This window comes from Actinoplanes sp. SE50/110 (assembly GCF_900119315.1).
GTDB lineage: Bacteria > Actinomycetota > Actinomycetes > Mycobacteriales > Micromonosporaceae > Actinoplanes.
This window is the reverse complement of sequence record NZ_LT827010.1, coordinates 57,672-114,809: the sequence shown is the minus strand read 5'-3', so window position 1 is coordinate 114,809 and position 57,138 is coordinate 57,672. Positions and strand designations below refer to the sequence as shown.

Here is a 57,138-nt window from a genome sequence, read left to right as displayed (position 1 = left end):
CATCCCGACCGGGTCCATGAGTTCGACATGCCCACCGGTACGGCGTACGTCATGTATCCCGAGGCCACCGACGCCCGGTGCACCGCCGCGCTGCTGCTGGACGTCGATCCACAGCGGCTGCGCGCCCGGGCCGACGCCTTCGAGCTGAGTCAGTATGTGAACGATCGCCCCTACGCCGCCTCCAGCCTGCTGGCCAGCGCCCTGTCCAAGGTGTTCCGCACCGCCCTGCGCGGCGTCTCCAAGGACCGTCCGGAACTGGCCGCCGAGGCGATCCCGCTGGAGATCCACGTGCCGGTGCTGCGGGGCAGCGCCGACCTGGTCACCCGCCTGTTCGCCCCGCTCGGCTGGGCGGTGACCGCCTCCGCGATCCCGCTGGAGCCGGAGCTCGGCGGCGACAGCCGCTATGTCGACCTGCGCCTGGCCGGCACCCTGCGGCTCGCGGACGCGCTCAACCACCTCTACGTGCTGCTCCCGGTTCTGGACGACGGCAAGCACTACTGGGTCGCCCCGGACGAGATCGAGAAACTGGTGCGCTCCGGGGCCGGTTGGCTCGCCACCCACCCGGAGCGGGTGCTGATCGCCCGGCGCTACCTGGCGCACCGCAAGTCGCTGGCGACCACCGCGCTGGACCTGCTCGACGCCGACCAGCCGGCCACCGAGGAGGAGGCCGAGCTGCCGGTGGCCCGCAAGGCGCCGCTGGCCGAGCAGCGCCGGGACGCGGTGCTCGCGGCGCTGGCCGAGGCCGGGGCCAGCCGGGTGCTCGACCTGGGCTGCGGTCCCGGCGCGCTGCTCAGCGCCCTGCTCAGGGACTCCCGGTTCACCGAGATCGTCGGCGCCGACGTCTCCTCCCGGGCGCTCGATCAGGCGGCCCGCCGGCTGCGGCTGGAGCGGATGCCGCAGCGGCAGCGCGACCGGATCAAGCTCATCCAGACCGCGCTGACGTATCACGACGATCGCCTCACCGGTTACGACGCGGCCGTGCTGATGGAGGTCATCGAGCACGTCGACCCGCCCCGGCTGCCCGCTCTGGAGGCCAGCGTGTTCGGCCGGGCCCGCCCCGGCGCGGTCGTCGTGACCACGCCGAACGTGGAGTACAACGTGCACTACGCGGGTCTTTCCGGCATGCGCCATTCGGACCACCGGTTCGAGTGGACCCGCGCGGAGTTCGCGGCCTGGGCCGCGGACGTCGCGGAGCGCCACGGCTACACGGTGACCATCCGCGGCGTCGGCGACCCGGACGAGACCACCGGGGCGCCCACCCAGCTCGCTCTCTTCACCCGGACGGAGGTGACCGCATGATCGACATTCCCGAGCTCAGCCTGGTCGCGCTCGTCGGCATCTCCGGATCCGGCAAGTCGACGTTCGCCCGCTCCCACTTCGCGTCGACCCAGGTGCTCTCCTCGGACTTCTTCCGCGGGCTGATCGCCGACGACGAGAACGACCAGGCCGCCTCCGCCGAGGCGTTCGACGCGCTGCACTACATCGCCGGCAAGCGGCTGGCGGCCGGCCGGCTCACCGTGGTCGACGCGACCAACCTGCAGTCGCACGGCCGGGCCGCCCTGATCAAGCTGGCCCGCGAGCACGACGTGCTGCCGGTCGCGATCGTGCTGGACGTGCCCGAGGCGCTCGCCTGGGAGCGCACGCAGGCCCGGCCGGACCGGACGTTCGGCCGCCAGGTCGTTTCCCGGATGCACCGTGACCTGCGACGCTCGCTCGGGCAGCTGGCCCGCGAGGGGTTCCGCAAGGTGCACGTGCTGCGCGGCCCGGAGGAGATCGCGGCCGCCGAGATCCGCTACGAGAAGCTGTTCAACGACCGGCGCGACGAGCACGGCCCGTTCGACATCGTCGGTGACGTGCACGGCTGCCGCGCCGAGCTGGAGACGCTGCTCGGCAAGCTCGGCTGGGAGCTGATCCGGGACGCGGCCGGCCGCCCGATCGACGCGACACATCCGGCCGGCCGCACCGCCGTCTTCGTCGGTGACCTGGTCGACCGTGGGCCCGACTCGCCCGGCGTGCTGCGTCTGGTGATGGGCATGGTGGCGGCCGGCCACGCGATCTGTGTGCCGGGAAACCACGAGCAGAAGCTGGCCCGCAAGCTGAACGGGCGCAACGTCCAGCTCACCCACGGCCTGCCCGAGACACTGGAGCAGCTGGCCGCCGAGCCGGCCGAGTTCGTCACCGAGGTGCGGACCTTCATCGAGAGCCTGGTCAGCCACTACGTGCTGGATGACGGCAAGCTGGTGGTCGCGCACGCCGGGCTGAAGGAGGCATACCAGGGGCGGGCCTCGGGCCGGGTGCGCAGTTTCGCGCTCTACGGCGAGACGACCGGCGAGACCGACGAGTACGGCCTGCCGGTGCGCTACCCGTGGGCGCAGGAGTACCGCGGGTCCGCCGCCGTCGTCTACGGCCACGTGCCCACCCCGCGCTCGGAGTGGCTCAACAACACCATCTGCCTGGACACCGGCTGTGTCTTCGGCGGTGCCCTGACGGCGCTGCGCTGGCCGGAGCGCGAGCTGGTCGACACCCCGGCGGCCAAGGAGTATTACGCGCCGGTCCGGCCGCTGTTCACGGCCGTCGCCGAACCGGACCGCGGGCTCGACATCGCCGACGTCACCGGCCGCAAGCACCTCGATTACGGGTACGGGCGGACCACCGTCCCGGCCGAGAACGCCGCCGCCGCCCTGGAGGTGATGGGTCGCTTCTCGGTCGATCCGGAAACGCTGATCTGGCTGCCGCCGACGATGGCGCCGTGCTCCAGCTCGACCGTCGAGGGTTACCTGGAGCACCCGTCGTCCGCCTTCGCCGACCTGCGCGGGGCCGGCGTCGACCGGGTGGTCTGCGAGGAGAAGCACATGGGCTCGCGGGCCGTGGTCCGGGTCTCCGCATCCGGCACCGGTGACGCGATCTGGACCCGGACCGGTCGCCCGTTCTTCGGGCCGGAGCTCGACCAGCCGCTGCTGGCCCGGGTGCGCGCCGCGATCGAGCCGGTCCTGGCCGAGCTGGAGACCGAGTGGCTGCTGCTCGACACCGAGCTGCTGCCCTGGTCGGCCAAGGCCGGCAGCCTGATCCGGGAGCAGTACGCCGGGGTCGGCGCGGCCGGCCGGGCCGCGCTGCCGGTCGCCCTGGCGGTGGTCGACCAGGTGGCCGGGCGCGGCCTGGACGTGGCCGCCCTGCGCGACCGGCTCGCCCTGCGCTCCTCGGAGATCGACGGCTACTCGGCGGCCTACCGGTCGTACGTGAAGCCGACCGACGGGCTGACCGGCGTCACCCTCGCCCCGTTCGCGGTGCTGGCCGGCGCCGGGACGACCTACGCGACCAGGGACCACGGTTGGCACCTGGCGATCGCCGACCGTCTGGTGGCCGCCGATCCGGAGCTGTTCACCCCGACCCGGCGGATGGTGGTCGACCTGGCCGACCCGGCGGCTGAGGCGGCCGCCACCGACTGGTGGCTGACCCTGACCGGGGCCGGCGGCGAGGGCATGGTGGTGAAGCCGTTCGCCGGTCTCGCCGCGGTCGACGGCAAGGGCCGGCTGGTGCAGCCCGGCGTGAAATGCCGCGGCCGGGAGTACCTACGGATCATCTATGGCCCGGAGTACACCCGGCCCGAGCAGCTCACCCGGCTGCGGCAGCGCAACCTGGGCCGGAAACGGAACCTGGCGCTGCGCGAGCACGGGCTGGGCCTGGCGGCACTCGACCGGCTGGCCGAGGGCGCGCCGTCGTGGCGGGTGCACGAGCTGGTCTTCGCCATCCTGGCGGCCGAGTCGGAGCCGGTCGACCCGCGTCTATGAGCCGGATCCCGGGGGTGTCCGCCGATGCCCCCGGGCCGGTGACCAGCACAAGGTATCCACAGCGGTCGTACAGGTGAGGGCGACCGGAGGGCCGGTACCCTGCTTCTCGTGGACATCCGTGCGCTCACCGAGCAGCTCGCCCTCAACCCGTTGGACGCGAGTCAACTGCTGCACACCTTCGGCCTCTACGGGGTGTGGGCCATCCTCTTCGCGGAGACCGGCCTGCTGATCGGCTTCTTCTTCCCCGGCGACTCGCTGCTGTTCCTGGCGGGCATCGCGGCTTCGCCGGTGGCTGACGCGCTGTTCGGCGACGGCACCCGGATCTCGCTGGCCGGCCTGCTGATCGGCGCCCCGATCTGCGCGATCGCCGGTGCGCAGTTCGGGCACTACCTCGGCGCGCGGTACGGCCGCCGGATGTTCGAGCGTCCCGACTCGAAGCTGTTCAAGCGCGAGTACGTGGACAAGGCGGAGCACTACTTCCAGAAGTTCGGGCCGGCCAAGGCGGTGGTGCTGGCCCGGTTCATCCCCGTGGTGCGGACATTCCTCAACCCGGTGGCCGGCACCCTTGGCATGCCGGCCCGGCAGTTCCTGCTGTGGAACGTGGTCGGCGGCGTGATCTGGACCGACGGTGTGCTGCTGATCGGCTACGCGCTGGCCAAGCAGATCTACCACGCGGTCGGCGACAAGATCGACCACTACATCCTGCCGGTCGTCGTGATCATCGTGCTGATCTCGGCGCTACCGATCTTCATCGAGATCCTCCGCGAGCGGAAGGCGAAGAAGAACGGCACGCACACCGGCCCGCAGCCGGCCGCCGCGGTCGGCGTCGTCGCCGCGGCCAGCATCGCCGGCCTCGCCGAGGCGGCCCACCTGCGCGACGAGGACGACGACGAGGATCGCCCGCGCCGGCCGCGTTCGCACCGCGCCTGACCAGACGTCCACCACGACGGCCGGTCCCCCTCCCGGGGGGCACCGCGCCTGACCTGACGTCCACCACGACGGCCGGTCCCCCTCCCGGGGGCCGGCCGCTCGCGCATCCGGCCCGGCGTTCCGGCGCGGCACGACCGCTCGGCGGCGCGGTGCGATTTCACTCCATGGCGATGAGGCGTACGTACGCCATCGAGACCTCGAAGCCCAGCGAGCCGCTAGTGAGCGGCGGCGAGGGAGTGGTGACGGTTCCGTGAATCGGCCGGCCCCTGGAGCGGTGTGCGAATCGTCCGCACCCTGAGCGGCGATGGATCGGCCGGGCGGACAGCAGCCGGCCGGGATGAGGCCGAGGGAAGGGACGCGATCCAGCCGGCCTTAGGGACGGCCGGCTGGCAGCGTCGGTGTGGTGCGTCAGACAGTGACCGCGGCGGAGCCGGCGAGCCGGTCCAGGAATGCCTCCGGGCAGTCCCGGAGATTCTCCAGGCGGCCGGCGGCGAGAGCGCGGTATGTCAGCGTGGCCGCCTCCTCCAGGTTGCGGGCACGTTTGTGCGCCAACTCCACCGAGTCGCCCATCACGACGCAACCGTGCTGGCTGAGCACCAGGCAGTCGGTCCCGTCAGCGGCCATGGCCGCGGTCAGCGCGGCCAGCTCGGTGGTGCCGGGGAGCCGGAACGGCACGGTGGACACTCGGCGCAGATAGAACGCGTGGTCCGTGGTGACGATCCGGATGTGCTCGCCGAGCGCGTCGAGCAGCAACGCCGTCTGCGGATGCAGGTGCACCACGGCGTTGACGTCCGGGCGGGCCCGGTACAGAGCGAGATGCAGCGCAAGCTCGCTGGTCGGCTCGATCCGCGGCGGCGGCATGTTGCCGATCGCCACGACCTCACCGTCGGTGATGTCGACCGGCACGAAGCTGGGCCGGCTGAGCCGGTCGAGCCAGGTACCGCTCGCGGTGATCCAGATGGCGTCCTCGTCCGGAATCCGTGCGGACAGATTGCCGCCGGATCCACAGACCAGACCCGCCTGGACCACGTCGTAACCCACGTGCGCGAGCTGATCACGCAGGTCACCGGGCACGTAGTTCACGCGTCCCTCCTCGAATCGCCAGGGGTGGCCGGGGAAGAGGTCCTCGGCCTGGCGTCACGCCCCACGTTCCAGTGACGCCAGGCAGTGCCCATCGATCAGCGAGCCTTCTTCGTCGCCCGCTTGCGGGGCGGCGTCAGAAGGTCGGCGATGGTCGCGATGGCGGTCGGCACGAGGCGGTAGTACGCCCACACCCCCCGCTTCTCGCGCTCCAGCAGACCCGCCTCGGTCAGGATCCGCAGGTGGTGACTCACAGTCGGCTGCGAAAGGCCCAGCGGAGCCGTCAGGTCACAGACACACGCCTCACCGTCCGTCGCTGACTGGATAAGGCTCAGCAGCCGCAGCCGTGCCGGGTCGGCGAGCGCCTTGAGCACTCCCGCCAGGCGCTCGGCGTCGGCGCGTTCAATAGGCTCGCCGGCAAGCGGCGAGATCTGAGGCATCGTCATTTCCGCCAACGCAGTTCCCACGATCTCCATCCTTCCACCAACTGCATCGATTCTCCTGCATGGGTGCAGGAACGAACCGGCTAACTTTCAGGCCGTAAGGCCGACTTCGATCGCCGTGTCGGTCAACCGGCGACGCGACCCGGGGACCCGGCCCACACCACTCATCCGATCAACCTTTCCGCCGACACCGACTTCGGTCTCTGCCTCCTGCAACGCCTCAGCCGCCACTTGGTCGCTACCCATCCGTGTCGAGCTCTCGATCCCCATCTCGGGAGTGAGCCAACCCACATTGTCAATTCATCGATTGTTTCGGTTCACCGATCCGAACGATGACTCGGCACGGAACGCGTCGACACCATCACGCCACGCTGCGCGATCAACGGGTCGCTACGCGCCTCACGACCCGATGAAAGCACGACGCCACGCTGTGCGACGGGCAATTCAGTGATGAATTTACCCAGGTCGTGCCGTGCCTTCATGACATCGAGCGTACTGGCTTGAAGGAAACCGGAATCTTTCGCCCCGCCGGGACGGAACGGAACTATTGACCCAGGGCTCTGCACGCCTCTGTAAAGAAGGTTTACCAAAGGTGCAACGGATCTCGACCTTTCCGGCGACCATAGATGCAGCTCAAAGCACCTAACACCGCCACGGTACCCATCCACCCCTCAAGATGACCTGGTAGCCGCGCTGTGAGAGTGCTGTGAACCCCCGGAATCACGTTTGTCCGTCCAGGCGAAAACACCCACCGGACGGCCGATCTACTGCTATCCGGACAGCCGATCGGGTGACAGTGAAGGAAACCGTCTGTACCCGTTCGAGTGACCCACAGTCGTCGATACGAGTCCGGATCTAGGCGTGGTTCCGCATGGTCACTCTTCCGGTCGGCGCCAGTATTCGTCATCAGATCCAGGCGCGGGGCGGTTCGCCCCAGGATCACCCGGGCGAGCGGAGTCTCCGATGTGTCCTTGCCCACGCTGCGTAACCGGACTCACGTTTGAGGAAGCGTTCGAACGGTGCGTGACGCTGTCCGACGATCGCTCGCCCTCCCCGGAAGCCCCTTTTGCGACCCCGCCGGAAGTACCCGAGTCACCCGCCGCGCCACCATCGACACCCGCCACCGTCGGGAACCCGACCGATGCGAACGGCCCGTCACCCGGCCCGGCGGGGGCCCGAGAGCCATCGAAGGTTCCCGCCGCCGAGCCGGCCGGGGCCTGAGATCCGTCCGCTGCCCCCGACGGTCGAGCCGAGCCCGGAAGAGCATCGGGCGTCTCCGGGGCCGGCTCGGCCGGATGCGCGGTGGGATCGGCGGTCGCAGACGACGGAGCCGGGGCTGCCGGGGCTGCCGGGGCTGCCGGGGCTGCCGGAGCCGAAGCTGCCGGAGCCGGCGCTGCCTGAGCCGGCGCTGCCGGGGCTTCCGGGGCCGGGGACGCTGACGACACTGCAGCGGCCGACTGGGTCGGGACGCCACCGATGGGCGGATATCCGGACGGAGACGCGGCCGGGGGCATGTAGGCGGAGTGATCCACCGAAGGCGGCACGGGCGGCGTGAAGCCGGGAGGACCGGCCGGACCGTACGGAGAAAGGTGCGGAGCGTAAGGCGAAGGGGTCATCGGCGCACCGCCCGGCTGCTGCGGGAGCGCACCAGCCTGAGCCTCGGAATCCCCCGGCTGTGCGACGTACGCACCGAGCCCGGGATAGGCGCTGGAGCCCGGGTAAGCACCCGGCCCCGGGTAGGCGCCGGACCCCGGATAAGCACCCGGCCCCGGGTAGGCGCCGGACCCCGGGTAAGCACCCGGCCCCGGGTAGGCGTCGCCGGACCCTGGATATCCGCCTGATCCCGGATAGACGCCGGACACGGGAAAAGCACTGGATCCGGGATGGTCGCCAGGCAGCGGGTAGGCGGTGGGCGCGGAATAAGCGCCGGAACCCGGCTGGACGCCGGGCACGGACTGGGGGAATGCGCCCGGGTAGGCGCCGGGCGCGGGCTGGGGCAACACGCCGGGGTGCGTGCCGGGTCCGGGCTGCGGGAACGCGCTCGGGTGCGTGCCGGGCGGGCTGGCCGGGCGGCTGGGGGCCAGGCCGAAGAAGGCGCGCGGGGAGGCGAGGAGCATCGCCCCGACGGCGAGGTAGCCGAGGGCCTGCAGGGCGCAGACGACGATGTTGAGGCCGAGCCAGCCCTCCGGGTAGGCCGAGCCCAGGGCGTCGCTGAGCGAACCCGGCGCCGGGTCGCCGGAGCGCTGGACGACGGCGGTGATGAGGCCGGCGACGCCGCCGAGCGTGCCCAGGGTGCAGACGACCAGCGCGACGATCCGGGCGGCCCGGCTGCCCCGGCGCAGGGCCAGGCCGAGGACCACGAACAGGGCGAAGAACAGGATCGACAGCACCGCGGACAGGGCGGCGCCCAGCCAGACGACGGTGACGAAGTTGTCCGCGGCGTCGCCGGAGGCGGCGTCCCGGAACCGGCTGACCGTGCCGGTGGCGACGACGATCGTGGCGATGGCATAGAGCAGTCCGGCCGCGCCCATCAGCCACAAGAGGGTGGAGGCGGTCGTCACGGCGGGCGGCCGCGCGCCGGTGGACGGCGGCGGCGGCGCTGCGGTGACGGGCGGCTGGGCGGAATAGGACATCGATCGCTCCCGCGGTGTTCGGCTGGCAGGAAACCTACCGCGTCGCCGGGGTGTGCCGTGGGCGGACCGGAATGCCTGTGGATAACTGAACCGGTCCGCCTGTGGACAGACGGACCGGTTCGGGAAATGCGCGGCAGGATGGACGGGCGCCGGCCGATCGGGCCGGGCCGGTCGATCAGGCCGGGTCGTGCGGCGGCCGCTGGCCGTCGGCCGAGGAAGCCGGCGGCAACTGGTCGCCGGCGGCTGAGGAAGCCGGCGGCAACTGGTCGCCGGCGGCTGAGGAGGCCGGCGGCAACCGGTCGCCGGCGGCTGAGGAGGCCGGCGGCAACCGGTCGCCGGCGGCTGAAGGAGAGGAGTGGGATCCACCGGAGGGCGACGAGCCCGAGGACGACCCGGAGTCGGAGGAGGACGCGGCCGAAGAGGCCGAAGAGGCCGAAGAGGCCGAAGAGGCCGAAGAGGCCGAAGAGGGAGCGGACGAGGGAGACGAATCGTGAGCCGAATCTGAGGACACCGCTGAAGGCGCATCACCGGTGTCGGACGGCGCCCAACCGGCCGACGAGTCAGCATCCGGCGACGAGCCGGACGGCAACGGGCTGTGCGTCGACGAATCGGACGGCGGTGGCGGGACGGACGGCGACGGCGACGGCGACGGCGGGACAGGCGGTGACGGCGGCAACTGCCAGGGATCGCTGGGCGGCCCGAACTCCGCCAACGGATCCGACGGCGGCGGCGAGCCCGCTGCGGCACTCGGCGACGCATACGGCGTCGCCGAGCCGCCAGGGCCCGCGGGCGAGTATCCGGGCGGCGGGTAGGCACCCGGTCCGCTCGTCGGCACCCGGTAGGCGCCGGGACCGCTCGTCGGCGCCGGATAGGCGCCGGGACCGCTGACCGGCGGCGGGTACGCGGCAGGCTGCCCCGGATAGGGCGGCAGTCCGGGAGCGGGCTGCCCAGGCTGCCCGAACCCCGGCTGCGCGGATGCGCCATGTCCCGGCTGACCAAAGGCGCCGGGCTGCCCGGGCGATCCGGGCTGCCCATAGCCACCAGCCGAACCCGCGCCAGGCTGCCCATAGCCACCAGCCCAACCCGCCCCGGGCTGCCCGTAACCCCCCGGATACGGCTGCCCGTAAGCCGGCTGCTGCGGATACCCCGCCCCCGCCTGCGGATACCCCGCCGGATATCCCGGCTGGTACGGACTCCACCCGCCGGTCATCCCCCGGAAGAACCGGTTGGACGGCGGCACCGAGAGCAGGATCACCACCGCGATCAGGGCGGCCAGCGCGAACAGCGTGAAGAACAGCCCGAAGGTGTCGAACCAGTCCGGCACCACCCCGGCCAGCCGGGTGTCGAGTTCGTGCTGGCTGGGCAGCCCGCTGGTCCCGTTCGAGTCGTGCACCACCGAGGCGAAGTCGGTGACCAGGGCGGTCATGGTCGACGGTACGACGACTGAGCAGCACATCAGCACACCGGCGGTGACCCAGGTGATCACCCGGGCCGGCTGTTTGCCGCGCAGGTTGAAGAAGCCGAGCAGGCCCAGCCCGATCGCCAGGATCAGATAGACGATGATCAGCAAGACGCCGATCGTGGTGATGCCGGTGCCGATGTCCTGGAAGTCGGTACTGCCGTATTCCTCGTCGTAGACGTCGCCGGCCTTGTTGAGCGCGGAGAAGGCGAGGATCGCGTACCCCACCTGGAGGACCGCGACGATGAACAGCAGCACCGACGCGACGGTCACGGTGGCCGGGCGACCCCCTGGCGGTGGCGGCGCCGCTGGATAGGACGGGGGGTATGTGGGAACGGTCACAGAGTCCTCCTCTAGATCCATTCACGGTATCGGCCGGGGGCGAGGACCGCGACCGGCCCACACGCTGCGCAAGCCTGTGGCAACATCGGGCGACGATGCCTCAAATCGCCGCAAAGGGTCGCTCGTTCGAGGGGCTACATCGCTGGCCGCCAACCCCTAGACTCCATCCCGTGGCGCCTGGCAGGTATCAGAGTCCTCCAGTGCCGCCCTCTGCCTTCATGAGTCGCCCGCCCCGCTCACCTATCGCCGGGGCCGAGGCTGACCGTCCACGGGCACCTTCCCCATTACGCCGGCCGCGTGAGCACACCGCGGCCACCCCAGACCTGACAAGGACCGGTGAGTCCCATGCCGCACGCAGACACCCTGACCGTCGTTCACCATGACGACACCCGGACCCGTTTCGAGGATGTCCGGTATCAACTCCATCGTGACGGGATCAGGATCTGGTCCGCTGACGGCGAACACGCCTTCTCGGACATTCTGATGACCCACGCCTACCGACACCAGAAAACCGCTTCATAGCGACAAAATGCCACAAGCGAGGCCCCGGGGGTATGTACCCCCGGGGCCTCGTCGTCACCCGCGGCCGAACTCCGCAGAACCCGGAGTCTCAGCCGCGCTGGACCGCCAGCCCGTCCTTCGCCGAGTTCAACGCCACCTGCACGGTGTCCCCGTCCCGGATCTCACCGGCGAGCAGGGCCTTGGCCAGCAGGTCCCCGATCGTCGCCTGGACCAGCCGCCGCAGCGGCCGGGCTCCGTAGATCGGGTCGTACCCGTGCTCGCCCAGCCAGTCCACCGCATCCTCGGCCACCGACAGGGTGAGCCGCCGCTCAGCGAGCCGGGCCCGCAGCCGGGCCAGCTGGATGTCGACGATCCTGATCAGGTCGTCCCTGGTCAGGGCGTGGAACACCACGATGTCGTCGAGCCGGTTCAGGAATTCCGGCTTGAAGTGCGCCCGCACCGCGGCGAGCACCTCGTCGTGCCGCTCCTCGTCGCTCATCGTGAAGTCCGAGTTGGCCGAGCCCAGGTTCGAGGTCAGCACCAGGATCGCGTTGCGGAAGTCGACCGTGCGTCCCTGCCCGTCGGTGAGCCGCCCGTCGTCGAGCACCTGCAGCAGCACGTCGAACACGTCCGGGTGGGCCTTCTCCACCTCGTCGAGCAGGACGACGCTGTACGGCCGGCGGCGCACCGCCTCGGTCAGCTGGCCACCCTCCTCGTATCCGACGTAGCCGGGCGGGGCGCCGACGAGACGAGCCACGGAGTGCTTCTCCGCGTACTCACTCATGTCGATCCGGACCATCGCCCGCTCGTCGTCGAACAGGAAGCCGGCCAGCGCCTTGGCCAGCTCGGTCTTGCCGACACCGGTCGGGCCGAGGAACAGGAAGCTGCCGGTGGGGCGGTCCGGGTCGGCGATGCCGGCCCGCGCCCGGCGGACCGCGCCGGCCACCGCGGCCACGGCCTCGCGCTGGCCGATGACCTTGGCCTGCAGCGACTCCTCCATGCGGAGCAGCTTGGCGGTCTCGCCCTCCATCATCCGGCCGGCCGGGATGCCGGTCCACGAGGAGATCACCTCGGCGATGTCGTCGGCGCCGACCTCCTCCTTGACCATCGGCGGCTCGGTCGTCTCCTCCTCCGACTCGGCCGCGGTCGCCAGCTCCCGCTCCAGGCCCGGGATGACCTCGTAGAGCAGCCGGGACGCCTGCAGCAGGTCGCCGTCGCGCTGGGCCCGCTCCTGCGCCGCCCGCGCCTCGTCGAGCTGCTTCTTCAGCTCGCCGACCCGGTTCAGGCCGCCGCGCTCGCGTTCCCAGCGGGCGTTCAGCGCGGTCAGCTCCTCCTCGCGGTCGGCGAGGTCGCGGTCGAGCCGCTCCAGCCGGGCCACTGAGGCCGGGTCGGTCTCGCGTTCGAGGGCGAGCTTCTCCACCCGCATCCGGTCCACCTGACGCTGCAGCTGGTCCAGCTCGACCGGCCGCGAGTCGATCTCCATGCGCAGCCGGGAGGCGGCCTCGTCGATCAGGTCGATCGCCTTGTCCGGCAGGAACCGGTCGCTGATGTAGCGGTCGGACAGGCTGGCCGCGGCGACCAGGGCGGCGTCGGTGATCTGCACCCGGTGGTGCGCCTCGTACCGGCTCTTGAGCCCGCGCAGGATGCCGATGGTGTCCTCGACGGTGGGCTCGCCGACCACGACCGGCTGGAAGCGCCGCTCCAGGGCCGGGTCCTTCTCGATGTGCTCGCGGTACTCGTCCAGCGTGGTGGCGCCGACCATCCGCAGCTCACCGCGGGCCAGCATCGGCTTGAGCATGTTGCCGGCGTCCATCGAACCCTCGCCCTTGCCGGCGCCGACCACCGTGTGCAGCTCGTCGAGGAACGTGACGACCTGCCCGTTCGACCCGCGGATCTCCTCGAGCACGCTCTTGAGCCGCTCCTCGAACTGGCCCCGGTACTGCGCGCCGGCGACCATGGCGCCCAGGTCGAGGGAGACCAGTTTCTTGTCGCGCAGAGTTTCCGGTACGTCGCCGGCCACGATCCGCTGGGCGAGGCCCTCGACGATCGCGGTCTTGCCGACGCCCGGCTCACCGATCAGCACCGGATTGTTCTTGGTGCGCCGGGAGAGCACCTGGACCACCCGGCGGATCTCGGCGTCCCGCCCGATCACCGGGTCGATCTTGCCCTCGCGGGCCAGCGCGGTCAGGTCGACGCTGTACTTCTCCAGCGCCTTGTAGGTCTGCTCCGGGTCGGCGTTGGTCACCTTCCGATCGCCCCCGCGGACCTGCGGAAATGCCGCCACCAGCGCGTCCTCGGCGGCGCCGGCCGCTTTGAGGGTCTGGCTGACCGCGCCGCCGCCGCGGGCCAGGCCGGCCAGCAGGTGCTCGGTCGAGACGTATTCGTCGCCGAGCGGCTGGGCGATCAGCTCGGCCTCACCGATCGCGTTGACGAACTCCCGGGACAGGCTGGGCTCGGCGGTGCTGGCACCGCGGGCGCTGGGCAGCTGCTCGACGGCGCGGGCGGCGGCCCGGCGGACGTCGGCCGGGTTGGCGCCGACGGCGCGCAGCAGCGCCGGCGCCGTCGAACCGGCGGTGTCCAGCAGTGACAGCAGCATGTGCCACGGCTCCACCGTGGCGTGGCCGCTCTGCGCGGCGGTGGCCACCGCGCTCTTGATCACGTCGCGGCTCTTCGTGGTCAGACGTTCGGCGTTCATGAGCTCCCCTGGTCGGTTCCCAACGGGTACAACCCCACAGACTTGAGCGTATTCCACTCAACTCTAACGCGTGTCGGAAGGGTGACAGTCACCATCAGCGAGAGCGCTCTCCAGCGAGATAGGTTGGCAAGGTGACGCGCCTCCTGTCGCGGCGGCTGGTCCCGCTCGGCTTCATGTTTCTCGCCTCCGGGATCGCGACCGCGGTGGTCGGCCCGTTCCTCGGCCTGTTCCTCAGCACCGCGGTGCACGCCAACCCGTTCCAGGTCTCCGCGTTCCTGATCGTCGCGTCACTCTCCGGCGTCGGCATGTCGCAGTTCATCGCCCGCGTCTCGGACCGCCGGCCGATGCGGCGGATGCTGCTGATCACCGCCGCCCTGGCCGGCTTCGCCGGCACCGGGCTGACCTCGATGGTGCGCGACTACTGGGTGCTGCTCGCGATCACCATGACGGTCACCGCACTGGCCGGGTCCTTCTACCCCCAATCTTTCGCGTACGCCCGTCAGGTGCTCGCCCGCGAAGACCCCCGCCGCGCCGCGATGGGGATCAGCTCGCTGCGCACCGTCTTCTCGATCGCCTGGGTCGGTGGCCCACCTCTGGCCGCGGTCCTGCTCGACGTCGGCTCGTTCCGCTGGGTGTACGGCACCGCCGCCGTGATGTACCTGGTGGCCGCCCTGATCGCGACCCGCTGGCTGCCGGAGGCGGAGGCGCCCGCCCCGGCCGGGCAGAGCAGCCGGGACGACACCCGCCCACCGCGCGTGATGTATCCGATCATCGCCGGGTTCGTGCTGCTCACCACGACGATGGTGCTCGGCGTGCAGGCCATGTCGCTGTACGTCACCGACGACCTGCACGGCTCGGTCGGTGACACCGGCCTGATCCTCGGGCTGTGCGCCGCGCTGGAGATCCCGCTGATGCTGGGCTTCGGTGCGCTGAGCACCCGGGTTCCGCTGCGCCGGCTGATCCTCGGCGGCGGCGTGGCCGCGGTGGCCTACCAGACGGTGGCCGCCACCGCGCACTCCACCGGGATGTTGGCCACCGCCCAGGTGCTGAACGCGGTCTTCATCGCCACCTGCTCCGGGCTGGGCATCTCCTACGTCCAGGATCTGATGCCGGCGCATCCGGGCCGGGCCACCACGATGTTCACCAACGCCTTCCCGATCGGGAACATCCTGGCCGCGCCCCTGTTCGGGTTGGCCCAGGAATTCGGCTACCGACTCGCGTACACCATGAATTTGATCTTGACGGTGCTCGGTCTGCTCCTGCTTCTGGTGGCGAAGCCGCCGGCAGAAATCGCGAGGCCGCGGGCGGCGGACAAAGCGGAGAGGGAAGCGGAGCCGATCGGGCCCGAGGCCGCGGCCGAAGCGGGATAACGTGGGGCTCGTGCGCGTACGGGTGGAACAGACCTCACTGCCGGGTATCGGTGTCCGACACGACCTGGTCACCTCCTCCGGCCGCACCGTCGGAGTGGTCTCGCACCGCAACGGCCGCCGTGACCTGGTCCTCTACGACGTCGACGACCCGGATGCCTGCCTCGCCTCGATCCCGCTGACCGACGACGAGGCGGAGGCGCTGGCCGACGTGCTCGGCGCGTCGCTGATGCTCAGCCAGTTGGCCGGGCTGCGCCAGCAGGCGGCCGGGCTGCTCACCGAGCAGATCGCACTGCCGGCCGGTTCGCCGTTCGTCGGCCGGCAGCTCGGCGACACCCGCGCCCGCACCCGCACCAGCGCGTCGATCGTGGCGGTGCTCCGCGATCGCGAGGTGATCCCGTCGCCCGGCCCGGCCTTCCAGTTCGAGGCGAACGACGTGGTCGTCGCCGTCGGCACCCGGCACGGGCTGGACGGCGTGACGGCCATCCTGGCCGGCGACACCACCGGCTGACCCGCCGTGCACCACACCACGGTCCTGCTGATCGAGATCGGCGCGCTGCTGTTCGGCCTCGGGATGCTGGGCCGGGCCGGCCGCCGGTTCGGTCTCTCCCCGATCCCGCTCTATCTGCTGGCCGGCCTGTTCTTCGGGCACGGCGGCCTGGTGCCGCTCTCGGCGAGCGAGGAGTTCATCGGGATCGGCGCGCAGATCGGGGTGATCCTGCTCCTGGTCATGCTGGGTCTGGAGTACTCCGCCGACGAACTGGTCGGCAACCTGCGCTCGGCGGCCCCGGCCGGGGTGATCGACATGCTGCTGAACGCGCTGCCCGGCGCCCTGTTCGCGCTGCTGCTCGGCTGGGACGCGAAGGCGGCGCTGGTGCTGGCCGGCATCACCTGGGTGTCGTCGTCCGGGGTGATCGCCAAGGTGCTCGCCGATCTGGGCCGGCTCGGCAACCGGGAGACCCCGGTGATCCTCTCGGTGCTGGTGATCGAGGACCTGGCGATGGCGTTCTACCTGCCGATCGCCACCGCGGTGCTGGCCGGCGCGGGGCTGGCCGGCGGGCTCAGCACGCTCGGGGTCGCGGTGGTCACCGTGGTCGCGGTGCTGGTCGTGGCGATCCGCTACGGCGGCGCGATCAGCCGGTTCATGTCGGTGAAGGATCCGGAGGCCCTGCTGCTCAGCGTGCTGGGCCTGACCCTGTTCGTGGCCGGGGTGGCCGCCGAGCTGAAGGTTTCCGAGGCGGTCGGCGCGTTCCTGGTCGGGATCGCGCTCTCCGGTCCGGTCGCGCACCACGCCACCGAGATGCTGTCGCCGCTGCGGGATCTGTTCGCCGCGGTCTTCTTCGTCTTCTTCGGGCTGGCCACCGACCCGTCCGACATGCCGCCGGTGCTGCTCCCGGCGCTCGGCCTGGCCGTGCTCACCATGCTGACCAAGGCCGCCACCGGTTATCTGGCGGCCCGCCGGGTCGGCGTGGCGCTGCCCGGGCGGCTGCGGGCCGGACTGGCGCTCACCCCGCGCGGTGAGTTCTCGGTGGTGATCGCCGGGCTGGCGGTCGCCTCCGGGGTGGAGCCCCGGCTGGCTCCGCTCGCCACCGCGTACGTCTTGATCACCGTCGTCTGCGGGCCGATGCTAGCCCGCCTATCAGACTACGTTTGGTTCAAAAATTTGGTCAGACGGCGGATGGCGGCCCAACGGTCATCTACAAAACCCCTGCCCAGCGCGGAGTGACGCGACCGACCGTCGCGCGCCCAAAAAGTTACCGTCCAGTATCTGAATGTGAACTCTTGACACTTCCGTTCACCCGTTGATCGCGCTACCGTTGCGCCGCGACGACTCTCTGTATTGGGACGTTCGACACTCGCGACGGACAGTGGGTCATCCGTCGCGTTCCGAACGGTAAATAAGGCGGCGGCGTTGAGTTTGCGAGAGGCGACTTTCATCGGGTTCGGCAACCCGGTCGATCCCCGGCCGGTGGAGCTGGAGTCCTGGGCCTACCACCCCGAGGCGGTGCCGCTGAGTGCGATGCCGAAAGACTGGGATCTGCTGATCTCCGGCGACGTGCTCGGCCCCACCCTGTTCGAGCTGGCCATGGACCGGCAGTGCCCGGCCCGCCGGTTCGCGCAGCACTGCATGTACATCTATGCGGCGGACGGCGTCCGGCAGAACGCGACCAGCCAGCGCAAGCGGCGGCTCAAGAAGTTCGTGGAGCGCGCCGAGGAGGTCGGCGACGAGCCGATGCAGATCTGGGCGCACAACTGCCGGGTCCTGATGACCCGGCCGGAGCTGTTCGACCACCATGACTGGATGGAGGGCGGCCTGGTGCGCCATCCGCGCCGGATCGGCCTCTTCAACCGACGGTAATCAGTCGGTCACTACTCGACGTGACGGCGGCCCTCTCCACCCGGAGGGCCGCCGCTCATCTGTCCGGGGAGCGTCGCGGCCGCCAGACGACCAGCGCCGTCGAGTGCCGTTCCTGGCGTACCAGATCACCCCGGCTCACGTACGGGTTCATCGATTCAACTTCGGCGATGCGGGCGTACGCGTCGTCCAGCTGCTGTTCCAGCTCGACGACCCGGTGCTGCAGGTCCGCGACCAGCTGCTCGAGGCCGATGATCCGCTTGATGCCGGCCAGGTTGACACCGTCCTCCTGACTCAGCTTCTGCACCTCGCGGAGCAGCGCCACATCGCGCTCGCTGTACCGTCGGCCACCACCGCCGGCCCGGCCGGGCTGCACCAGCCCGAGCCGGTCGTACTGCCGCAGCGTCTGGGGGTGCATCCCGGCGAGCCGCGCGGCCACCGAGATGATCAGGACCTTCGCGTCGGAGGCCTGTTCCACCGAGATGCTGATCTCCTCATACATGTGCCACCTCCGGAGGGTCCCTAGCCGGTCTTGCGCACGCGCGCTTCGAGTCGCTCCCGCCCGGCGGGCGGGGTCAGTTTGGCGAACCGCTCCAGCGCGTCGCGCGCCTCTCCGGTCACGCCCACCGGGATCTGCACCTCGACCGTGACGATCAGGTCGCCGGACTGGCCCTCCTTGCGGGCCACCCCCTTGCCCCGGACCCGCAGCTTGCGGCCGCTCGGCGTGCCGGGCGGCACCCGCAGCGTCACCGGGTTGTCCAGGCTGGGCACCCGCAGGTCGGTGCCGAGGACGGCCTCGGCCACGGTGATCGGCACGGTCAGCGTCAGATCGTCGCCGCTGCGCCCGAACAGCTCATCGGGCCGCACCTTGACCTGTACGTACAGGTCGCCGGCCGGACCGCCGCGGTCACCCGGCTCGCCGCGGCCGGACAGCCGGATCCGCTGCCCGTCGGCGACGCCGGCCGGGAACCGGACGTTGATCGTCCGGCTCTTGGTGACGCTGCCGCTGCCCCGGCACTCCGGGCATTTCTCGTCGACGATGCTGCCCGAGCCGGAACAGTCCCGGCACGGCTCGGAGAAACTGAACGAGCCCTGGTTGCTGGAGATCAGCCCGGTGCCGTGACACTTCGCGCAGGAGCGCGGGATGGTTCCCGGCTTCGCCCCGTTGCCGTGACAGGTGTCGCAGGCGCCAGCGGTGCGCAGTGTGAGCGGCAGCGTGGTGCCCCGCACGGCCTGCGCGAAGTCCAGCGTCACCTCGGTCTCCACGTCGCGGCCGCGCTGCGGGCCACGCCGGCCGGCCGGGGCGCCGGCGGCGCCGCCACCGGAGAAGATCGAGCTGAAGATGTCGGAGAACCCGGTGCCGCCGAACCGGCGGTCGGCCCCGGCGCCACCGCCGGCGGCCGCCCCGGTGAACCCGCCGAACAGGTCGGACGGGTCGAACTGGGCGCCACCGGCACCGGGCCGGCCGGCGCCCCGGCGGAACGCGCCCGAGCCGAACAGCGAGCGCATCTCGTCGTACTCTTTGCGCTTCTTGTCGTCGGCGAGCACGTCGTACGCCTCGGAAGCGGCCTTGAACTTCTCCTCCGCCTCCTTGTTGTCCGGGTTGCGGTCGGGGTGAAGGTCGCGGGCGAGTTTCCGGTACGCCTTCTTGATCTCGTCGGTCGAGGCGGACTTGTTGACGCCGAGCACGGCGTAGAAGTCCTTCTCAAGCCAGTCCTTCGAGCTCATGCGACCTCCCTCCTCGACTTGCGGGTGCGGTCCCGCCCGCCGGCGAACCGGCGGGCGGGACCGGGACGGAAACTCACTCCGGATCTGCGACGGCGACCATCGCCGGGCGCAGCAGCCGCTCGCCCAGCGTGTAGCCACGACGCATCACCTCGACGCAGGTCGGCTCGGTGACGTCCGCGGACGTCAGGTGCGCCACCGCCTCGTGCCGGTTCGGGTCGAAGGGGTCACCCTTCTCCCCGAACGCGACCAGGCCGAGCTTGCCGGTCACCGCGGTGAGCTGCTCGGCCACCGAGGCGAACGGGCCGACCAGGTCACCGTGCTCGCGAGCCCGGTCGATGTCGTCCAGCACCGGCAGCAGCGCGGTGAGCACCGAGCCGGTGGTCTGCTCCGCCGCGGCGCCCCGGTCGCGGTCCACCCGCTTGCGGTAGTTCGCGTACTCCGCCGTGACGCGCTGCAGGTCGTGGGTCCGCTCGTCGAGCTCGCCGCGCAGCGCCTCCAGCTCGGCGCCAAGGCCGGGCTTGCTCTCCTCGGCCACCGGGGCTCCGCCCTCCTCTTCGTCGCGGGCGCGGTGCGCGCCGGCCGCCTTCCGCTTCGTGTCGGGAGTCGTCTCGGCAGCCGAGTCGGTCTCGCCCTGGATGACTTCCCGCTCGGTCACCGGACCGTCGTTGTCGTCGTCCGCGGCACTCACTTCTTGTCGTCCTCCACGATCTCGGCGTCGACCACGTCGTCACCGCTGCCGCCGGCCGGGCCCGCGCCGGTCGCGCCGCCCGGAGCACCCGTCGCACCCTCGGGGCCGGCCTGCGGGGCCTCGCCCTGGGAGTAGAGCGCCGAGCCGGCCTCCTGGGAGACCTGGGACAGCCGCTCGTGCGCCGACTTGATCTTCTCGATGTCGGTGCCGCCCAGCGCGCCGCGCAGCTCGCCGAGCGCCTCGCCGATCTTGCCCTTGCTCTCCTCGGGCAGCTTGTCGCCGCTCTCGGCCAGGAACTTCTCGGTCTGCCACTGCAGCTGCTCGGCCAGGTTGCGGGTCTCCGCGTCCTCACGCCGCTTCTTGTCGTCGTCGGCGTGCGACTCGGCGTCGCGCATCATCCGCTCGATGTCCTCCTTCGGCAGCGCGGAGCCACCGGTGATGGTCATCTTCTGCTCCTTGCCGGTGCCCAGATCCTTGGCGGACACGTGCACGATGCCGTTCGCGTCGATGTCGAAGGACACCTCGATCTGCGGGACGCCGCGCGGGGCCGGCGCGATGCCGGACAGCTCGAAGGTGCCGAGCTTCTTGTTGTACGCCGCCATCTCGCGCTCACCCTGGTAGACCTGGATCAGCACGGAGGGCTGGTTGTCGTCCGCGGTGGTGTAGACCTCGGAGCGGTGCGCCGGGATGGTGGTGTTGCGCTCCACCAGCTTGTGCATGATGCCGCCCTTGGTCTCGATGCCCAGCGACAGCGGGGTGACATCGAGCAGCAGGACGTCCTTGACCTCGCCCTTGAGTACGCCGGCCTGCAGCGCGGCGCCGACCGCGACGACCTCGTCCGGGTTGACGCCCTTGTTCGGCTCCCGGCCGATCAGGCTCTGCACCAGCTCGGTGACGGCCGGCATCCGGGTCGAGCCGCCGACCAGGATGACGTGGTCGATGTCGGAGAGCTTGACGTCGGCGTCCTTGATCGCCGACTCGAACGGACCCTTGCAGCGGTCCAGCAGGTCCTGCGTCATGCGCTGGAACTCGGCCCGGCTCAGGGACATGTCCAGGTGCAGCGGGCCGTTCGCCCCGGCCGTGATGTACGGCAGGTTGATGCTGGTGGTGGTGGCCGCGGACAGCTCGATCTTGGCCTTCTCGGCGGCCTCGCGCAGACGCTGCAGGGCCATCTTGTCCTGGGACAGGTCGATGCCGTGCTCGCCGCGGAACGTCTTCACCAGGTGGTCGATGATCCGCTGGTCCCAGTCGTCGCCGCCCAGGTGGTTGTCACCGGAGGTGGACTTGACCTCGATGACGCCGTCGCCCAGCTCCAGCAGCGAGACGTCGAAGGTGCCGCCGCCGAGGTCGAAAACCAGGACGGTCTGCTCCTTGGAGCCCTTGTCCAGCCCGTACGCCAGCGCGGCGGCGGTGGGCTCGTTGACGATCCGCAGGACGTTGAGGCCGGCGATCTCACCGGCCTCCTTGGTGGCCTGGCGCTGGGCGTCGTTGAAGTACGCCGGGACGGTGATCACCGCGTCGGTGATGGTCTCGCCCAGGTACGCCTCGGAGTCGCGCTTGAGCTTCATCAGCACCCGCGCCGAGATCTCCTGCGGGGTGTACTTCTTACCGTCGATGTCGATCGACCAGTTGGTGCCGATCTCCCGCTTCACCGAACGGATGGTCCGGTCCGGGTTGGTCACCGCCTGGCGCTTGGCGACCTCGCCGACCAGCACCTCGCCGTTCCGGGCGAAGGCCACGATCGACGGCGTCGTCCGGGAGCCCTCCGCGTTGGCGATGACGGTGGGCTCGCCTCCTTCCAGAACGCTGACGCAGGAGTTCGTGGTGCCGAGGTCGATGCCGACCGCACGTGCCATGGTGTTCCTCGCTTCGTTACCGGCTGTGTCGTACGAAGGTGAGTCCGTACAGGGTTGAGTGGGACCGACTCAATGATGCCACGGGTCCGCCAACCGTCAAAGCGAAGTTGAGCCGGAGTGACGCAAGTCGAGCGCTGCGGGCTCGTACCGCGGTACATAACCTCTATACCTGTCCGGTCACGGCATACCGGTATCCGTTGCTCGCCCTGGATAGATCGTGCACGCTTTATCCGTGACGACGCGCGGTGAGGCGGGAGGGCTTCGGGCCACATCCGCCGACCCCGCCGTAACAAGCAACAAGAACCAGGTCAACACGGCTGCCGAAGGCGCCGGCCCGGCGCGAGCAGACATTGTTGATCGTACGGGGTACGGCATGGCCCGTCCCGCGAACAAGGAGAACGGCATCACCACACCGGTCAGCCCCCCACCCGCCGTGGGCAGGCTCGCGTCGGCCCTGCGCCGACTGCGCGCGGCCCTCGGCACGGTGTCGTACCCGCTGGTGCTGCCCTCCGCCGAGGAGGCCCGCCGGGTCGGCACCGCGCTGCTCGCCCAACTCGACGACTATCTGGTCCCGCGGCTGTCCCGGCTGGACGCGCCCCTGCTCGTGGTGGTCGGCGGCTCCACCGGCGCCGGCAAGTCGACGCTGGTCAACAGCCTGGTGCAGGAGCGGGTGACCAGCGCCGGGGTGCTGCGCCCGACCACCCGCTCGCCGGTGCTCGTCGCGCACCCGGAGAACCTGGGCTGGTTCGAGCAGCCGCATCTGCTGCCCGGCCTGATCCGCACGGTCAAGACCAGCGACGACCCGAATTCGTTGCAGGTGATCGGCGCCCGCGGGATCGGGCCCGGCCTGGCCCTGCTGGACGCGCCGGACGTCGACTCGGTGGTCGACCACAACCGTAAGCTCGCCGCCCAGCTGCTGGCCGCGGCCGACCTGTGGCTGTTCGTCACCACCGCCGCGCGCTACGCCGACGCGGTCCCGTGGGAGCTGCTCAAGACGGCCCGGTTGCGCGGCACGGTGATCGCGCTGGTGCTGGACCGGGTGCCGCTGGACGCGGCCGCCGAGATCTCCGCGCACCTGGGCGAGATGCTGACCGAGCACGACCTGGGCAACGCACCGCTGTTCGTGCTGCCGGAAAGTCAGCTGGACGAGCGAGGCATGCTCCCGCATCCGGCGATCCAGCCGATCCAGCAGTGGTTCGCGCAGCTCTCGGCCGACCCGCGGGCCCGCGACGCGGTGGTCCGGCAGACCCTGGACGGCGCGCTGGCCGCGCTCGCCCCGGCGATCGAGGGCCTGGCCGAGGCGGCCGAGGAGCAGGTCCGGACGGCGCAGGCGCTGGACGAGCGGGTCGAGTCGGCCTATCGGACGGCCCGCCGGACGATCGCCGAGGGTCTGCAGGACGGGCGGCTGCTCCGCGGCGAGGTGCTGGCCCGCTGGCAGGAGTTCATCGGCACCGGCGAGCTCGTGCGCAACCTGGAGTCCCGCGTCGGGCACCTGCGCGACCGGCTGGTCGCGGCGGTCACCGGCCGGCCCGAGCCCAGCCGCAACCTGCAGGTGGCGCTGGAGTCACAGCTGGTCACGCTGCTGCGCGGGGTGGCGACCGACGCCGCCGAGCAGGCCTACGCCGCCTGGCAGGCGCACCCGGCCGGGGAGGCGCTGCTGCTGCCCGAGCTGAAGACGGCCTCCGACGGGCTCGCGCTGCGCGCCGACCGGATGGTCCGGGACTGGCAGAAATGGGTGCTCGACCTGGTCCGCCGGGAGGGCGGCGACAAGCGCTCGGTGGCCCGCGGCGCGGCGTACGCGGTGAACGGCGCCGGCCTGGCCGTGATGATCGCCGTGTTCACCTCGACCGCCTTCATCCCGACCGGGCTGGAGGTCGCGGTCGGGGCCGGCACCACGGTCGCCGCACAGAAGGTGCTCGAGGCGGTCTTCGGTGACCAGGCCATCCGCAGTCTGGCCACCCGGGCCCGCACCGAGCTGGTCGCCCGCTTCGACGAGCTGCTCACCGCCGAAGCGGCCCGGTTCGCCGACCGCACCGCTATCGTGCGCCGCGAGGCCGAACCCGGCACACTGTTGCGCCGAGCCGCCGCTGAGGTGGAGAGCGCCAGGAAGGACATCGCGTTGACCGGATCGGGGTCATGAGTCTGGTGGAGAACGTGCGCGACACCGGTCGGGTGGACGCCGAGAGCCTGACCCGCCGGTTGGAGGCGCTGTCGAGGTTCCTGCGGCTGGTCGATCCGTACCTGCCGGACAGCGAGCTGGTCACCGCGCACACCGTGGTGGAACGGGCCAGCGGGCGGCTCACGCTGTCGCTGGACCACACCGTGGTGGCGCTCGCCGGCAGCACCGGCAGCGGCAAGTCCAGCCTGTTCAACGCGCTGGCCCGGTTCAAGCTGTCCCCGGTCGGGGTGCGCCGGCCGACCACCGGCACCGCGCACGCCGTGGTCTGGGGCCCGCTGGAGCCGGCCAGCCGGCTGCTCGACTGGGTCGGCGTGCTGCCCCGGCAGCGGTTCGTCCGGGAGAGCGCGCTGGACGGTGACGACGAGGCCTCGCTGCGCGGCCTGGTCCTGCTCGACCTGCCCGACTTCGACTCGATCGAGCAGGCCCACCAGCTGGAGGTGGACCGGCTACTCGGCCTGGTCGACCAGATCGTCTGGGTGGTCGACCCGCAGAAGTACGGCGACCGGATCCTGCACCGGGCCTACCTCTCCCAGTTCAACACGCACGCCGGCGTGACCATCGTGGTGCTCAACCAGGCCGACCGGCTCAGCGCCCCGGACACCGAGGCGGTGCTCACCGACCTGCGCCGGCTGCTCGACGACGACGGGCTGTCCGGCGCGCCGGTGCTGGCCACCTCGGCGAAGCAGCCCGGGATGCTGAACGAGCTGCGCAGCGCGCTGGAGGGCACGGTGGCCGGCCGGCAGGCCGCGCTGCGCCGGCTCGCCGCCGACGTCGACGTGGCCGGCGAGGAGCTGGCCGCGATGATGGGACCGCCGGCCGCCGAGGACGAGGTCGACCGAGCCACCGTCCGGCAGCTGACCGACGCGCTGGCCGCGTCCGCCGGGGTGCCGGCGGTGGCCGACGCCGCGGCCGCGTCCTACCGGCTGCGGGCCGCCGCGGCCACCGGCTGGCCGCTGGTCCGCGGCCTGCGCCGGTTGCGCCCGGACCCGCTGCGCAAGCTGCACCTGGGTGAGCCGGTGAAAACCGACGGGGTCTCCACCGACGTGGTGCCGCGCACCTCGCTGCCGGAGGCGGACGCCGCGCAGAAATCCGCGGTCGGGCTCTCGGTGCGCACCGTCGCCAAACGCGCCGCCGCCCCGCTGCCCGAGGTCTGGGCGCCGGCGCTGAACACCGCGGCGCGCTCCAAGGCGGCCGACCTGCCGGACGCGCTGGACCGCGCGATCGCCACCACCGATCTCGGCACCGAGCACCGGCCGGCCTGGTGGCGACTGGTCGGCGGGCTGCAGTGGGTGCTGCTGGCCGCCGCCACGGCCGGGCTGCTCTGGCTGATCCTGGGCTACGTGATGAGCGCCCTCAAACTGCCGGACATCGACGGACCGCACGTCGGCTCGGTGCCGCTGGCCACCGTGCTGCTGCTCGGCGGCCTGTTCGCCGGGCTGCTGCTCTGGCTGCTGCTGAAACCCGTGGTCGAGGCGGGCGGGCGGCGGGCCCGGCGGCAGGCCGAGCAGAAGTTGCGCGCCGCGGTGACCGACGTCGGCCGCCAGTACGTGGTGGCCCCGGTCCGCGAGGTGCTCAATGCCTACGCGCAGGCGCGCGAGGCGCTCGGCGTGGTGCGTTCGGAGTAGTCCGACGGCATGCCGCGAGCGGTAGGCTCGCGGCATGCCGGCACCCCAGAGTGTGTACGAGGCGGTGCTGCACGCGGCCCGCGACGTTCTCCAGCTGAGTTGTGCGCTGGATGCCGAGATGCTCGGAGCAGCGCTGCTGGGCAGTATCTACGCGATGGCCGAGGGCGACCGGGCGGCCGCCGTCCAGGAGTTCGTCGGCGAGTTCCTGAGCGCGACCGACCGGCGCGCCGAGCCGTTCGCCGAGGCGATCCGCGAGGTCTTCGCGACCCTGGTGCCGGCGGCCGACGGCGCGGACCGGGTCGGTCCCGGCCGGCAGGCCCCGGCCTGGGCCGGTCAGCTCGGCCGGGTGCACGTCACCGGCTGCTACGCCTACGGCGACGTCTACGGCGACCAGACCTCCTACCTGGTGACGTACGCGTATGACGACACCGACGACGGCGGTCCCGAGCACGCCCTGGTCGCGCTGGTCGACCACAACATCGGCATCGTCAAGGACGTGTTCGTGGCGAGCTCGGCGGAGATCCTCACCCAGGTCCGCACGGTCTGCGAGCACGACGAGCTGACCTGGTTCCGGGACGAGGACCCGGGCCGGGCCCGCGACGAGGTGGGCCGGCATCTGCGGGTCACCGACGAGCTGGGCGAGCTGCCCGCCGACGGTTCGCTGGCCACCGACCGGGCCCTGGTCGGCGCCCGGCTGGCGGTGCTGCCCGAGGTCACCACCCCGCCGCTGGACGAGCCCGACCCGCCGAAGGTGCCGGAGCTGATCCACGACTTCCTGGCCTCGCCGGAGGCCGCCCGGGAGGGGCTGACCGGCCCGGACACCGACCAGCCGTCCCTGCAGTTCTGCCTGGGCCTGCTCGTCGACCACGCGGCCTCGCTGTCCAGCGGTGACCCGCTGCGCTGGAGCCCGGCGGTGGCCGGCTTCTTCCTGCTGGACTGGGTGCACCGGCGGGCGGTGCTGGACATCGACGACGCCGCGATGCTGCCCCGGGTGGTCCGCGCCTGGTCGGCCTACGCCACCTGGCGGCGCGGGCTGCCCCCGGCCGCGGTCGCGGAGACCGCCGCCGAGGTGGAGAAACTGGTGCCGGAGTTCGCCCGGCTGTACTCGACCGGGGAGCGACGCAGCCCGGCGACCGCGGCGGTCGCCCAGCTGATCGCCGAGGGTGTCGACCCGAGCGACGACAGCGCCATCGACGCCTGGCTGCAGGCCAACCGCGACCGGCTGGGCGACGACTGAGCCTGCGCCGCTCCGGGAGCCAAGCTACCGGTGGTTGGCGTGGTGCTCGCCGGTGATGTGCTCCCGGTGGTGCCGGCCGACCCGGGAGCTGCGCTGACGGGCCGGGTTGTTCTCGTCGTGCAGGGTGTGCTCGGCGCGGTGGTGGCCGCGGTACGGGCGGTTGGAGTTGCGGGCCTCGTCGGAGCGGGGCTGGGCCATCGCGTTGCGGACGTTGCGGCCGCTGCCCCCGTAGCTGTACTCGATGATCCGCGCGGCGTTGACGTTGTGCGGGCGTTCGGTCACGGTCGACCTCCGGCTGGTGGGGGACCAGCCGCGGGGCCGGTCGCTGATGATGTCTGGCTCGCACCTGTGATGCGGGGCGTCCTGGTCCGGCTCATCGGCGTCGTCGTCACCGTCGTCCGTGGAATCGGCGTCATCTGAAGAATCCGGTTCGTCCGATGCGGTGCTGTCGCTTCCGGACAGATCGCCGGATGCCGGCTCGTCGAATCCCGGATCGTCGGGGGCGGGATCGTCGGACGGCAGCGCGCGCCGGCCGAGCGGGCCGGGCCAGTCGTCGTCGGGCACCTCGGGCAGGCCGGGCACCGTCGGGATCACCCGGGCCGGCCGGGACACCCCGTGGTCGGCGGGCGGGCGCGTCCGATGCGGACGGGGCGGGGTCGGCCGGGGCGGCGGCGCCGCGGGCGACTCGTCCGGCACCCGCGGCAGCCCGGGAACGGTCGGCAGGGTCGCCGGGTCGCGACCGGGGGGCGGCGACACGCCCGGGGACGCGGTCGACGACGTACCGGAATCGATCGGCGATCGGGAGGGCGACGGACCGGACGGTGACGAGCGGACCGGGCCGGGCGCCGGAGGCGCGAGGAAGGGCGCGTCCATCGCTCCGCTGCGACCGTTGCCGGCGATCTCGCTGGTCCCCGCGGTGATCACGGCGAGGGTCGGCACCGAGGCGAGGCCGACCAGCATGACGACCAGCAGGAGATAGCGCCGGGTCGGCCCGGACAGGCCGTAGTCCTCCCGGTATACACCGTTGAACCGCTTCCTGAGCACCTTGAGGGGCGGCTCGTAGCCGTCGTCGTCGGGCAGGTGCGGCACGCCGGTGTCCCTTTCGAACCAAAGATCATCCTGGATCGGCCTCGGTCACAGGGGTGAACGACCCATGGCTCGTTCGGGAGCGGCAAGTTCGGACCATTCGTACCGTAGTGATGACCCAAAAACCACTAAATCGGGCAAATACCCTTAACGATACGTCAGCAGAAAATCTCTATTCGTGATCCACGCACTCTGTAACGCGCCTCACTCCCTCTGTCAGGATGGGGGCGACGGCACGGCCGCCGTCGCCTTCCGCCGACCAGCGGGGCAGCGGCGGGCCGTCCCGATGGGGGCGCAGTCCCCGCCGGAACGTCGCGCGGCAGCCTCACCCGGCACATGCGCGGCACCCAGTGGTCCGCCGCGTGGCCGGGCGACACCCGCCGCGGGCGCTAGAGAGATACAGGGAGACACGGATGGCGAAAGGCGAACGCAAAGCCGGTGGCGGCAGCGACGCCCCGGCGGGCGGCTTCGTCCAGCTACTCACGCCCGACGGCGAGCACCTCGGCAGCGTCACCACGGCGGACGGCGCCACCTACTCGGTCGACTTCACCGACGACGAGTATCGCGGCCTCTACCGCGACCTGGTGACGGTCCGCCGGCTCGACGCCGAGGCGACCGCCCTGCAGCGGCAGGGCGAGCTCGGGCTCTGGGCCAGCCTGCTGGGTCAGGAGGCCGCTCAGGTCGGCTCCGGCCGGGCGCTGCGCCCGCAGGACATGGCGTTCCCCACCTACCGCGAGCACGGCGTGCTGTACTGCCGCGGGATCGACCCGATCATGCCGTTCGGCCTGTTCCGCGGCGTCGATCAGGGCGGATGGGACTCGAACGAGCACAAGTTCAACAGCTACACCATCGTGATCGGCTCGCAGACGCTGCACGCGACCGGTTACGCCATGGGCGTCACCATGGACGGCAAGACCGGCAGCGCCGACGGCGAGGCCGTCATCGCGTACTTCGGCGACGGCGCGACCAGCCAGGGCGAGGTCAACGAGGCGTTCGTCTGGTCCGGGGTGTTCAACGCCCCGATCGTCTTCTTCTGCCAGAACAACCAGTACGCGATCTCCGAGCCGCTGGAGCGGCAGACCCGCATCCCGCTGTACCGGCGCGCCGCCGGCTACGGATTCCCGGGCATCCGGATCGACGGCAACGACGTGCTGGCGACGTACGCGGTGACCAGGGCCGCGCTGGACAACGCGCGCAACGGCCAGGGCCCGACCCTGATCGAGGCGTACACCTACCGGATGGGCGCGCACACCAGCTCCGACGACCCCACCCGCTACCGGATCGCCTCCGAGGTCGAGTCGTGGAAGGCGAAGGATCCGATCTCCCGGGTCGCCGCGTTCCTGGCCAAGCAGAAACTGGCCGACGACGACTTCTTCGCCGAGGTCGACGCCACCGCCGGCAAACTCGCCCTGGACCTGCGGGAACGGGTGCTGGCGATGCCTGATCCACAACCGGTCACGATGTTCGACAACGTCTATCCCACCGGCTCCCCGGAGCTCGACCGGCAGCGCGCCGCGTTCACCGGGTACCACGCGTCGTTCGAGGGGAGTGGGCACTGATGGCCGAGACGATCACCCTGGGCAAGGCCCTCAACCACGGCCTGCGCCGCGCCCTGGAGAACGACCCGAAGGTCGTCATCATGGGCGAGGACGTCGGCAAGCTCGGCGGCGTCTTCCGGATCACCGACGGTCTGCAGAAGGACTTCGGCGAGGACCGGGTCATCGACACCCCGCTGGCCGAAGCCGGCATCGTCGGCACCGCGGTCGGCCTGGCCATCCGCGGATACCGGCCGGTCTGCGAGATCCAGTTCGACGGGTTCGTCTTCCCGGCGTACAACCAGATCGTCGCCCAGGTGGCGAAGATGTTCTACCGCTCCAAGGGCAAGGTCCGGGTGCCGATGGTGATCCGGATCCCGTTCGGCGGCGGAATCGGCGCGGTCGAGCACCACTCCGAGTCGCCCGAGGCGTACTTCTCGCACACCCCCGGTCTCAAGGTCGTCAGCTGCTCCAACCCGGCCGACGCCTACTCGATGATCCAGCAGGCGATCGCCTCCGACGACCCGGTCGTCTTCTTCGAGCCGAAGCGCCGCTACTGGGAGAAAGGCGAGGTCGACCTCGACGCGCCGCTGAGCGGCGCACACCCGCTGCACTCGGCGCGGATCGCCCGGCCCGGCACCGATGCCACGATTCTGGCGTACGGGCCGATGGTGCGCGTCGCGCTCGACGCGGCCGCCGCGGCGGCCGAGGACGGGCGCAACCTGGAGGTCATCGACCTGCGCTCGCTCTCCCCGGTCGACTACCCGGTGCTGTTCGAGTCGGTCAAGCGGACCGGCCGCGCGGTCGTGGTGCACGAGGCCCCCGGCAACATCGGCCTCGGCGCCGAGCTCGCCGCCCGGGTCACCGAGGAGTGCTTCTACTCCCTGGAGGCCCCGGTCCTGCGGGTGACCGGCTACGACATCCCGTACCCGGCGGCCCGCTCGGAGGAGGAGTACCTTCCCGATCTGGACCGGCTGCTCGACGCCGTCGACCGCTCCTTCGGCTGGTGACCGCGATGTCCCGGATCAAGGAATTCAACCTGCCCGACCTGGGCGAGGGGCTGACCGAGGGCGAGATCCTCGCCTGGCTCGTCAAGGTCGGCGACACGATCGAGCTGAACCAGCCGATCGTCGAGGTGGAGACGGCGAAGGCGGCCGTGGAGATCCCGGCGAAGTGGGCCGGGGTGGTCACCCGGATCTTCCACGAGGCGGGGACCACCGTGGAGGTGGGCCAGCCGATCATCTCGATCGACACCGACCCGGGAGCCGGGGATCTTCCCGCCACTCCCGAGCCGGCGGCGGCTCCGGCCGCGGCGACGCCGCACGGCGGGGGCCGCACTCCGGTGCTGGTCGGGTACGGGGTGCGGGAGAGCAGCGCGAAGCGGCGACCCCGGATCAGTGCGCCGGCCGCATCCGCACCGGTCATCCCGGCCGCTCCGGTCGCGGCTCCGGCTCCGGTCGCCCCGGTTGCTCCGGTCGCTCAGGCGGCTGCGGTCGCGGTGCCTGTTCGCAGTGGGCCGGTGCTGGCCAAGCCGCCGGTGCGCAAGCTCGCCAAGGACCTGGGGGTGGACCTCGCCACCCTCACCGGGTCCGGGCCACTGGGGTCGATCACGCGGGACGACGTACACAAGGCGCTGGAAATGCCGGCGCAGCCGGTGAGCGTGCTGAACGGCGACCGCGAGCAGCGCATCCCGGTCAAGGGCGTACGCAAGCTGACCGCGGAGAACATGGTGGCCTCGGCGTTCACCGCGCCGCACGTCACCGAGTTCCTCACCGTCGACGTGACCCGCAGCATGAAGGCGCTGGAGAAGCTGAAGGCCCGGCGCGACTTCGCCGACCTGCGCGTCTCCCCGCTGCTGCTGGTGGCCAAGGCGGTGCTGCTCGCGGTCAAGCGGTATCCGATGGTCAACTCGTCCTGGTCGGCGGCCGGCCCCTCAACGGCCGAGATCGTGGTCAAGGACTACGTGAACCTGGGTATCGCCGCGGCCACCGAGCGCGGGCTGATCGTGCCGAACATCAAGGATGCCGGCCGTCTCACTCTGCGGGAGCTTGCCGAATCTCTCAACGAGCTCGTCCGGACGGCCAAGTCGGGTAGGACGTCGCCGGCCGACATGGCGCACGGCACTCTCTCGATCACCAACGTGGGCGTGTTCGGCGTCGACACCGGGACCCCGATCCTGCCCCCCGGCGAATCGGCGATCCTGGCCTTCGGCGCGATCCGGCCGACGCCGTGGGTGCACAAGGGCAAGATCAAGGTGCGCCAGGTCACCACCCTCGGGCTCTCCTTCGACCACCGGATCATCGACGGCGAGCTGGGCTCGAAGTTCCTCCGGGACATCGGCGAGTTCCTCACCGACCCGGAAGCCGCCCTGCTGGCTTGGACTTAAGGTTTCTTCGGTAGTAACCCGGGTGCAACCTTCGATCGTTAGGCGAATGACCGGGATCACCATCTAAATAGTTGGCATGGTCCACCGTGGAGGCGGACACTGGAGGCACACCAAGGACGTGCGCCGACGGTGTCCGCCACAAGCGGACCCGCAGCTCACGTCGAGATATCGGGAGCACCAGCCATGAGCATGATCAACCGCATCCGCCAGCGTCGTCTCGTCAAGCGCGAGGACCGGGCCCTCGACCGGGCCTGGCAGGCCGCGCCCACTCCGGCCATGCGTCACGAGATCAACATCTTCGCCTCGCACCGTCAGCCCCTTTAGGTCACGGCGCCCACCGTCCGGCCCGCCCGCATCACCCGGGCGGGCTGTTTCGTATCGGCGACCGTGCCGACACCCCGCGTGGCTTTCCCTCAGGGGCGTACACCGGGATTTTCTATGCCGGGAACGCCCGGTACGGTGGGGCACTGGTCCTCAACCCGGCGCGGCCGGCCGGGGTGGTGACCGGGGCTCTCGACGGTGCCCCAGCACGGCCAGGCCTGGAAGCTGGCACGACCCCTGGCGGAAGGTCGCCGGAGGGGTCGCGTCCGTGCAAAGCTGGCACGGCCGCATCGATGAGGAGGCGCGTATGACGTCCGAGGGGCACCACGCCGGGCAGCCGGCCGAGGCCGCGTCGGGCGGACCCGATTCCGAGGGTCAGCGAGTTTCAGGCCGGGCATCCGCCCCGGCCCCCGCCGAAGGCACTCCCACGTCGTACGGTCCACCACCGCAAACCGCGCCCGGCGGCGGCTCGCCGTTCGTGGTGCCGGCGGTCGCCACCTTCGGCTCCGGATCCAACCCGACCGGCACCCCCTACGGATCGGCGCGAACGCCCCAGGGCGAAGAGGCATCGCCGTACGGATCGGTCTCCCCCGGAGCGGCTCCCACCTACGGTTCAGGCCCCGCCGGGGACAGCCCGTGGGCTCCCCCGCAGCCGCCGACCACGGCCAGCGGACTGCCCACCCGGACCCCGGGCGCCTCGGCCGCCGCGGCCGACCAGTCCACCTTCTCCGCCTTCGGCGAGCAGAAGGCGCGCGTGCCCGGCGCCACCCTCACCGACCTGCCGGGCTCCGGCACCGGTCGTCCCGGCTCTCCGGATTCCGGCGTCGGTCGCCCCGGCCTCACCGGGCCGGCCGAGAACAGCTGGCTCGGCAGTGCCGCCCGCCCCGCCGGGGAGAGCGCGCCGACCGCCAACACGTTCCCCACCCGGCAGGGCGACAGCGGCGGATTCCCGACCCGGGCGCCCGCCGGACCGACCGCGGCCGAGGAGCCCAGCGGCCCGACGCCCAACCTCGACCTGCCCATCCGCAGCACCGCGGGACATGCCGCGCCGCCGTCGCCGTTCGGCGCCGAGGCCGAGCAGGCTTCCGGATTCCCGCAGCGGGTGCCCGGCGCGGCGCTCGGCAGTGGGGGGTCACTGTCGGCCAACCCGCCGGCTGCGGCGGTGCCCGCGCCGGCCGCTCCGGCGTTCCCGCCTCCGTCGTCCAGCTTCCAGCCGTCCGGCGGGGCGGGCTTCCCGCCGGCCGGGGCGGCTTCGACGCCCGGATCGGGCTTCGCATCCGGGCCCGGGTCCGCTGCTGTTCCCGGCTCCGCCCCCGTGCCGACGGCTTCGGCATCCGGGGCGGTTCCGCAGCCTCGGGATGCCGGTGCCGCCCGGCCGGTGACCGGCTCGGCTCGGCCGGCGACCGCCAGCGTCTCGGTGCCCGGCATGGTGCAGCCGCCGGCCGACGGCGCGGAGATCCCACCGGCCGGCGCGGCGCCGCAGGCCCGGGTCTACGGGCGTGCCGCCGCGGCGGAGGAGGCTTCGCCCCTCGGCTCTACGCCGTTCCCGGGCGCGCGCGTGCCCGACAACGGGGGCCAGACCAGTCCGTTCGCGCCGGAGAGTCCCTTCGCCCCCGACAGCGGTGGCCAGGGCAGTCCCTTCGCCCCTGACAGCGGCGTCCAGGGCAGTCCCTTCGCGCCCGACAACGGTGGACAAGCCAGCCCGTTTGCGCCCGCCGGCGACCGGCAGAGCAACCCGTTCGGTTCGGACAACGAGCGGCAGAACAGCCCGTTCGCGCCCGACAACGGCCGGCAGGCCGACCCGTTCGCGCAGGACGCCGGTCGGCAGACGGACCCGTTCGCGCAGGGCCCGGAGAATTCGGGCGGGTCGTTCGGGGCCCGGTCCGAGGGCTTCGGCTCGTTCGCGCCGACGCAGCGCGCCGAGGAGAATTCGGGCGGCTTCGGGGCATTCCCGCCGCCGCAGCGCGGTGAGGAGAGCTCCGGTGGATTCGGCGGGTTCCCGCCGCCGCAGGGCGAGACCTCCGGCGCGGCCCCGCAATCGCCGGCTCGGGCCACCGCCCGCGCTTCGGCGAGCGCCCGCGTCACCCCGCCGGAGCAGGCTTCGTCCGGCGGTCCCGGCTCCGGCATTCCCGCTGCTCCGGGCTCCGGCGGCCCGGGGTCCGGTCCGGCCGGTTCCCCCGGCTCCGGGATTCCCTCGTCCACACCGGGGTCCGGCGTCTACGGCTCCCCCGGCTCCCACTCCGGTCCCGAGTCCGGCGTCTACGGCTCCGCCGGGGCCGGCTCGGAGTCCGGCGTCTACGGGTCTCCCGGGTCCGCGCCCGAGTCGGGTGTCTATGGCGCCCCCGGCGCACCCGGTGTGCCGCCGGCCGGCCCGACCTCCGGCAGCGCCCGGGTCTCGCAGCCGGACGCCACCGCGCCGTTCCCGGGTTCTCCTGCCGCGTTCTCCAGCGGTCCGGGCGGTCCGGGCACCGCGCCCGGCTTCCCGCCGCCGTCCTTCGGTGGCACCGCTCCGGCTTCGCCGCCGTTCGGTGGCAACCCGCCGGGCTCGCCCTTCGGCGGGAACGCCCCGGCGGCACCCCCGAGCGGCTCCGCCCCGGCGACGCCGCTCAGCGGCAACGCCCCGCCGGTACCTTTCGGTGGGAACCCTCCGACGGCTCCGTTCGGCGACAATCCGGCGACGGTACCGTTCGGCGGCCATCACCCGGGGTCGCCGTTCGGCAGCGCCGCACCGGCTTCACCGCCGTTCGGCGGCACCGCACCGGCCTCTTCGCCGTTCGGTGAACGGCCCCAGCGCCCGCAGTTCGAGGGCATCAACGAGCCGACCTTCCCGCCGCCGTCGTCCTCCTTCCCGGGTGCGCCGAGTGCCTCCGGCGCCCCGGCGACCTTCCCCGGCGCGCCGGCCCAGCCGGGCACCTACGGCTCCGCGCCGCAGAACGCTCCGGCCTGGGGCCAACCGGCTACCGGCGGCGACCAGTTCAGCGAGCACACGACGGATGTCTCCGGCCGGGGCAACTCCCCGTTCGACGCTCCGCCGATGCCGCCGGGCCAGGGCTCGGCCCACCCGTTCGGCGACCGGTCGATGCCGGCCGGCCCGGTCTCCGGCGACCCGTTCGGCGCTGACCCGGCCGCCCGCGCCACGGTGACCCCGCCGGTTCCGGAGGACACCACGAGCTGGCCGGCCACGACCGAGCAGGGCAAGTTCGACCAGTTCAAGCCCGAAGCCGCACCCGCGCCCACCCCGGCGAAGGTGCGCACCATCCCGGTCGCCCTGGCCGTGGTGGTCGGTGCCGCGCTGCTGCTCGGCATCGTCTTCGGCCTGGTCTACCTGATCTCCGGGGGCGGTGGCGGCAGCTTCAGCGCCAACGCCGGCGACTGCGTGAAGAACGGCGACAAGGTGGTCAAGGTCGCCTGCTCGGAGCCGGGCGCCTACCAGATCAAGCAGGTCGTCGACGCCAAGGAGCAGTGCGCCGACAAGGCGCAGCCCTACGTCGTCGCCGACAAGAAGGTGTACTGCCTGGTCAAGCCGGCTGGCTGAGCCCGGCACCCCCGCCGGGTCGGCACCAGCCCGACCCGGCCGCCGACACCGCCGCGGCATGTGACGCGCGTCCCTGACCGGCCCCGGCCGGTCGGGGAAGCCGCTGAGGCACGATGGGCGGATGAATTCTCGCGTTCGTGCGCCCGAACTCAAGGGTCGCGGCTGGCTGAACACCGGTGGGAAGGCCCTCACCCTGGCCGACCTCCGCGGCAAGATCTTGATTCTCGATTTCTGGACGTTCTGCTGCATCAACTGCCTGCACGTCCTGGACGAGCTGCGGCCGCTGGAGGAGAAGTACGGCGACGCCCTGGTGGTGATCGGCGTGCACTCCCCGAAATTCGAGCACGAGCGTGATCCCCGGGCGCTGGCCGCCGCCGTCGAGCGGTACGGCGTGCACCACCCGGTCGTCGACGACGGCGACATGCACCTCTGGCAGCAGTACGCCGCGAAGGCCTGGCCCACCCTGGCCGTGGTGGACCCGACCGGTTACCTGGTCGCCTCGATGGCCGGCGAGGGGCACGCCGAGGGCCTGTCCCGGCTGATCGACGAGCTGGTCGCCAAGCATGGGGCGGACGGCACCCTGCACCGCGGGGACGGCCCGTTCGTGCCGCCGCCCGCGCCGGCCGGTCTGCTGCACTTCCCGGGTAAGGCCATCGAGCTGCCCGGCGGCAATCTGCTGGTCTCCGATTCGGCCCGGCATTCCGTGGTGGAGCTGACTCCGGACGGTGCGACGCTGGTCCGCCGGTTCGGCGGCCCGGGCCGGGGTGAGCCGTTCAGCGAGCCGCAGGGCCTGGTGCTGCTCCCCGCCGAGGTCCGTGAGCTGGCCGGTTACGACGTGGTGGTCGCCGACACGGTCAACCATCAGTTGCGCGCGCTGAACCTGTCGACCGGCGAGGTCACCCTGGTGGCCGGTTCCGGCCGGCCGTGGCGGTCGGCTGTGGACGATCATGCCCATGACGCGCTGGCCACCGATCTGTCGTCGCCGTGGGATCTGGCCTGGTTCGACGACAAGGTGATCATCGCGATGGCCGGGATCCACCAGTTGTGGTGGTTCGACCCGATCAAGCGCACGGTGGGTGTCTACGCCGGCACCACGGTCGAGGCGTTGCGGGACGGCCCACTGCCGGATGTCTGGATGGCGCAGCCGAGCGGCCTGTCGGTGCACGGCGACCGGCTCTGGATCGCCGACAGCGAGACGTCGGCGCTGCGGTTCGTCGAGGACGGCGTGCTGCACACCGCGGTCGGCCAGGGCCTGTTCGATTTCGGTCACGTGGACGGTCCGGCCGGGGCCGCGCTGTTCCAGCACCCGCTCGGGGTCGCGGCGCTGGCGGACGGCTCGGTGCTGGTGGCCGACACGTACAACGGCGCCGTCCGTCGTTTCGATCCCGCGTCGAACGAGGTGTCCACGGTGGATGCCGGTCTGGCCGAGCCGAGTGACGTCCTGGTCACCGCGGCCGGCGAGGTGCTGGTCGTGGAGTCGGCCGCGCACCGGCTGGTCCGGCTGGCACCCGGCGTGCTGCAGACCGGGCGGACGGTCGACGGCGAGCGGCACCGGACCGAGCGACCGCCGTCGCATCTGGCTCCGGGCGAGGTCACCCTGGACGTGATCTTCACGCCGGCGCCGGGCCAGAAACTGGACAGCCAGTTCGGCTCGCCGGTCCGGTTGACCGTGTCGGCGTCCCCCGCGGAGCTGCTGCTCGACGGCGCGGGTGTCACCACCGAGTTGTCCCGTCGCCTGGTGCTGAACCCGGCGGTGCCCAAGGGCGTGCTGCAGGTGGTGGCCCAGGCGGCGACGTGTGACGTCGACGCCGAATTCGGTGCCTGCCACCTGACCAGGCAGGACTGGGGTGTCCCGATCGTGGTCGACCCCGCCGCCCCGGACCGTCTGCCGCTGATCCTGCGGGGGCTGGACGAGTCCGCGTGAACCCTTTCCCGGTGAGTGACGGATAACGATCGACACTCAACGGGAGGACGGTTCATGCAAGTCAGCGAACCGGATGACGCCGCGATCATCCTCCGGTCCCATCGGGCTCCGGAGGAGTTCGCGGCGCTCTTCGATCGGCACGCGCCGCACATCCATCGCTATCTGGCCCGCCGGCTCGGCGATCAGGTGGCCGACGACCTGGTCGCCGAGACGTTCCTGACCGCGTTCCGGCGGCGTGACACCTTCTGGCCGGGTCCGCACGACGCCCGGCCGTGGCTCTACGGCATCGCCACCAATCTGGTCGCCCAGCATCGCCGCGACGAGGCCCGCGCGCTGCGCCTGCGGCACGCCGTCGCCCCCGACCCGGACAGCTTCTGCCATGCCGACCAGGTGGCCGCGGACGTCACCGCCGCCGCGCTGCGCGACGCGCTGACCGCGGCTCTGGCGACGCTCGCCGACGGCGACCGCGACGTGCTCCTGCTGATCGCTCAGGAGGAATTGACGTACGAGCAGGTCGCCGTTGCCCTGGACATCCCGGTGGGCACCGTGCGCTCCCGGTTGCACCGCGCGCGTACCGCATTGAAGGCCGCGCTCGGCGGCCACAATCCATTGACCTTCGTCGAGGAGGAGGTTCGCCATGGATGAGATCACCCTGACCGGGGAGCTGGGCCGCGAGGTGCCGCTGCCCACGGCCGCCGACCTGGCGCCGGCTCGCGCCCGGTTGCTGGCCGAACTGACCGCCGCCGCGCCGCCGGTCCGCAACGTCCGGAAGCTGCGCCTCCGCTGGGCGGCCGTCGCCACCGGCACGGTCGCTGCCGCTGCCGCTGCCGCCGGCATCGTTGCGATCGCCCCCGGTACGCCGTCGAGCACCTCCGCCCCGCCTGCCCCCGCCGCCCCGGTCCCGGTCGCGCAGTTCCTGGACGACGCGGCGACCGTGGCCGGCCAGGGCCGGGACGTGGTGCCCCGCGGCGACCAGTTCCTCTACACCCGGGTGCGGGCGACCGACGGGACCTGGACCGACTACTGGTCCTCGATCGACGGCCGGCACCTCGGCGAGGAGCGGTCCTCGTCCGGCAAGAAGACGATCATCGCGGCGTGTGTGAACGGGAAGAGCTACGACCCGAGCGACCCGGTCGACGTCGGTTGTGAGCCGACCCGCCTCTACCTGCCGGATCTGCCCACCGACCCGGAGCGGATGGTGGCCTGGCTGAAGGCGCGGAACCCGGGTCTCGACGGCGCACCGTACAACGCCAACGGGGTGGCCAAGGAGATCTGGTCGCTGAGTGACAGTTACTGGCTGCGCCCGGCGCAGCGTGCGGCGCTGTACCGCGCGCTCGGCCGGTTCGACGGGATCAGCCTGGTGCCGGGGGCCAAGGACGGGACCGGGCAGGTCGGCACCGGGGTCTCCTGGATCTCACCGGGCGACACGGCACCCCGGGTGATGTGGGTCTTCGATCCGAAGCGGCACGTACTGCTGGGTTACCAGAACGCCTCGATCGACGCGTACGCGTTGGTGGACCGGATCGGTGCCACGCACTGACACGGCAGCGGGCCGGCGGGTCAGCGGCTGAACGGGCGTACCGCCACATCGGCGGTCTGCAGCCCGGCGCGCACCGCACGGGCGAGATCAACCGCGCCCGGGGTGTCGCCGTGCACGCAGATCGAGCGCACCGCGCACCGGATGGGCGTGCCGTCGGCGGCGATCACCTCGCCGGCGGCGACCATCCGGGTGGCCCGCTCGACGACCGCGGCCGGGTCGTGCACCAGCGCGTCCGGCCGGGAGCGCGGCACCAGGCGCCCGTCCGGCAGGTAGCCGCGGTCGGCGAAGCCCTCGCCGACCGCGGTCAGCCCGGCGGCGACGGCCTGCCGGAACAGCACCGACCCGGGCTGGCAGAGCACCGGCAGCGCCGGGTCGTAGGCGAGGATGGCGGCCACCACCGCGTCGGCCTGCCCCCGGTCGACGGCCGCGGTGTTGTAGAGCGCGCCGTGCGGCTTCACGTATCGGATCCGGTCACCGGCAACCTTGCAGAACGCTTCCAGCGCCCCGATCTGGTAGAGCACGTCGTCGCGCAGCTCGCCGAACTCGTAGTCGATCCGGCGCCGGCCGAACCCGGCCAGGTCGCGGTAGCCGACCTGGGCGCCGATCGCCACCCCGCGCTCGGCGGCGGCCCGGCACACCCGGTGCATCGTGGAGGGGTCGCCGGCGTGAAAGCCGCAGGCCACGTTCGCCGAGGTGACGACATCGAGCAGGGCCTCATCGTCGCCGAGCCGCCAGGCGCCGAAGCCCTCGCCGAGGTCCGCGTTGAGATCAACCGCCGTCATGGAGAAATCATCGTCCATCGCGAACCGTATGCGGCATCACTACCCGTCGGTAACCTACGCTGCCGTAACCTGGATCTCGTGACGACCTCTGCCCCGTTCCGGATGAAGCCGACCGACCTCGGCAAGCCGCGACTACGCGGCCGGTTGCATCAGTACGCGTTCTTCGTCGCCGCCGTCTGCGGCATCGTGCTCTGCTCGATCGCGCTGAGCCGCCCCGGGTGGGGGCCGTTCGTCAGCTGCCTGATCTACAGCGTGACGGTGTGCGGCCTGTTCGGCACCAGCGCCCTCTATCACCGGCGGGTCTGGAGCGAACGCGGCTACCAGATCATGCGCCGGATGGATCACTCGATGATCTTCATCTTCATCGCCGGCACCTACACGCCGTTCTGCGTGGAGTTGCTCGGCAGGTCCAAGGCCGAGCTGATGCTGGGCCTGGTCTGGGGCGGCGCCCTGGGTGGCGTGGCCCTGAAGATGATCTGGCCGCACCTGCCGCGCTGGGCCGGCGCCCCGCTCTACGTCGCGCTCGGCTGGGCCGCGGTCGCGATCCTGCCGGACGTGCTGCACGGCGGCGTGACCTGCCTGGTGCTGCTGATCGCGGGCGGTCTGATCTACACGGTCGGCGCGGTGTTCTACGCCCTGCGCCGGCCCAATCCGTGGCCGACCGTTTTCGGTCACCACGAGTTCTTCCACGCCTGCACGCTGGTCGCCGCGATCTGTCACCACATCGCCATCTATTTCGCCCTGTACAAGTAGTGGCCTGGCGGATCGCCCGCCAGGCCACTCTTTCTCAGGTTCAGCTGTACGCCGGCGGCGGGGGCGGCGGGACGTCGTCCTGGCGCACCTCGCGGTACTCACTGGCGTAGCCGGGGCCGGCCACCGGGGCGCCGGTGGTGCGGGTGACCACGGTGCGGCGGCGGCTGTTCCAGAACCACAGGGTGGTGACCAGGCCGACCAGGCCGGCCGCCATCAGGATCCAGCCGATCACGCTGATGTCGAGGCCGCTGATGTCCGCGTTGACGGCGAACGCCAGGATCGCCCCCAGAGCGAGCAGGAAGATGCTTGCGCCGATGCCCATCGGGCCCTCCTCGGAAAGCGGCCGGGCTGGCTGGCTCGACCATCCTGAATACGTCGATCGAGGCCATACCCATACGCGTGAAGTTCCAATCAGGCAAGCTGTCCGCATGACCTTGCGGACGCTGATCCTGCTACGCCACGCCAAAGCGGAGACTCCCGGCGAGATTGCTGATTTCGACCGGAGCCTGACCGATCGGGGCATGTCGGACGCGGACGCGGCCGGGTCCTGGTTGGTGGATGAGCGCCTGCACCCCGACCTGGTGCTCTGCTCACCGGCCAGGCGGACCCGGCAGACCTGGCAGGCCGCATCGCTCGCACTGGCCCAGGGAAACTCGTCGCACGGCGCGCTCTCGCCCGAGGTGCACTACGAGGACCAGCTCTACTATGGCGGGCGGACCGAGGTCTTCGACCTGCTCCGGGCGGTTTCGGACACGGTCCGGACGATCCTGCTGGTCGGCCACAACCCCACAGTGTCCGAAGTGTCCGCTCTGCTGGTCCCGGACGACCAGTGGGACGGTGTCACGGTCGAGCTGAAGACCTCGGGGCTGGCGGTACACACCGGCGAGGTGCCCTGGGCGTCGTCGTCGCCGGGTGGGATGCGGCTGGCCCGGCGGCACACCGCACGGGGATGACATCAATAAAGGCCGGCGGACGCCATTGTCCGCCGGCCTCTATCTTTTTCAGGAGAGTGGGAAAGGTCTCAGGTCAGAACACGTCCTCGGACAGGTCCATGAGGTCGAGGGTGGTGTTCTCGATGATCCGGCGGTCCGAGCCGATCCGGGGCAGGATCTCGCGGGTGAAGAAGCGGGCCGCGGCCACCTTGCCGGTGTAGAAGTTCTTGTCGGCCTCGGAGACCTCGCCGTTCAGCGCGTTCAGCGCCACCTCGGCCTGGCGCAGCAGCAGCCAGGCGAGGATCACGTCGCCGAGGGCGAGCAGGATCCGGCGCGAGGTCAGACCGATCTTGTAGAGCTCGCGCGTCTCGCCGCCCTGCACCGCGGAGAGCCAGCCCAGCGCCGTCCCGAGGATCTGCTGCATCTCGCCGAGGGCCTTGCCCAGCGCGAGCCGCTCGTCCTTGAGCTGACCGTTGCCGGCCTCGGTCTCGATGAAGGTCTGGATCTCGGTGGCGATGGTGCCGAGCGCCCGGCCGTTGTCCTTGACGATCTTGCGGAAGATCAGGTCGAGGCTCTGGATCGCGGTGGTGCCCTCGTACAGGGTGTCGATCTTCGCGTCCCGGACGTACTGCTCCAGCGGGTAGTCCTGGAGGAAGCCGGAGCCACCGAAGGTCTGCAGCGACTCGTGGCCGAGCAGCTCGTACGCCCGCTCGGAGCCGACGCCCTTGACCAGCGGCAGCAGGAAGTCGTTGATCTTACTCGCGATCTTCGCGGCCTTCTCGTCGCCGGCCGCCTCGGCGATCGCGACCTTGTCCTGCCACGACGCGGTGTAGATGACCAGCGCGCGCAGGGCCTCGGAGTACGACTTCTGCAGCATCAGCGAGCGGCGCACGTCCGGGTGGTGGGTGATGGTCACCCGCGGAGCCGCCTTGTCACCGTTGGAGACCAGGTCGGCGCCCTGGACGCGGTTCTTCGCGTACTCCAGCGCGTTCAGGTAGCCGGTCGACAGGGTGGCGATCGCCTTGGTGCCGACCATCATCCGGGCGTACTCGATGATCATGAACATCTGACGGATGCCGTCGTGCTTGTCGCCCAGCAGCCAGCCCTTGGCCGGGGTGCCGTGCTCGCCGAAGGTCATCTCACAGGTGTTGGAGACCTTGAGGCCCATCTTGTGCTCGACGTTCGTGGCGTACACGCCGTTGCGCTCGCCCAGCTCGCCGGTCTGCGGGTCGAAGTGGAACTTCGGCACGATGAACAGCGACAGACCCTTGGTGCCCGGGCCGCCCACGCCCTCGACGCCCACCGGGCGGGCCAGGACGTAGTGGATGATGTTGTCGCTCAGGTCGTGCTCACCCGAGGTGATGAAGCGCTTGACGCCCTCGATGTGCCACGAGCCGTCCGGCTGCGGGATCGCCCGGGTGCGGCCGGCGCCGACGTCCGAACCGGCGTCCGGCTCGGTCAGCACCATGGTGGAGCCCCACTGCTTCTCGACGAAGAGCTTGGCCCACTCCTGCTGCTCCGGCGTGCCCTCGGTGTGCGCCACGTGGGCGAACGACGGGCCGGACGCGTACATCCAGATCGGCGCGTTGGAACCGAGGATCTGCTCGGCCAGCGCCCACCACAGGGTGCGCGGGGCGAACGTGCCGCCCAGCGTGCCGGGCAGGTCCAGCCGCCAGAACTCGGAGGCCATGAAGGTCTCGTACGACTTCTTGAAGGACTCCGGCAGCGGCGCGGTGTGCGTCGCCGGGTCGAATACCGGAGGGTTCCGGTCGGCGTCCGCGTAGCTGGCCGCGAGGTCCTCGCGGGCCAGCCGGTTCACCTCGGCGAGGACGTCACGAGCCGTCTCCGCGTCGATCTCGTCGAACGGCGCCTGACCGAACGCCTTGTCCGCTCCGAAGACCTCGAACAGGTTGAACTGGAGGTCCCGAAGGTTGCTCTGGTAGTGAGTCATGGTGTTTGGCCCGCTCTCCGAACGCGAGTTACCCGTCAGTAACTAGCACTGTATTACTCATCGGTAGGCAGCGACAACCCGGGTAGGGTTCGTTATCCAAGTCACCTGGTAGGGGAAGCTGTCCGTCGGATCGTGGGCCAAACGTCTCCGATCAGGTGGTCACCAGTACAGCCGTTCGGCCATTTGCCTACTTCGACCCCGGAACCACGTATCGCGTACCGATGAGGCTCGTTGCTCCGGATAGACAGCGAACCATCAAGGGGGACGCCATGTTCGCCACGATCAAGAGCCTGATTCCCGAGCCGCGCCAGGCCGGTCAGCCGCGAAATTACGTCGGCCGGCACCGCCAGCCCGAGCCGGTCGCCGCGCCGGCCCCGACCGCCCCAAGCCCGGCCGAGCCCGAGGACAACACCGCCGCCTAACTGCCGGCGGCGCCGACCTCCCAGCTCGGCACCGGGACCGACGCGCCCGCGTCCGGGCCCGCGTACTCCAGCAGGACCAGAGCGATGTCGTCCTCCAGGCGGCCGCGCACCCAGTCGACCAACGCGGTCTCCAGGGACGCCAGCCCGTCGCCGACCGTGCCGTGGCCCAGCAGGCGCCAGGCACGGTCGGCGGTCGGGAAGAACTCGCCCTCCCGGCGCGCCTCCCCCAGACCGTCGGTGAACAGCAGCAGCCGGTCACCCGGCTCCAGCCGCTCGACCCGCGCCTTGACCTCCGGCATGAACCCGAGCGGGGGTGCCGGCGCCGGCGGCTCCAGCGGGATCACCAGCCCGCGGCGCAACAGCAGCGGTGCCGGGTGTCCACAGTTGACGATGGTGAGCGTGCCGCCACGCTCCTCGACCAGGGCCGCGGTCACGAAATCCTCGTCGCCCACACTGCGGGCCACCGCCCGATCCAGGTCGGCCACGATCGCCTTCAACTCGGCACGCTCGTAGGCGACATGCCGGTACGAGCCCAGGACGATGCTGGCCAGGCGGACCGCGTCCAGGCCCTTGCCCCGCACGTCCCCGATGATGATCCGGACCCCGTACGGCGTGTTCAGCGCCTCGTAAAGGTCACCGCCGATGTCCGCGGCGGCGGTCGCCGAGATGTAGCGCCCGGAGACCGCCAAGGAGCCCACCTGCGGGCCGATCGGGCGCAACACCGCCTGCTGGGCCACCGAGGCCAGCTGCAGCAGCTCGGCGATCCGGTCCGACTGGCGCTGCCGCATGGTGGCGGCGGCCACCGCGATCCCGGTCGCCAGCATGATGCCGAGCAGATAGACCATGACGCCCGGCCCGGCATTGCCGGCGCGCCCCACGAAGATCGCGCCGGCCAGGGTGGCCGCGATCCCGGCGCCCAGCACGTACTGCCAGACGGCGAACAGTGCGGCGGTGACCGGAACCAGGGCGAACAGGCCCACGTAACCCACCGTGCGGGGGCTGGCCAGCTCCACGGCGGACACGATCACGAGCAGCACGACAGCCGCACCGAGACCGGCGCGGTTCCCTGGGCTCATCGGGCGGCGGCCCGGCACGAAGGTAGGCATGGTTCCGCCGAACAGCATGCCCGATCCGGGACTCGTCAGGCATCAAGTTGACCCCTTGTCCGATCAGGTTCTGTCCGGTCGGTCGTCTTCTCCTCGTGCCGCCGGCACTTCTCCTCGTGCCGCTTTGACACCATGTCGTGGTGACCGACGATCTCCGTGACCGGCTGCGCGGCGCTTTCCGCTGGACCGACCCCGGGCCACCCGCCGACTATCTGGTCAGCGACCGCTCCGGATGGTGGCGCGATCCGGTGATCCTGGACGGACTCGGCCCGGCGCTGGCCGATCTCTTCCGCGCCGACCGGCCCACCGTCGTGGTGTCGCCCGAAGTCACCGGATTCCTGCTCGGACCGCTGGTCGCCCGGGCTCTCGGAGTCGGCTTCGTCGAGGCCTACCGGGCCGGCGCGCGCCGCGCCATCGCCGAGCCGATGATCTGGGCCGAGGTCCCGGCCGACCATCGAGGTGACATTCAACACTTGGGCGTACGACGTGAGCGCCTGGCCGTGGACGACCGGGTCCTGGTCGTGGACGACTGGGCGGCCACCGGCTCCCAGGCCCGCGGACTGCGGAAGCTGGTCGGCGACCGCTACATCGGAACCGCGGTGATCGTGGACGAGTGCCCGCCCGGGGTGACCGCCGAGCTCACCATCCGGAGTCTGCTCAGTGCGGCCGATCTGGAGCCCATCGTGGAGTGCGACGCGCCACAGTCGGACGCGTCGCCCCCGCGATGAGTCAGCGACTTCGTCCGGCCGGAACTGGAGCGGCACGGCGGACGCGTCGCCCCCGCGATGAGTCAGCGCCGACGCTGGTAACCGGCGAGCGCGCCGCGGCTCGGGTGCCAGCCCACCGCGGCGTAGGTCGCCAGGCCCCGCACCACGTAAGGATCCTGCGCGAGCAGCTCCTGGGCCTCGGCCTCGGTGTCCACGTCCAGCAGGATGACCCCGCCCACCGGCGGATCCTGCCGCCCCGCGGTGACCGACAGGCCCCGCTCCTCCAGGTCGGTGACGAACGCCATGTGCTCGTCCCGCGCCTGGTCGACCTCGGCCAGCGGTTTCTGGTACGTCGAAATCATGAGATACACGGCGTCATCGTAGATCCCGGCGGACCGGTCAGCGGTGCACCCGCAAACCCTGGGCGAAAGCCGCCCCGAGCACCTGCTCCACCTGCGCCGGACTCAGGCCGCTGGTCGGCACCCGCACCCAGCGGCCGCCGCGCGTCCCGAACATCAGCTGGCCGGACAGCGCCTCCACGCTGCGGAACGCCCGCCAGGCGTACGCGTGCCGACCGATCTCGTCGGAACGCGCGACGCCCCCGTCGCCCGCCTGGGGGGTGCCGGTGCCGAACTGGACCATCCGGACCGCTGAGGCCGGGCTTCGCTCGGCTCGCCGTATTACCTGGCGGGCGGCGTCTTTACCTGGTCGGCGGTGCCTTTACCTGGTGGGCCACGTGCGGAAATTCAGCGCCGAGCGGCTCGCGGTCGGGCCGCGCTGGCCCTGGTAGCGCGATCCGTAGACGGCCGAACCGTACGGGTGATCGGCGGGGCTGGACAGGCGGAAGATGCACAGCTGCCCGATCTTCATACCCGGCCAGAGCTTGATCGGAAGATTGGCCACATTGGAGAGCTCCAGCGTGACGTGACCGGAGAAGCCGGGATCGATGAAACCGGCCGTCGAGTGCGTGAGCAGCCCGAGCCGGCCCAGGCTGCTCTTGCCCTCAAGCCGCGCCGCGAGCTGCTGCCCGAGAGTGATCACCTCAAGCGTCGACGCCAGCACGAACTCGCCTGGGTGCAGCACGAACGGCTGGCCGTCCTCGACCTCGACCTCGGCGGTGAGCTCGTCCTGCTGCTCGGCCGGATCGATATGGGTGTAGAGGTGGTTGTTGAACACCCGGAAAAATCGGTCAAGGCGGACGTCGATACTGGACGGCTGCATGAGCGACGGCTCGAACGGCTCCAGCGAGAGATCCCCGGCTTTGATTTCGGAAACCAGGTCACGGTCGGAGAGCAGCATCGCAACACCATACCGAGCGGTACGCCGCGCCCCTCCCGGCGCCTCCCGCCCAGCTACCGCGTTCACCCGCTCGCGCCACCCGGCAGGCCCGCCACCGGCAGATGCCGTCCAGGGGATTTGAGCTGCCCGAATCGGTGTTTTCAGTGGCCGATTCGAACGCTTGTTCGATAGAATGCTCGTATGGCTTCCTGGTCCGAATTCGCCGCTGCCGCGCCCTCGCTCGCGGCCGGCATCCGTGCGCTCCTGCAGCAGTACGGCCCCGGCATGGGCTATCTCGCCACGGTCCGCCCCGACGGCGGCCCCCGCGTCCACCCGGTCTCCCCGGTCTTCGCCGGCAGCGGGCTCTACTGCTTCCTGGTCGACTCCCCGAAACGCCGGGACCTGGAGCGCGACCCCCGCTACGCCCTGCACTCCTACCCGCCGGAGGAGAGCGACGACGAGGCCTACCTGACCGGCCAGGCCTACCCGGTCCACGACCCCCGCACGATCGCCGTCATCGCCGACGCCCTCCGCGCCTCCCCCGACGTCGACTGGCGCCTCTTCGAGCTGAGCGTCGAGTCGGCCACCCTCCGCCACCACGGCCCGGCCGGCGCCCTCCCGTTGGCCGCCGCCCCGCTGCTCATCCCGATCACCCAGAAGTGGAGGTCCCCACAGAAGTCCCCCCGCCCCCTGGCCATGGCCGGCTGAGACCTCCCCGCCGCGCGGCGGCGCAGGAGCGGGCCGGCCCACGAATCCCCAGGTCGCCCCGCTATCCGTTACGCCGGGGGTGGTGCCGGCTGACCACAGTGCGGGGTGCTTCCGCCATGGAGCCGGATAATCAGGTACAGTGAGGCCGCTTGCGGGTGTAGTTCAATGGCAGAACATCAGCTTCCCAAGCTGACAGCGCGGGTTCGATTCCCGTCACCCGCTCCACGTGGAAAGCCCTGGTCATGACCGCTGGTCCTGACCAGGGCTTTCGTTATTCCAGAGGCAGCATCGGCAGCCGGAACGCACCGCGTCGACGTGCGGCGGACGGGCCGGGCCGGCGGGCGCGCTGGACGCGGCAAGCTCGATGAGGGCGGCCCAGACGCACTGAGGGCAGCAAGCTCGATGAGGGCGGCCCGGACGCACTGGAGGCGGCGGGGCGGCGCGGGGGCGGCGCCGGGGCGCGTGCCGGGCGGGATGCGCGGGCTGAGGCACCGCCGGTCAGGTCGGGCGCGCTGGAGGGCGGGTTCGAATTGCCGGGCCTTGGACCGGGCGGACGGCATTCGCGGCATCGAGGATGATGTCGTCGATGTGGGCATCGACATCCACCGGTAGCTACGGGCCGATGGTGAGGAAGACGTTGTCGATCTCGCCGGCGAACTGGTCGTTGCCTCGGGCCGGGCCCTTGCCACCCACCCGGAGGGGTTCGGCGTTGGCGATCGACAGGCTGGGCGGGACCGGGACGGACGCGTACGGGGTGCCGTCGACCTGCAGGGCGAGCCTGCCTTCGGTGCGACTGCACTCGAGGTCGTGCCAGTGCCCGTCGGCCACGTCGATCGGGGGTTCGGCGCGGTAGATGTGTGCCCGGTTGCCGGTGATCACACAGCTGGGGTGCCCCTGCCGGTGGTCGACCTGCAGCTTGAACTGGCTGACGCCGCCGACCGAATAGCCTTTCTGGACGACGTTCGCGCCGTCGGCCAGATCGGCGTGGGTCATCAGCACCGAGGCGCCGTAGCGGAGCGGCCGGCGGCCCGGGTTGAGGGTGTCGTCGCGCTGACCCTCCAGGATCGCCCGCGGGCAGTCCCGTTCCCGGGCCAGCGTGCACCGGTCCGGGTAGGCGACGGCCAGGCCACTTCCCTCCGGTACGAGGCGGAGCTCGCCGCCGTTCTGGCCGAGCGGGCGCAATTCGTGGCCGCCGCCGGTGTCCTCGATCGGTTTGCCGACGCCGCCGTCGAAGTCGTAGCGCAGGCTGACGGGGGCCGAGGCGGTCTGCACCCGGCCGAGGTCGGCGGGCAACGGGAACCGGGTGGCGTTGGGCAGGACGCCGGCCGCGGGTGGGGTGGCCAGGCGGATCGCCGGACCGCCGATCGCCGGGGTGCCGGGGCGGGGGGCCAGCAGGAGCAGGCTGCCCAGGAGGAGGGTGGTGGACAGGGCGCCGAACGAATGGGCACGCCGCCGGGAGTGATGCATGGGGTTATTGTCCGCATTGTCGCTTGCCGTCCGTGCCGAAACTCCGGACATGCCAGAGACCACCCGTACGCGTTCGCCCGAAATGCCGAACCTGAACGACCCCACCGTCCCCACTCACGGATCAACCCGTTCGCACGAACCGCCACACGCGAAACCATGGAGGGGGAGAAGGCGGCCGAAGAGAAGCGGATCAGCGCGGCCGCGCCACCACCGGCGCCGAGTGCGCCGCGGCATGCGACCGCTCCCCGATCACCGCGTGCAGCACGTCATCCAGCGTGATCACCCCGAGCGGCCGCCGCCCGTCGCTCACCAGCACGATGTGCAGCCGATCCCGCCGCATCGTCAGCAGCAGCTCGGCCAGGCTGCGCTCCGGAGCCACCACCGCCAGCGGCCGGATCACTTCCGCCGGAATGGGCAGCCGCCGCTGCGCCCCCGAATACCCGAGGATGTCTTTCACGTGCACGAACCCGAGCACCCGCCGGGTGTCCCGCTGCACCACCGGAAAGCGCGACCGCCCACTCCGTGTCGCCACCGCCTCCAGCGTCGCCGGCGACACGTCCGCCGCCACCGTCGTCACCCGCGACCAGGACAGCAGGGTGTCCGCGGCGGTCCGGTTGTTCAGCCCGAGCGCCGCATGGATCCGGGCGTACTGCTCCGAGCCCAGCAGCCCCTCGCTGCGCGCCTGGGTGACCATCCCGGCCAGCTCCTCGGCGGTGAAGACGGTCTTCACCGCGTCGGTGGCCTCGATCTTCCACAGCCGCAGCACGGTCCGGGACGCCCAGCGCATCGCGATCAGCAGCGGTTTGGTGGCCGTGCAGAAGGCCAGCATGAACGGGCCGAGGATGAGCGCCGAGCGTTCCGGCCCGGCCAGCGTGATGTTCTTCGGCACCATCTCGCCGACCACCGTGTGCAGGAACACGACGACGACCAGGGCGAGCACGAGCGCGACCGGGTGCGCCGCCCGCTCCGGCAGGTGAACCGTCTGGAAATGGCTCTGCAGCACCTGGGCCAGCGCCTTCTCGGCGATCGCGCCGAGGGTCAGCGAGCAGATGGTGATGCCCAGCTGCGCCCCGGCGATCATCAGCGGGATCTGGTTCATCGCGGACAGCGCCCAGCGCGCGGCCTTGGAGGTGGCGGCCAGCGGCTCGATCGCGGTGCGCCGGGAGGCGATCAGCGCGAACTCGCCGCCGACGAAAAGTCCGTTACCGAGCAGCAGCAGCACCGTGATCAGCACGTTAGTCATCGGCCGGCTCCTCGGGCGGGGCCACGACCCGGACCTGTTCGATCCGGTGCCGGTCGACCTCCATCACGGTGAACTCCCACCCGTGCTCCTCCAGCGACTCACCGACCACCGGGATGTGCCCGAGCCGGGCCAGCAGGAAGCCGGCCAGCGTCTCGTACGGCCCCTCGGGCAGCGCGAACCCGGTCTGCTCCAGCACCTCGTCCTCCCGCAGGAGGCCGTCGACCAGGTAGGTCTTCTCCCCGCCGGGGGCGGTCAGCTCGGCGGTGCCGGTCTCGTCGAGCTCGGTGTCGTACTCGTCGGCGATCTCGCCGACCAGCTCCTCGATCAGGTCCTCGACGGAGACGACGCCGTCGGTGCCGCCGTACTCGTCGACCACGATCGCCAGGTCGGCGTCCGCGGCCCGCAGCGCGGCGAGCACCTTGTCCAGACCGAGGCTCTCCGGTACGTAGACCGGCTCCCGGGCGAGCACCGACACCCGGGTCGCGGCGCGGCGTTCGGGTGGCACGCCGAGCGCGTCGTTCACCCCGGCCACGCCGGTCACCACGTCGAGGGTGTTCTCGTACACCGGAAATCGGGTGTGCCCGGTCTCCCGGGCCACCGTGATCAGGTCGGCGACGCTCGCCGTGGTTTTCAACCCCACCACGTCGACCCGCGGGGTCATCGCCTTGGCCGCGCGTTTCTCACCGAACCGGATGGTGCGGCGCATCAGCGTCGCGGTCTCGGTGGGCAGCGCGCCGGCCCGGGCGCTGATCGCCGCGAGCAGCCCCAGCTCCTCCGGCGAGCGGGCGCTGGCCAGCTCCTCCTGCGGCTCGACGCCGATCCGGCGGACCAGCCAGTTCGCCGTTCCGTTGAGCGCGGCGATCATGAACTTGAAGAGCCGGGAGAAGCCGCGCAGCGGGCCCGCGGTGGCCAGCGCGAGACCCATCGGGCGGGCCAGCGCGGCGTTCTTCGGCACCAGCTCACCGAAGAGCATCGACACCAGGGTGGCGACGACCAGGGCGAGGACGTGCGTGACGGTCTCCGCGGCGGCCCCCGCGACCGGCTCCACCGCCGGCATGATCAGCCGGGACAGGGCCGGCTCGGCGAGATAGCCGGTCAGCAGTGCGGTCAGTGTGATGCCGAGCTGGGCGCCGGAGAGCTGGAAAGACAACGAGTGCAGTGCGGTCCGGACCGTCCGGGCCCGGCGGTCACCCTCCGCGGCACGCTGGTCGATCTCCGCCCGGTCGACAGTGACCAGCCCGAACTCGGCGGCCACGAAAAACGCGTTGCCCGCCGTCAGCAGCGCGAAAGCCGCCAACGGGAGCACCGCGGTCAGGAGCAGGCCGTCCATGATCGCTTCACCTCGGTGCCCATTCTGCCGGACCGGGTCCATCCGGTACCAACCGTGGTGGTCAGTCGGCTTATCGACCGTTTGTCACCACGGCCGCGGCGGCCGGTTCGTCAGGAACCGGCCGCCGCGGCACGACGTACCGAGTAATCGGGTCTTTTAAGCTTCCTGCTTGAGCGAGCGCAGCAGGACCGTGGCCACGTCGACCACCTCGACCTCTTCCTGCTTGCCCTTGCCGGTCACCCCGTCGCCGATCATCGTGTAGCAGAACGGGCAGCCCACCGCGATCGTCTTCGCCCCGGTGGCCAGCGCTTCCTCGGTCCGCTCGACGTTGATCCGCTTGCCGATCCGCTCCTCCATCCACATCCGGGCGCCACCGGCGCCGCAGCAGAAGGAGCGCTCGGAGTTGCGCGGCATCTCGATGAGGTTGCCGGTCTCCCCGAGAACCTCGCGGGGCGCGTCGAACACCCGGTTGTGCCGGCCCAGGTAGCACGGGTCGTGGTAGGTGATGTCACCGTCGATCGGCTGGACCGGGGTGAGCTTCCCCTCCTTGACCAGGTGGGCCAGCAGCTGCGTGTGGTGTACGACCTCGACCTTCAGGCCGAGCTGCTCGTACTCGTTGCCGAGGGTGTTGAAGCAGTGCGGGCAGGTGGCGACGATCCGCTTGACCTTCCGATCCCCGAAGGCCTCGGTGAGCGTCTCGACGTTCTGCTGGGCGAGCATCTGGAAGATGAACTCGTTGCCGATCCGGCGAGCCGGGTCACCGGTGCAGGTCTCGCCCTCGCCGAGGATGGCGTAATTCACACCGGCCTCGTGCAGCAGCGTCGCGACCGCCCGGGTGGTCTTCTTCGCCCGGTCCTCGAACGCGCCGGCGCAGCCGACCCAGAACAGGTAATCGAAGTCCTCGGTCTCGCCGACCCGCGGCACCTCGAAGTCGAGGCCCTTGGTCCAGTCCTCGCGGGTGTTCTGCGGGGCGCCCCACGGGTTGCCCTTGTTCTCCAGGTTGCGCAGCATCACGCCGGCCTCGCTGGGGAACGACGACTCGATCAGCACCTGGTAGCGGCGCATGTCGACGATGTGGTCGATGTGCTCGATGTCGACCGGGCACTGCTCGACGCAGGCGCCGCAGGTGGTGCAGGACCAGAGCACGTCCGGGTCGATCACGCCGTTCTCGTCGACGCCACCGATCAGCGGGCGGTTGCCCTCGGCCAGCGCGAGCACGTCCATGTGCGCCAGCTGCGCCTCGGTCGCCTTCTCCTCGCCGGTCAGGTCCTTGCCGCCACCGGCCAGCAGGTAGGGCGCCTTGGCGTACGCGTGGTCGCGCAGCGACAGCACCAGCAGCTTGGGCGAGAGCGGCTTGGCGGTGTTCCACGCCGGGCACTGCGACTGGCAGCGGCCGCACTCCGTGCAGGTGGAGAAGTCCAGCAGGCCCTTCCAGGTGAACTGCTCGACCTGGGCGACGCCGAACAGATCCTTCTCCGGGTCGGCCTCCTCGAAGTCGAGCGGCTTGCCCTCGCTCATCATCGGCTTCAAAGCGCCCAGGCCCGAACCGGCCGGCTTCTCCGGGCTGCGCTTGAAGAAGATGTTGAAGAACGCCAGGAAGCGGTGCCAGGCCACGCCCATCGTCGGGTTCAGCGAGATGGTGATCAGCCAGCCCATCGAGATGAGCAGCTTGACCAGGGCGACCCAGGTGGGCGCGTCGTGCCAGGCGGGCAGCACGCCGCCGATCGCGTGGGAGAGCGGGGCGGCCCAGGTCGGGTAGGGGAACGTCCCGTTGGCGACCTTGAAGCCCCGGATCAGGAACCCGCAGACCAGCACGCCCACGATGATCGACTCGACGAAGTACGCCTGCCACATCGTGGAGCCGAGGAACCGGCTGCGCTTGGTGGCGCCCGGCTTGTTCCGCTGGCGCACGAGGATCAGGTAGAGGATGCCGATCGTGCCGAGGATCCCGAACCACTCGGTGACGAACCCGAAGATCGACCACTCACCGATCAGCGGCAGTTCGCCGTGCGGGGTGACCACCTCCCAGTACGCCTCGAGAACCAGCGACGACAGGATGATGAAGGAGAACATCACGAACCAGTGGGCCGCGCCGATGGCGCTCCACTTCAGCATCCGTGTGTGCCCGACCGACTCCCTGAGCAGGGTCTTGGTCCGGGTGCCCTTGTCGGTGAACCGCTCCGGGGCCGGCTGGCCCGATCGGATCACCCTGGTGATGGTGAGAACGGCGCGCACCGCCAGGGCGACGGCCACCACCGTGACCGCCACCGACAAGACGGTGGCGATGATCTGCGCGTAGCCCATGTGCGTTGTGCCTCCTCGGTCGGCTGGGCGCCAGCCTATGTTACCCATGAGTAATAGGCCGGTGCGGACCGCAGGTCAAGACTTGCGGACCCTCAGCCGAAAGCGCACCCCACGCCAGGCGGGGGTGCGCTTGGTTTGGACGAATTTCACACGGACCCGGCCGGGTCCCTCACCGCCAGCGGGAGAGAATGCCCAGCGAAGCCACCATGCACCCGAAACCGACCGCCAGGTTCCAGTACCGCCAGCTCTCCACCGGGTACTGCTGCGAGGAGAGGTAGTAGACGACCAGCCAGGCGATGCCCACGACGATCAGGGCCACCGCCAGCGCCGGCAGCCAGACCGGGCTCGGCTTCTTGGACGCCGCGGTGACCGCGGGGCGGATGTCCGACGGCGGGGTGTAGACCTTCTTCTTACGAACCTGCGACTTGGGCACGGAACTCTCCTGAGGGTGAGCGGCTCCGGGGACTCCGAACGCTGCCCGTGACGAATACTGTTCGCCCGCTAGCGTAATCAAGACGGCGTGCGGACAGGCACCCGCCGGGGCGAGAAAATACCCGCCGTCTGTTCCCGAGGGAGGCTGGGGTGGCTTTTCGAGACGCTTGGCGCGTGGTTCTGGGGCGCGCCGCGGGCGGCCGGCAGACCATCTGGTCGGTCGGCGTGCCGCTGATCGCGCTCGCTGCCGGCCTGCTCTTCACCACCTCCGCGACCACCGCCGACGGCACCGCGCTGCGCGACGACCGGCGCCCGCAACTGGCCCAGGTGATCGCCGACAAACGGGAACGGCTGACCGCCACCGAGAAACGTGAGGCGGCGCTGCGGGCCGAGGTCGACCAGGAGACCGCCCGGCTCGCCGAGGTCGACACGCCGGTCAAGGTCGCGCGGCAGCAGGCCGACGCGGTGCGCGAGCCGGCCGGCTTCACCGCCCTGCACGGCCCCGGCCTCACCGTCACCCTGAACGACTCCCCGCGGCGCGGCACCGACTTCGGCGACAACGCGCCCGACAACGACGATCTGGTCGTCCACCAGGGCGATGTCCAGGCCGTCGTGAACGCCATGTGGGCCGGTGGCGCCGAGGCCATGACGATCATGGATGTCCGTGTGATCAGCACCAGCGCGGTACGCTGTGTGGGCAATACGCTGCTCCTTCACGGTCAGGTTTTCTCCCCGCCCTTCAAGATCACCGCAATCGGCGAACCCACAGCGATGCATCGCGCGTTGGAGTCCGCAGAAGGAGTCAGACAGTTCCGTGAGGCCGTTGCCGACTTCGGCCTCGGCTACACGGAGAAACCGGAAAAGGACGTGACAGTGCGGGCGTACGACGGGTCGACCGACCTCCGATCCGCGCAGGCGGCCCAGTGACGACCCCGCCCGCTGAGCAGCCAGCCGCCCCGGCCGGACGCGGACGCCACCGCGCACCCGACGCCGAGGCACAGACCGCATACATCCCGCGCCTGAGCGACGCGTCGCCCGACGGGGTGCCCGGCGGCCCGCTGACCCCACCGGTCGGCCTCGGCGCCAACGTCAGCCCGAGCCCGGCCCGATCGGCACGCAACCCGGCCGCATCGGACACCGCGATTCTCAAAGCCGACGCCGCGGCTCGGCAGCGGATCGCGGCGGCGCAGATCCCGGCGCGGAGCACCTCGCACGCCGAGGCGACCCAGACGCCGCGCACCGATGCCGGCGCGACCACGACCGGGCGCGACGTCGCGCTCGACGAGGTCAGCGCGGCGGCGGCCGCGGCCCGGCGGCGGGCGATGGCGCCGCAGCCGGCGCCGGAGGCGTTCGCCTTCCTGGCCACGCCGGAAACCGACGATCAAGGCCACGACACGCTTGGCGTACGCGGCGGCGCGGACCCGGCGATCGCCGACACCCAGCGACTGACCGGAGCCGGTACGGTGCCCACCGCCGGCGCCGGCGCGGTGCCCATCGCGCGCACCGCGGAGCCGGCCGGGACGCCGCCGGCACCGGTCGCGCCCGCACCGTCCTTCGCCGCGCCGACGGCGGTCGGTCCCTCCTTCGCCGCGCCGCCGACGACCGGGTCGGCATCCGTCGCGGCTTCGGCATCCGTCGTGACTCCGGCGGCCGCGCCGTCGTTCGCCGCGCCCACGGTCGCCACGCCGGCGGCCGGGGTTCCCGGCTGGAGCGCCGAGCCGACCCGGCAGACCGCGCCGGTGACCGGTGCCGCTTCGGCTGCCCGCCCCTACGAGCCGGCGCCGGGCGGCCCCGCGCCGACCGGCCCGGCCACGCCCGGCAGCCCGGCCTACGGACCGACCTCCGGCAGCCGTGTGCACGGATCGGCCACCTCCGGCAGCCCGGCTCACGGATCAGCTGCCCCGGGGCACGGACCCGGCACTCCGGGCGGCCCTGTCTCCGGTTCCCCGGGGCACGGAACCGGCACTCCGGGCGGCCCTGTCTCCGGTTCCCCGGCCCCGAGCAGCCCGGCCTACGGATCGGCCACGCCCGGCAGCCCGGCTCCCGCGTTCGGCAGCCCGGCTCCCGCGTTCGGCAGTCCCGCTTCCGTCGCACCCGGCAGCCCGGTCGGCGGCTCGGCCTCCGTGCCCGGGTGGACGGCCGACACCGGCAAGCCGTCCGGCCCGGCCTGGACACCGGCGGCCGAGTCGACCGCGAGCGCCGGCTGGGATGCCGAGCCCACCCGCCAGACCGCCCCGGTGCCCGGCCGCCGCGACGCGGACCCGGCCGTCCCGGCCGCCGGAAACCCGGCGATCCCGGCCCCGGTCCCGACTGTCGGCGCTCCGGCCGCGGCGGCCCGGGTGGCCGCCTCCTGGGATCCGGAGGCCACCGGGCGGATCGAGACCGGCCCCGCCGCCGCGTCCACGACAACCAGCTGGCCGGCTGCCCACCAGGCCCCGGAAACCCCCTGGGATGCCACTCAGGCGCCCGCGACCCCGTCGGCCACCCCG

General features: G+C 71.4%; 48 protein-coding genes and 1 tRNA gene (2 of these 49 running past the window's edge). 26 read left to right on the top strand and 23 right to left on the bottom strand.

The annotated features are described in order from the left end of the window. The 3 genes from ACSP50_RS00520 to ACSP50_RS00510 form a co-directional block, all read left to right on the top strand. Nucleotides 1-1,299 carry the 3' portion of a 3' terminal RNA ribose 2'-O-methyltransferase Hen1 gene (locus tag ACSP50_RS00520; protein ID WP_014687194.1) on the top strand. The gene continues 63 nt to the left of window position 1, outside the view, so the window shows 1,299 of its 1,362 coding nt (coding positions 64-1,362); its start codon lies off the left edge, out of view; it ends in the stop codon at nt 1,297-1,299. Next, a complete protein-coding gene (locus tag ACSP50_RS00515) occupies nt 1,296-3,788 on the top strand; it encodes a polynucleotide kinase-phosphatase (RefSeq protein WP_014687193.1) in 2,493 nt (830 codons plus the stop codon). Before ACSP50_RS00520 ends, ACSP50_RS00515 begins: the two co-directional genes overlap by 4 nt. A gap of 108 nt (nt 3,789-3,896) precedes the next feature. Next, complete coding sequence (locus ACSP50_RS00510; protein ID WP_014687192.1) at nt 3,897-4,718, top strand: DedA family protein; 822 nt, start codon at nt 3,897-3,899, stop codon at nt 4,716-4,718. Between the two features lie 408 nt (nt 4,719-5,126). Here the strand turns inward: ACSP50_RS00510 and ACSP50_RS00505 are convergent, their stop codons facing one another. The 6 genes from ACSP50_RS00505 to clpB all read right to left on the bottom strand — a co-directional run bounded on the left by ACSP50_RS00505 (nt 5,127) and on the right by clpB (nt 13,871). Next, a complete protein-coding gene (locus ACSP50_RS00505) occupies nt 5,127-5,801 on the bottom strand; it encodes a class II aldolase/adducin family protein (RefSeq protein WP_014687191.1) in 675 nt (224 codons plus the stop codon). A gap of 95 nt (nt 5,802-5,896) precedes the next feature. Next, complete coding sequence (locus ACSP50_RS00500) at nt 5,897-6,274, bottom strand: helix-turn-helix transcriptional regulator (protein ID WP_014440216.1); 378 nt, start codon at nt 6,272-6,274, stop codon at nt 5,897-5,899. 284 nt (nt 6,275-6,558) lie between these two features. After that, complete coding sequence (locus tag ACSP50_RS41425; RefSeq protein ID WP_155123417.1) at nt 6,559-6,723, bottom strand: hypothetical protein; 165 nt, start codon at nt 6,721-6,723, stop codon at nt 6,559-6,561. Between the two features lie 393 nt (nt 6,724-7,116). Continuing rightward, nucleotides 7,117-8,874: a Collagen alpha-6(VI) chain gene (locus ACSP50_RS41420; protein ID WP_014687190.1), complete on the bottom strand. Its 1,758-nt coding sequence runs from the start codon at nt 8,872-8,874 to the stop codon at nt 7,117-7,119. Nucleotides 8,875-9,049: 175 nt separating this feature from the next. Continuing rightward, nucleotides 9,050-10,606: a hypothetical protein gene (locus tag ACSP50_RS41415; protein WP_155123416.1), complete on the bottom strand. Its 1,557-nt coding sequence runs from the start codon at nt 10,604-10,606 to the stop codon at nt 9,050-9,052. Between the two features lie 679 nt (nt 10,607-11,285). Further along, complete coding sequence (gene clpB, locus ACSP50_RS00470) at nt 11,286-13,871, bottom strand: ATP-dependent chaperone ClpB (RefSeq protein WP_014687187.1); 2,586 nt, start codon at nt 13,869-13,871, stop codon at nt 11,286-11,288. A gap of 131 nt (nt 13,872-14,002) precedes the next feature. Between clpB and ACSP50_RS00465 the strand changes: the two genes are divergently transcribed. The 4 genes from ACSP50_RS00465 to ACSP50_RS00450 all read left to right on the top strand — a co-directional run bounded on the left by ACSP50_RS00465 (nt 14,003) and on the right by ACSP50_RS00450 (nt 17,597). Continuing rightward, nucleotides 14,003-15,241: a sugar efflux transporter gene (locus ACSP50_RS00465; protein ID WP_014687186.1), complete on the top strand. Its 1,239-nt coding sequence runs from the start codon at nt 14,003-14,005 to the stop codon at nt 15,239-15,241. A gap of 10 nt (nt 15,242-15,251) precedes the next feature. Continuing rightward, nucleotides 15,252-15,749 carry a cation:proton antiporter regulatory subunit gene (locus ACSP50_RS00460; RefSeq protein WP_043513256.1) on the top strand — a complete coding sequence of 166 codons (498 nt, stop codon included), beginning with the start codon at nt 15,252-15,254 and terminating at the stop codon, nt 15,747-15,749. 6 nt (nt 15,750-15,755) lie between these two features. Continuing rightward, entirely contained in the window at nt 15,756-16,964 is a 1,209-nt protein-coding gene (locus ACSP50_RS00455; RefSeq protein ID WP_014687184.1) for a cation:proton antiporter, read from the top strand. Nucleotides 16,965-17,150: 186 nt separating this feature from the next. Then, complete coding sequence (locus ACSP50_RS00450; RefSeq protein ID WP_014687183.1) at nt 17,151-17,597, top strand: hypothetical protein; 447 nt, start codon at nt 17,151-17,153, stop codon at nt 17,595-17,597. A gap of 55 nt (nt 17,598-17,652) precedes the next feature. Here ACSP50_RS00450 and ACSP50_RS00445 read toward each other — a convergent pair whose 3' ends face one another. The 4 genes from ACSP50_RS00445 to dnaK form a co-directional block, all read right to left on the bottom strand. Beyond that, nucleotides 17,653-18,096 (bottom strand): heat shock protein transcriptional repressor HspR, encoded by a 444-nt coding sequence (locus ACSP50_RS00445; protein ID WP_014687182.1) that lies wholly within the window; start codon nt 18,094-18,096, stop codon nt 17,653-17,655. 20 nt (nt 18,097-18,116) lie between these two features. Then, a complete protein-coding gene (gene dnaJ, locus ACSP50_RS00440) occupies nt 18,117-19,322 on the bottom strand; it encodes a molecular chaperone DnaJ (RefSeq protein WP_014687181.1) in 1,206 nt (401 codons plus the stop codon). Between the two features lie 73 nt (nt 19,323-19,395). Next, a complete protein-coding gene (gene grpE, locus ACSP50_RS00435) occupies nt 19,396-20,010 on the bottom strand; it encodes a nucleotide exchange factor GrpE (protein ID WP_014687180.1) in 615 nt (204 codons plus the stop codon). Further along, nucleotides 20,007-21,866 (bottom strand): molecular chaperone DnaK, encoded by a 1,860-nt coding sequence (gene dnaK, locus ACSP50_RS00430; RefSeq protein ID WP_014687179.1) that lies wholly within the window; start codon nt 21,864-21,866, stop codon nt 20,007-20,009. The genes grpE and dnaK overlap by 4 nt, the downstream gene beginning before the upstream one ends. A gap of 373 nt (nt 21,867-22,239) precedes the next feature. Here dnaK and ACSP50_RS00425 point away from each other — a divergent pair, with 373 nt between their 5' ends. The 3 genes from ACSP50_RS00425 to ACSP50_RS00415 are packed head-to-tail and all read left to right on the top strand — an operon-like array spanning nt 22,240 to nt 26,907. Next, the gene (locus tag ACSP50_RS00425) at nt 22,240-24,006 is read left to right on the top strand and encodes an ABC transporter (protein ID WP_014687178.1); all 1,767 of its coding nucleotides are present in this window, start codon (nt 22,240-22,242) and stop codon (nt 24,004-24,006) included. Continuing rightward, a complete protein-coding gene (locus ACSP50_RS00420) occupies nt 24,003-25,670 on the top strand; it encodes a GTPase family protein (RefSeq protein WP_014687177.1) in 1,668 nt (555 codons plus the stop codon). The genes ACSP50_RS00425 and ACSP50_RS00420 overlap by 4 nt, the downstream gene beginning before the upstream one ends. 34 nt (nt 25,671-25,704) lie before the next feature. Continuing rightward, the gene (locus ACSP50_RS00415; protein WP_014687176.1) at nt 25,705-26,907 is read left to right on the top strand and encodes a hypothetical protein; all 1,203 of its coding nucleotides are present in this window, start codon (nt 25,705-25,707) and stop codon (nt 26,905-26,907) included. Between the two features lie 24 nt (nt 26,908-26,931). Here ACSP50_RS00415 and ACSP50_RS00410 read toward each other — a convergent pair whose 3' ends face one another. Further along, nucleotides 26,932-27,996 (bottom strand): hypothetical protein, encoded by a 1,065-nt coding sequence (locus ACSP50_RS00410; RefSeq protein ID WP_014687175.1) that lies wholly within the window; start codon nt 27,994-27,996, stop codon nt 26,932-26,934. A gap of 410 nt (nt 27,997-28,406) precedes the next feature. Between ACSP50_RS00410 and pdhA the strand changes: the two genes are divergently transcribed. The 8 genes from pdhA (at nt 28,407) to ACSP50_RS00375 (ending at nt 39,234) form a co-directional block, all read left to right on the top strand. Then, the gene (gene pdhA, locus ACSP50_RS00405) at nt 28,407-29,552 is read left to right on the top strand and encodes a pyruvate dehydrogenase (acetyl-transferring) E1 component subunit alpha (protein ID WP_014687174.1); all 1,146 of its coding nucleotides are present in this window, start codon (nt 28,407-28,409) and stop codon (nt 29,550-29,552) included. Beyond that, nucleotides 29,549-30,538 (top strand): alpha-ketoacid dehydrogenase subunit beta, encoded by a 990-nt coding sequence (locus tag ACSP50_RS00400; protein ID WP_172898840.1) that lies wholly within the window; start codon nt 29,549-29,551, stop codon nt 30,536-30,538. The genes pdhA and ACSP50_RS00400 overlap by 4 nt, the downstream gene beginning before the upstream one ends. Nucleotides 30,539-30,543: 5 nt before the next feature. Then, a complete protein-coding gene (locus ACSP50_RS00395; RefSeq protein ID WP_014687172.1) occupies nt 30,544-31,914 on the top strand; it encodes a dihydrolipoamide acetyltransferase family protein in 1,371 nt (456 codons plus the stop codon). 183 nt (nt 31,915-32,097) lie between these two features. Then, on the top strand, nt 32,098-32,238 hold the full coding sequence (locus tag ACSP50_RS42895) for a hypothetical protein (protein ID WP_014687171.1): 141 nt from the start codon (nt 32,098-32,100) through the stop codon (nt 32,236-32,238). Nucleotides 32,239-32,542: 304 nt separating this feature from the next. Beyond that, nucleotides 32,543-35,770, top strand: a complete 3,228-nt coding sequence (locus tag ACSP50_RS00390; RefSeq protein ID WP_014687170.1) for a hypothetical protein — start codon at nt 32,543-32,545, stop codon at nt 35,768-35,770. Nucleotides 35,771-35,891: 121 nt separating this feature from the next. Further along, nucleotides 35,892-37,694, top strand: a complete 1,803-nt coding sequence (locus ACSP50_RS00385; protein ID WP_014687169.1) for an NHL domain-containing thioredoxin family protein — start codon at nt 35,892-35,894, stop codon at nt 37,692-37,694. Nucleotides 37,695-37,748: 54 nt separating this feature from the next. Then, nucleotides 37,749-38,339 carry an RNA polymerase sigma factor gene (locus ACSP50_RS00380; protein ID WP_014687168.1) on the top strand — a complete coding sequence of 197 codons (591 nt, stop codon included), beginning with the start codon at nt 37,749-37,751 and terminating at the stop codon, nt 38,337-38,339. After that, nucleotides 38,332-39,234 carry a CU044_5270 family protein gene (locus ACSP50_RS00375; RefSeq protein WP_014687167.1) on the top strand — a complete coding sequence of 301 codons (903 nt, stop codon included), beginning with the start codon at nt 38,332-38,334 and terminating at the stop codon, nt 39,232-39,234. The genes ACSP50_RS00380 and ACSP50_RS00375 overlap by 8 nt, the downstream gene beginning before the upstream one ends. Before the next feature lie 20 nt (nt 39,235-39,254). On the opposite strand, the gene ACSP50_RS00370 is transcribed toward ACSP50_RS00375, so the two are convergent. After that, nucleotides 39,255-40,016, bottom strand: a complete 762-nt coding sequence (locus ACSP50_RS00370) for a LamB/YcsF family protein (RefSeq protein WP_043513250.1) — start codon at nt 40,014-40,016, stop codon at nt 39,255-39,257. A gap of 78 nt (nt 40,017-40,094) precedes the next feature. Between ACSP50_RS00370 and ACSP50_RS00365 the strand changes: the two genes are divergently transcribed. Further along, complete coding sequence (locus ACSP50_RS00365) at nt 40,095-40,769, top strand: hemolysin III family protein (RefSeq protein ID WP_043510570.1); 675 nt, start codon at nt 40,095-40,097, stop codon at nt 40,767-40,769. Nucleotides 40,770-40,809: 40 nt separating this feature from the next. On the opposite strand, the gene ACSP50_RS00360 is transcribed toward ACSP50_RS00365, so the two are convergent. Continuing rightward, the gene (locus ACSP50_RS00360; protein WP_014687164.1) at nt 40,810-41,091 is read right to left on the bottom strand and encodes a DUF6458 family protein; all 282 of its coding nucleotides are present in this window, start codon (nt 41,089-41,091) and stop codon (nt 40,810-40,812) included. Nucleotides 41,092-41,197: 106 nt separating this feature from the next. Between ACSP50_RS00360 and ACSP50_RS00355 the strand changes: the two genes are divergently transcribed. Beyond that, entirely contained in the window at nt 41,198-41,722 is a 525-nt protein-coding gene (locus ACSP50_RS00355; RefSeq protein WP_014687163.1) for a histidine phosphatase family protein, read from the top strand. 73 nt (nt 41,723-41,795) lie between these two features. On the opposite strand, the gene ACSP50_RS00350 is transcribed toward ACSP50_RS00355, so the two are convergent. Next, nucleotides 41,796-43,652 carry an acyl-CoA dehydrogenase gene (locus ACSP50_RS00350; protein WP_014687162.1) on the bottom strand — a complete coding sequence of 619 codons (1,857 nt, stop codon included), beginning with the start codon at nt 43,650-43,652 and terminating at the stop codon, nt 41,796-41,798. A gap of 269 nt (nt 43,653-43,921) precedes the next feature. Between ACSP50_RS00350 and ACSP50_RS41410 the strand changes: the two genes are divergently transcribed. Continuing rightward, nucleotides 43,922-44,074, top strand: a complete 153-nt coding sequence (locus ACSP50_RS41410; protein WP_014687161.1) for a hypothetical protein — start codon at nt 43,922-43,924, stop codon at nt 44,072-44,074. Here ACSP50_RS41410 and ACSP50_RS00345 read toward each other — a convergent pair. Next, nucleotides 44,071-45,198 carry a PP2C family protein-serine/threonine phosphatase gene (locus tag ACSP50_RS00345; protein WP_014687160.1) on the bottom strand — a complete coding sequence of 376 codons (1,128 nt, stop codon included), beginning with the start codon at nt 45,196-45,198 and terminating at the stop codon, nt 44,071-44,073. The two genes, ACSP50_RS41410 and ACSP50_RS00345, sit on opposite strands and share 4 nt — an antisense overlap. A 122-nt stretch (nt 45,199-45,320) precedes the next feature. Between ACSP50_RS00345 and ACSP50_RS00340 the strand changes: the two genes are divergently transcribed. Continuing rightward, complete coding sequence (locus ACSP50_RS00340; RefSeq protein ID WP_052311856.1) at nt 45,321-45,908, top strand: phosphoribosyltransferase; 588 nt, start codon at nt 45,321-45,323, stop codon at nt 45,906-45,908. Nucleotides 45,909-45,970: 62 nt separating this feature from the next. Here ACSP50_RS00340 and ACSP50_RS00335 read toward each other — a convergent pair whose 3' ends face one another. The 3 genes from ACSP50_RS00335 to dcd form a co-directional block, all read right to left on the bottom strand. Continuing rightward, nucleotides 45,971-46,249, bottom strand: a complete 279-nt coding sequence (locus ACSP50_RS00335; protein ID WP_014687158.1) for a YciI family protein — start codon at nt 46,247-46,249, stop codon at nt 45,971-45,973. A gap of 37 nt (nt 46,250-46,286) precedes the next feature. Continuing rightward, nucleotides 46,287-46,529, bottom strand: coding sequence for a hypothetical protein (locus ACSP50_RS00330; RefSeq protein ID WP_014687157.1), 243 nt, complete (start codon nt 46,527-46,529; stop codon nt 46,287-46,289). A gap of 78 nt (nt 46,530-46,607) precedes the next feature. Then, on the bottom strand, nt 46,608-47,186 hold the full coding sequence (gene dcd / locus ACSP50_RS00325) for a dCTP deaminase (protein WP_014687156.1): 579 nt from the start codon (nt 47,184-47,186) through the stop codon (nt 46,608-46,610). Between the two features lie 180 nt (nt 47,187-47,366). Between dcd and ACSP50_RS00320 the strand changes: the two genes are divergently transcribed. After that, nucleotides 47,367-47,873: a pyridoxamine 5'-phosphate oxidase family protein gene (locus ACSP50_RS00320; RefSeq protein ID WP_014687155.1), complete on the top strand. Its 507-nt coding sequence runs from the start codon at nt 47,367-47,369 to the stop codon at nt 47,871-47,873. 151 nt (nt 47,874-48,024) lie between these two features. After that, nucleotides 48,025-48,098: transfer RNA gene (locus ACSP50_RS00315), tRNA-Gly, on the top strand. Between the two features lie 387 nt (nt 48,099-48,485). Here ACSP50_RS00315 and ACSP50_RS00305 read toward each other — a convergent pair. The 5 genes from ACSP50_RS00305 to ACSP50_RS00285 form a co-directional block, all read right to left on the bottom strand. Further along, entirely contained in the window at nt 48,486-49,340 is an 855-nt protein-coding gene (locus ACSP50_RS00305; protein WP_014687154.1) for a laminin G domain-containing protein, read from the bottom strand. A gap of 190 nt (nt 49,341-49,530) precedes the next feature. Next, nucleotides 49,531-50,583, bottom strand: a complete 1,053-nt coding sequence (locus tag ACSP50_RS00300) for a CNNM domain-containing protein (protein ID WP_014687153.1) — start codon at nt 50,581-50,583, stop codon at nt 49,531-49,533. Further along, nucleotides 50,576-51,913: a hemolysin family protein gene (locus ACSP50_RS00295; RefSeq protein ID WP_014687152.1), complete on the bottom strand. Its 1,338-nt coding sequence runs from the start codon at nt 51,911-51,913 to the stop codon at nt 50,576-50,578. The genes ACSP50_RS00300 and ACSP50_RS00295 overlap by 8 nt, the downstream gene beginning before the upstream one ends. A 156-nt stretch (nt 51,914-52,069) precedes the next feature. After that, nucleotides 52,070-54,217 carry a (Fe-S)-binding protein gene (locus ACSP50_RS00290; RefSeq protein WP_014687151.1) on the bottom strand — a complete coding sequence of 716 codons (2,148 nt, stop codon included), beginning with the start codon at nt 54,215-54,217 and terminating at the stop codon, nt 52,070-52,072. Nucleotides 54,218-54,386: 169 nt separating this feature from the next. Next, a complete protein-coding gene (locus tag ACSP50_RS00285; protein ID WP_014687150.1) occupies nt 54,387-54,650 on the bottom strand; it encodes a cell division protein CrgA in 264 nt (87 codons plus the stop codon). Between the two features lie 149 nt (nt 54,651-54,799). On the opposite strand from ACSP50_RS00285, the gene ACSP50_RS00280 reads away from it, so the two are divergent. Beyond that, a complete protein-coding gene (locus ACSP50_RS00280; RefSeq protein ID WP_014687149.1) occupies nt 54,800-55,576 on the top strand; it encodes a DUF881 domain-containing protein in 777 nt (258 codons plus the stop codon). Beyond that, nucleotides 55,573-57,138: the 5' portion of a class E sortase gene (locus tag ACSP50_RS43645; RefSeq protein WP_014687148.1), read on the top strand. It continues 1,185 nt past the right edge of the window; only the first 1,566 of its 2,751 coding nucleotides appear in the window; its start codon is at nt 55,573-55,575; its stop codon lies off the right edge, out of view. The genes ACSP50_RS00280 and ACSP50_RS43645 overlap by 4 nt, the downstream gene beginning before the upstream one ends.

What these genes read in the sequence shown, in the direction of transcription:
- ACSP50_RS00515 (WP_014687193.1), top strand. Translation starts at nt 1,296, where the DNA reads ATGATCGACATTCCCGAGCTCAGCCTGGTCGCGCTCGTCGGCATCTCC.
- ACSP50_RS00500 (WP_014440216.1), bottom strand. Translation starts at nt 6,274, where the DNA reads ATGGAGATCGTGGGAACTGCGTTGGCGGAAATGACGATGCCTCAGATC.
- ACSP50_RS41425 (WP_155123417.1), bottom strand. Translation starts at nt 6,723, where the DNA reads ATGAAGGCACGGCACGACCTGGGTAAATTCATCACTGAATTGCCCGTC.
- ACSP50_RS41420 (WP_014687190.1), bottom strand. Translation starts at nt 8,874, where the DNA reads ATGTCCTATTCCGCCCAGCCGCCCGTCACCGCAGCGCCGCCGCCGCCG.
- clpB (WP_014687187.1), bottom strand. Translation starts at nt 13,871, where the DNA reads ATGAACGCCGAACGTCTGACCACGAAGAGCCGCGACGTGATCAAGAGC.
- ACSP50_RS00445 (WP_014687182.1), bottom strand. Translation starts at nt 18,096, where the DNA reads ATGTATGAGGAGATCAGCATCTCGGTGGAACAGGCCTCCGACGCGAAG.
- dnaJ (WP_014687181.1), bottom strand. Translation starts at nt 19,322, where the DNA reads ATGAGCTCGAAGGACTGGCTTGAGAAGGACTTCTACGCCGTGCTCGGC.
- dnaK (WP_014687179.1), bottom strand. Translation starts at nt 21,866, where the DNA reads ATGGCACGTGCGGTCGGCATCGACCTCGGCACCACGAACTCCTGCGTC.
- ACSP50_RS00425 (WP_014687178.1), top strand. Translation starts at nt 22,240, where the DNA reads ATGGCCCGTCCCGCGAACAAGGAGAACGGCATCACCACACCGGTCAGC.
- ACSP50_RS00420 (WP_014687177.1), top strand. Translation starts at nt 24,003, where the DNA reads ATGAGTCTGGTGGAGAACGTGCGCGACACCGGTCGGGTGGACGCCGAG.
- ACSP50_RS00415 (WP_014687176.1), top strand. Translation starts at nt 25,705, where the DNA reads ATGCCGGCACCCCAGAGTGTGTACGAGGCGGTGCTGCACGCGGCCCGC.
- pdhA (WP_014687174.1), top strand. Translation starts at nt 28,407, where the DNA reads ATGGCGAAAGGCGAACGCAAAGCCGGTGGCGGCAGCGACGCCCCGGCG.
- ACSP50_RS00395 (WP_014687172.1), top strand. Translation starts at nt 30,544, where the DNA reads ATGTCCCGGATCAAGGAATTCAACCTGCCCGACCTGGGCGAGGGGCTG.
- ACSP50_RS42895 (WP_014687171.1), top strand. Translation starts at nt 32,098, where the DNA reads ATGAGCATGATCAACCGCATCCGCCAGCGTCGTCTCGTCAAGCGCGAG.
- ACSP50_RS00390 (WP_014687170.1), top strand. Translation starts at nt 32,543, where the DNA reads ATGACGTCCGAGGGGCACCACGCCGGGCAGCCGGCCGAGGCCGCGTCG.
- ACSP50_RS00385 (WP_014687169.1), top strand. Translation starts at nt 35,892, where the DNA reads ATGAATTCTCGCGTTCGTGCGCCCGAACTCAAGGGTCGCGGCTGGCTG.
- ACSP50_RS00380 (WP_014687168.1), top strand. Translation starts at nt 37,749, where the DNA reads ATGCAAGTCAGCGAACCGGATGACGCCGCGATCATCCTCCGGTCCCAT.
- ACSP50_RS00375 (WP_014687167.1), top strand. Translation starts at nt 38,332, where the DNA reads ATGGATGAGATCACCCTGACCGGGGAGCTGGGCCGCGAGGTGCCGCTG.
- ACSP50_RS00370 (WP_043513250.1), bottom strand. Translation starts at nt 40,016, where the DNA reads ATGACGGCGGTTGATCTCAACGCGGACCTCGGCGAGGGCTTCGGCGCC.
- ACSP50_RS00360 (WP_014687164.1), bottom strand. Translation starts at nt 41,091, where the DNA reads ATGGGCATCGGCGCAAGCATCTTCCTGCTCGCTCTGGGGGCGATCCTG.
- ACSP50_RS00355 (WP_014687163.1), top strand. Translation starts at nt 41,198, where the DNA reads ATGACCTTGCGGACGCTGATCCTGCTACGCCACGCCAAAGCGGAGACT.
- ACSP50_RS00350 (WP_014687162.1), bottom strand. Translation starts at nt 43,652, where the DNA reads ATGACTCACTACCAGAGCAACCTTCGGGACCTCCAGTTCAACCTGTTC.
- ACSP50_RS41410 (WP_014687161.1), top strand. Translation starts at nt 43,922, where the DNA reads ATGTTCGCCACGATCAAGAGCCTGATTCCCGAGCCGCGCCAGGCCGGT.
- ACSP50_RS00345 (WP_014687160.1), bottom strand. Translation starts at nt 45,198, where the DNA reads ATGCTGTTCGGCGGAACCATGCCTACCTTCGTGCCGGGCCGCCGCCCG.
- ACSP50_RS00335 (WP_014687158.1), bottom strand. Translation starts at nt 46,249, where the DNA reads ATGATTTCGACGTACCAGAAACCGCTGGCCGAGGTCGACCAGGCGCGG.
- ACSP50_RS00330 (WP_014687157.1), bottom strand. Translation starts at nt 46,529, where the DNA reads ATGGTCCAGTTCGGCACCGGCACCCCCCAGGCGGGCGACGGGGGCGTC.
- dcd (WP_014687156.1), bottom strand. Translation starts at nt 47,186, where the DNA reads ATGCTGCTCTCCGACCGTGACCTGGTTTCCGAAATCAAAGCCGGGGAT.
- ACSP50_RS00320 (WP_014687155.1), top strand. Translation starts at nt 47,367, where the DNA reads ATGGCTTCCTGGTCCGAATTCGCCGCTGCCGCGCCCTCGCTCGCGGCC.
- ACSP50_RS00305 (WP_014687154.1), bottom strand. Translation starts at nt 49,340, where the DNA reads ATGCATCACTCCCGGCGGCGTGCCCATTCGTTCGGCGCCCTGTCCACC.
- ACSP50_RS00300 (WP_014687153.1), bottom strand. Translation starts at nt 50,583, where the DNA reads ATGACTAACGTGCTGATCACGGTGCTGCTGCTGCTCGGTAACGGACTT.
- ACSP50_RS00295 (WP_014687152.1), bottom strand. Translation starts at nt 51,913, where the DNA reads ATGGACGGCCTGCTCCTGACCGCGGTGCTCCCGTTGGCGGCTTTCGCG.
- ACSP50_RS00290 (WP_014687151.1), bottom strand. Translation starts at nt 54,217, where the DNA reads ATGGGCTACGCGCAGATCATCGCCACCGTCTTGTCGGTGGCGGTCACG.